This window comes from Bordetella sp. (assembly GCF_057362025.1).
The window spans coordinates 1-55712 of record NZ_JBMQQZ010000002.1 but is presented as its reverse complement, the minus strand read 5'-3'; the positions used below and the strand labels follow the sequence as shown (position 1 = coordinate 55712).

The window sequence follows — 55712 nt, the reverse complement described above, 5'->3', positions numbered from 1 at the left end:
AGCGAGCGGATTTCGCATGTTTCGGACAACTTTCGGCTCCGAAAAACCGTTGCAGGACACGTAGGCAAGCCGCGGCGGGGCATTCTTGGCCGGTACCGTAAAGTGCCAGCCCTTGGTGCCCATGATTCCGTAATTCACACGGCGCTCTTTATCTGCCAGCTTCACGGAACAGTCGTATCGAAGGATGTTGAGCCCTCCGGTCATCCAAAGGCTGAGCGGAGGCGGGCATCTCTGTCCTTCAACCGCGAAAATGGGTATTGCGGCGTTTTCGGGAATGGCAATAAGCGCCGTCAACTGCCATGTCGCGGCGTGTCTATCGATCTTTAGGCCTCGAAACGATAAGACAGGACCCAGGAGCAATTCCGAAAGTCTCGAATCCATTCCAGGTCCCCTATGGTCAAAGGCTCGGCGTGGGGAGGCATTATGGCTGGTCAGGGACCGGGTGCCGCAACGCTGGCGGGTGTGGGACCGCCTACCGGCGTGGATGCACGCCCTTGTCCGCCATGGGCCGGGACGAGAACACGCTCGATCATCTCGACGAATTCCGCTGCGATCAAGTCATAGCCGCGAGCCGTCGGATGGATTTCGTTAGCCCAGTAGCGATCCCGCACGCCAGGATCCGGCGAGGCAGGGGGGATCATGTTCCTGGTGTCCAGAACGTGATAATTCACGAGCTTCGCGGCGGCGATGATCTCGTCGTGCAACAGGTCGATTAGATGCTTGCTGAGCGGCAGCCAATCGGCCGGCGGGACCTGATACGCGAGCAAGGACTTGTACAGCCAGGGACCAGATAAGCCCGCGCCGACGTTTCGCGGCTGCGGGATGGCATAGCAATGAGTGAAAATCGGAACGTTCCGGTTCTTCGCGCTTCCCGCCCGCACGCTATCCAATGCCCGGTATTGCTCCAGCATATGCTCGCGGAATTTCGCCCAGCCGTCTGGGGAGACATACCTGTCGATCGGCCCCGTGCTTGCACGCTCGGCTTTGGTCAGCAGCAGTCTCTCGGCTGCCAGGTTGGGCACGCCATTGGCGTCTTCGGGCAGGATCGCCAACGCGGCAATGAGATCGTTACCCCCCGCAGACAATAGGAGCCCGTCCCACTGTTCTTCCAGGTTTGGGGAAGCGAAGTATCGAAAAAAATACGGGTCTCGACGCCACTCGACCATGTGCGTCAGTACATCGCCGGGGTAGGCGCAGCTTAGAATGACCGAGTCCTCTGAGAAGTTCAACCTTCTAAGCAGCGAAGTGGAAAGGAATAACTTATTTATGGAGAACCAGGAGTCCCCTTGAGCTATCAGCTTCAACCTTGACGAAGTGAGATCTGCTGGAGGATCGGTACGAAGGTCCGAAACCGTCAGATAGCGCGCGAGTGGCATGATGTCCTCCTCAAGGTGAAGCGGTACCGTGAGGAACGTGTTGCCTTTCCAATGAATTCCTCGCGTCGATTCGGCGGCTGATGGAAGATCGGACGCAAGCAGATGATAGGTATCGCTGAACGGCCTGTCATTCACCAAAAGGTTGGCCCGGTCACTATTCGTTTGGGCTGCTCTCGCGTCCGAGCGCCAGGGATTCAACTGCCCGGCGTTCCTGTGTTTCGTCGCTCCAAGGCATCGAGGACAAGATGAAAGAGCTCATCCACGCGGTTTGTCGCGCCAAATGAATAGGGCGGGGAGCCCCATGACGGTACGTAGTTCCATGCGTAGAAAATGACGGGTGGATCCGTGCGTTCCAGTTCCTTTCCTCCATTCTCTCTCTCGGACAATCGATTCAATTGGCTTATCAGATCGCATCCGCCTGGGTCTTCCGGGCTATCGGATTTTGGGCAATCCGCCTGTGGTGTCTCTTTGCGGTATAGATCCGAGATGATGAGATTGTAGTGTCCGCCATTAAGCATCGTCATGGCTTGCATCGTGCTTGTTGCAGTGTCGACGATGAGTCCCAACGATACGAGCGCGCGGCGAAGCGCGAGATTCCTTGCTGGGTTGTCGTCCAGCCAGAGCACCGTAGCGTCGAATAATTCCCGGGGAGTGCGTTCGATCCTCGCCTTAAGGGTGTCCGGTATTGACTGGTCTTGCGCCGCCGCCGCCTGGATCAACTGCTTCTGTGCGATCTCGATTTGTATGATTCCTACCCCGAGCTTCATGGCACGTCCTTGCTCCAAGGTATGCAATAGCGGTCTCGCGAAGAGGAATAAGAGACAGGCCGCGAGTGCAATCCAGGCCATTTGAGGCGTAAGTTTGAGCAGCTCTAGCCAGATGGCCCTATCCTTCGCTGCCGTTTTGGAACGGGCGTCGTCGTTGTGGGGGGCGGGAGAGGTATCCATGCGAATATCACTCCAAATGCGGGAATCAGGCCGGGGCGCTCAGCACCACTCACATTGCAATATGACATCGACGATGGCGTTACCGTTCGCGGAATGTCGCGACACGTATACGCTTCATTGCTTCGAAGCGCTATCGCTCTTAGGTATTGAGGAGCAGGCTGCAATGGCGCCAAGCGGGCCATGCCGATCCCGCGACTACGGGCAAGCTCAGCACCGGTTCGCTCACCGGCTAGTCGGCGAAGCTCGTCATGTCGTGGCAACTGTCGATGTCGATCGGGCTTTGATATGTCTTCCGCTTCAGGCCGGCCTTTTGTCGGCGTTCGATCTAGGAGGTCGCCCAGGTCCACCCGTCGAGGTTTCCCCATATCGCCGCGCGATGGACTCCGCGGCCAGTCGCATCTGTCGAACGACTTCCGTGTAGCGGTCCTGCATGAGCCGGTTGGCCATGGCGGTGACGGTGACAGCGCCCAGGGCGTTGCCGTCCGGCCCCGGGACAGGGATCGCCACGGCGCTCGTCCCCGGCATCAGGCCCGCGGGCGCATGGGCCACGCCGGTGGCGCGAGCGGTCGCCACGCGGGCGAGGATGTCTTCCTGCTTTTCGCCCAGCACCGACAGCCGTGCCGCATTGGCCGCCACAAGGGCGGTGCTTTCGCGCGGCGGCAGACTGGCCAGCAGCGCCACGCCGGACACGCCCACACCCAGCGGTCGACGTACGCCGACTTCGATGGACAAGACCTGGATGGGATGATGTCCCGTACGCCGACCGATACAGATGGAGTCGTGGCCGTGGCGTATGCTCAGGAACACGGTGTCGCCGACCTGATGCGCGAGTTCGGTCAGGTAGGGGTCCGCGAGGGTCAGCAAGGGGAAGCGCCGGGTGCGCGCCAGACCCAGCAGGTTGATCTCCGGGCCGACCAGATATCGCCGCGTTTCCGGATCCTGTTCGATTGCGCCTTCCTGCGCCAGGGTCTTCAGCAGGCGATGCACCGTCGGCCGGTTCAGGCCCGACATCCGCACGAGATCGATCAGGCGGACGCCGCGTTCCTGGCCACAGGCCACCAGGCGCAGTATGGCCATCGCGCGGCGAACGGTTTGCGCGCCGGCGGGGGTGTCGTCGGCGGACGTCTCGGTCATGGCACTTCTTTCGAAGCCGGGGCTTGCGCGGATGCGGGTGCCGCCGCGTCGTCGGCCGACCCGGCCGCGGGCGCGGTGTCGCGCGGCATGATGGACTTCGGCGTCTGGCGCACGGCTTTTTTGGTAACGATCGTCCCGAGCGACGCATAGTTGGGCCCACCCAGGCGACACACCGGCCGCAGGCGTTCCGTTTCGATCTTGCCGTCGCGTGCCAGTCCGTCGCGGATGTGAAAGACCAGCACTTCACCGACGAAGAATTCCGCACCGGTGTCGCCGTACGGCGTGACGCTGTGGAAGCGGCATTCCAGGCTGATGGGGGCGGCGGCCAGGCGGGGAGTGGCTATCGTTTCGCCGGGCAGGGTGTCCAGTCCAAGGAGTTCGACCTCGCTGATTTCCGGAGGATGCTCTTCCGCGCTGGCATGTATGGCATCGAGCAGCGTCTCGTCCCCGATGTTCACCACGAAATGGCGATGCGCCAGGATGTTGTTCGCGGTGTCCTTGCGCTGTCCGGCCTTGCGTCCGATGCTGATACCCACCATCGGCGGCATGTTCGAGACGAAGGTGAAGCAGCTGAAGGGCGCGAGGTTGACCTTGCCGCCCGGCCCCAGGCTGCTGATCCACGCAATGGGACGCGGCACCACGATGCCGGTCATGAGCTTGTAGATCTGTTCAGGCGTGAGTTCGGGTGTGGCGATGCGCATGGTGGATGTCGATTTAGCGTCCAATTATTGAACCATTTATCGGTGCCGCACAGTGACGGGCGGAAACCCTGTCACGTTATTTTCGATATTTTCTTTACGATCATCCTAGCGGGCTGCTTATGGGTTCCGCATTTTGTTCCATTATTTGGACTTTTTGCGGACTTCCGCATTGTCGGTCCGCATGCAAGTTTCTAGAGTTCTGCCTACAAGGTCGACCAACCGCAAGGTCGACCAACCACAAGATCGACACAACCTCGACGAACGCCTGGAGACAACCTCATGACCCGACGCCTGCTGGCTCAGGCCTGCGCAGCGATTGCGCTGGCCGGCCTTACCTCATACGCGCAAGCCGCCTGGCCGGACCGGCCCGTGCGCATTGTCGTGCCTTATCCGCCCGGTGGAAACGTCGACGTGGCCGCCAGGCTTATCGCGCCGGGATTGCAGGCCGCGCTGGGGCAGCCGTTCATCGTCGACAACAAGCCCGGCGCGGGCGGCATGATCGCCGGCGAGTTTGTGGCGCGCGCCGAACCCGACGGCTACACCCTGTTCATGGCCGCCAATGGGCCGCTGCTGTTCAGTCCGCTGATCTTCAAGCGGGCGGCCTACAAATGGGATCGCGATTTCGCGCCGATCAGTTCGATCTCGTACACCCCGCTGGTGCTGGAGGTGAAGCCATCCCTGCCGGTGAAGACGGTGGGCGAGCTGATCGCGCTGGCCAGGAAGGAGCCGGGCAAGCTGACCATGGCGTCGCCGGGCGCGGGCACCACCAATCACCTGGTCAGCGAGCTGCTGCAGCATGTGACGGGGGCGCGCTGGACCACCGCGCAGTACAAGGGCAATGCGCCGGCGAACACCGATCTGCTGGGCGGTCAGGTGGACTTCCAGTTCGACCAGATCTCGGTGGCCCTGCCCTTTATCAAGGAGGGCCGGCTGCGGGCCCTGGCAGTGACCACGGCGCAGCGCCTGCCGTCCATGCCCGACGTCCCGACGTTCGCGGAAGCGGGCGTGCAGGGCCTGGAGGCGTCCACCTTCACGGGCCTGCTGGCACCCAAGGGAACGCCGCCGCAAATCCTGTCGCGGTTGAGCCAGGCGCTATCCGGCATCCTGGCACAGCCGGAGATCATCAAGCGTTTCGAAGACCTCGGCGCGCAGGCGCGCGGCAGCACGCCTGAGGCGTTCACCCGCTACCTGGCGGCCGAGGACGCCCGCTGGACGCCCATCATCCAGCGCGCCGGCATCACCGCCAATTAAGGCGCATCGCGCTTCACCCACCCGGAATATCGTCATGACCAGACGCAGCATCTACGCCGAAGGCTTCAGCCACAAGAATCCCATCCCTGCCGCCTGCCGGATCGGCAACATGCTTTATTCGGGCAGCATCCAGGGCACCGATCCCGCCACGGGGGCCTATGGCGAGACGCTGGAGCGCCAGTGCGAGTTGATGTTCGACCACGTGCGCCGCATCGTCGAGGCCGGGGGCGGGTCGCTGGGCCACATCGCGAAGATGACTGTCTGGATGCGCGATCGCGGCCAGCGCGCGGCCCTGAACGCCGCGTGGCTGCGCGCTTTTCCGGATCCCGACGACCGTCCGGCGCGCCACACGATGAAGGCGGACCTGGATGGCGACAAGCTGGTCGAATGCGATTTCATCGCGGTGCTGGGACAGGAGTAAGCGGCATGGCGCAATACCAATCCTTCCATCCCCACCCCACCGCGCCCCGCACACGCCTGCCCGCGGGATCCTGCGACAGCCAGTTCCACGTATTCGGGCCCGCCGACCGCTACCCGGTGCGTGCGGGAGCAGCCTACGAGATGCCAGGCGCCACCATCGAAGTGGCCTTGCGGCTGCATCGGCTGCTGGGCATCGAACGCGGGGTCATCGTGCAGGCGACCACCTACGGCGCCGATCACCAGGTTGTCCTGGATGGCCTGGCCGCCGCCGGGCCCAACTATCGCGGCTGCGCCAATGCGGCCGTCCTGGCCGAGCGCGACGATGCCTACATTGCCCGCCTCCACGATGCCGGTGTGCGCGGTGCGCGCTATACACGGCAAGGCCTGGGAATCAGCATGGAGCCGGCTGCGTTCCGGCGGTCCATCGCGCGCCTGCGGGAACTGGGCTGGTATGCCAAGTTCCAGCCCGAGCCTGATGGCATCCTGGCCCAGGCGGCTCAGTTCGAGGACCTGGATATTCCGGTGCTGATCGACCATATGGGGCGTGCCGACCCGGCGGAGGGGCCGCGCGATCCCAGCCGATGCAAGCTGGTCGAGCTGCTCGGGCGCGGCAATTTCTGGGTGATGCTGTCCCTGACGGAAAAACTATCGAAAGCGGGCGAGCCCTGGGACGATGTGGTGCCCCTGGCGCAGGCCCTGATCGCGGCCAATCCCGATCGCGTCATCTGGGGAAGCGACTGGCCTCATCCGGTTTCCGTCAAAGCGACGCCGGACGAAGGCCGCCTGGTGGACCAGTTGGCGCGCTACGCCGGCGATGCCGCCACGCTGCACAAGATCATGGTGGACAACCCCGCCCGCCTTTTTGGATTCGAGCCATGAAACTGCTTTCCTTCGAACATCAGGGCCGCGCCGGTTTCGGCCTGCTGCGTGGCGATGCCGATATCGTCGATCTTGGCGGCCTGGGCCATGCCAGCCTGCGGGCCGCGCTGGCGGCGCAGGCGCTGCCCGAACTGGCGCGGCGCGCCGAAGGCATGCTTGCAACGCTGCGCCTGGCGGACGTGCGCCTGCTGCCGCCCATTCCGTCGCCGGAGAAAATCATCTGCGTCGGCGTGAACTACGGCAAACGCAACGAGGAGTACAAGGATGGCAGCGCGCCACCCGCCTATCCCAGCGTGTTCCCGCGCTTTCCCGGCTCCTTCGTCGGCCACGGCCAACCGCTGCTGCGTCCCGCTGAGTCCGAGCAGCTGGACTACGAGGGCGAGATCGCCATCGTCATCGGCAAGCGCGGCCGGCGCATCGCCGCCGCGCATGCCTGGTCCCATGTGGCCGGGCTGACATGCGCCAACGAGGGTACGGTGCGCGACTGGCTGCGCCACGGCAAGTTCAATGTCACCCAGGGCAAGAACTTCGATGCGAGCGGTTCGATGGGCCCCTGGATGGTCACCGCGGATGCCTTCGATCCGGCCGCGCCGCTGACCGTCACCACGCGCGTCAATGGCGAACAGCGGCAGCACGACACCACCGCGAACCTGATGTTCCCGTTCGCCGAGCTGATCCGCTACATCTCGATCTGGACCACGCTGGAGCCCGGCGACATCATCTCCACGGGTACGCCGGTGGGCGCCGGCGTGCGCTTCGATCCGCCGCGCTTCCTGAAACCGGGCGACGTCGTCGAAGTGGAGGTACCGGGCATCGGCGTTCTGTCCAACCCGGTGGCCGACGACCCGGCCACGACCGCCTGAAGGTGACGCCATGCTCAACGACGAGGACCGTGCCCGTGCCGCCGATATGCTGATGGAGGCCGAGCGTACCGGCCAGCCGGCCACGCAGCTGGCACTGACATTCCCCGGCATGGAGATCGCCGATTCCTACGCCATCCAGAAGCGCATCATCGACCTCAAGATCGCCCGGGGCGCGCGCCTGCGCGGGCACAAGATCGGCCTGACTTCCAAGGCCATGCAAAGCACGGTCGGGATAGACGAACCCGATTACGGGCATTTGCTCGATACCATGTTCTTCCAGGATGGCCAGACCATCTCCACGGAAAAGATGATCGTGCCGCGCGTGGAGGTCGAACTGGCTTTCGTGCTGGGCAAGGCATTGCAAGGTCCGGATGCCACGCTGTTCGACGTGCTGGATGCCACGGACTACGTCGTCCCGGCGCTGGAGATCATCGACGGCCGCAGCAGGTATCCGCGCACGATCGTCGACAACATCGCCGACAACGCGGCCTGCGCCGGGATCGTCCTGGGTGGCCGTCCGGTCCGGCCCATGGACATCGACCTGCGCTGGGTCGCGGCCATCCTGCTCAAGAACGGCGTCATCGAAGAGTCGGGCGTGTCGGCGGCGGTGCTCGGGCATCCGGCACTGGGCGTCGCCTGGCTGGCCAACAAGCTTGCGCCGCATGGCATGGGACTGGAGGCTGGCCATATCGTCCTGGCGGGGTCCTTCACGCGCACGGTGGCGGTGGGACCCGGAGACACCTTGCATGCCGATTATGGGCCGCTGGGCGGCATCTCCGTTCATTTTTCCTGAGTCCGGCAATAAGCGCTGGCCGTCGCCTGGGCGACAACCATCGGCGCGCAACGTATTGCGATCCTGCGCGCCGATGGCCGTGCCTTGCGGCGCGCCTTAGAAGCCGTCCGGCACGCCCAGCGCCGGATCGCTCACCGAATGGCGGCCGGTCTCGATGCGGCCGGCCAGCCGGCGCATAAAGCCGGGGTCCGAATCCGCCGTCACCATCAGGTCGTACCAGTTGCCGCTGTCGCGCAAGGAAAGCGTCATCCGGGCCTGATGGCCGGGACGCACGTCGGCGGTCCAGGCGCCGTCGCGGTCGGCGTCGAAATCGCCGCCTCGCGCCTGCAGCGGGCCGTAGGCCTGGTTCGACCTGACCGTGCATGCGACCGCGCGCCGGCCTTCGTTTCGCACGGTCAGGCGGACGTGGCCGCTCTTGCCGTCCGGCTCGAATTCCACTTCCGGCGCCGCCGCATCCCGCTCGTCCAGGACGTTGAGGTCGCCGGCGAAGTGCCGGTGGAAACCGTTGGGACCCAGCACCCACAGGTCGTACTTGCCGTCATCGTCCGCACCGGCGGCCCAACTGCCCTTAAGGGACCGCCGGGGCTCGACGATATAACGGCGCGGGACGCGGTCCAGATGCAGCCTGTCATAGACGTGGAAGACGGCGCCGGCATCGCCCGTATTGGAGAACTTCAGTTTCACGGTTCCATGCCGCGCATCCGTGTCGATGGTGGCGTCCAATTCGTAAGGCAGCGCGCGCGATGGCCGAACGCCGGCGGCCTGCGAGGGCATCCGCGCGCTCGTGGGCGGCGTGATCTTCGGCGCGCTCTGCTGCGCCGCGGTCAGGGCGTCGACCTGGTCCTTGGTCGAACTGCCGTTCAGCGTGGGCAGCGGTTCGCTGTTGGGGTTCTCGAAGTTGAACGCGCTGGTCAGATCGCCGCATACGGCGCGGCGGTACTTGCTGATCTGCGGCTCGCGCACGCCGAAACGCTTCTCCAGGAACATCAGCGTGGAGGTGTGATCGAACACTTGCGAATTCACCCAGCCGCCGCGGCTCCACGGCGACACGACCCACATCGGAACGCGCGGGCCGGGACCATAAGGGCGGCCGTCCTGGGCCGGCTGGCTGGCCGTGGCCGGCGTGTAGTTGTGGTACTCGACGGCCATGTCCCTGTCCGGCAGCGTGTAGCCGCCGGCCAGGGTGCCGTCCGGGTTGTGCGAAGGGGCGGTGGGCGGCGGCAGGTGGTCGAAGAAGCCGTCGTTTTCGTCGTAGTTGATCAGCAGGACCGTCTTGCTCCAGACATCGGGATTGGCGGTCAACGCATCCAGCACTTCCTGCACGTACCAGCCACCTTTGGCGGGGCTGGACGGTCCGGGGTGCTCGCTGTACGCCGACGGCGCGATGATCCAGGAGACTTCCGGCAACTGGCCGGCCTGGATGTCGGCGCGGAATGTTTCCAGGAAGCCCTGGGGCATGGTGTTGGCGAAGCCCTTGGCAAGCGGGCTCAGGGCGTCGTCGGTCAAGGGGTCGTAGACCGGGCCCGCCAGGCCGGCATCCTGGGTGATGTCGGTCTTGGGCACGTAGACCGGGCGCCGCGAGGCGGGCATTTTTTCGATTTCCGCGCGCCAGTGGCGGAAACTCATCATCTCGTTGCAGCCGTAGTTGTCGATCAGGCTCTGGTAGACCTTCCACTTCACGCCGGCTTTTTGCAGCCGGTCGGCGTAGGTCGTCCAGGTCCAGCCTTCGGTGGACGGGCCGATGTCGTTGCCGCCGTTGTACTGGTTGTTCAGTACCGCCACATTGACCGGTCCGCCTTCGGAAGGGTCGCGGCCGTTCGGGCCGTTGGTGCCGGTCCAATAGAACAGGCGGTTGGCGATGGTGCCGGTATGCATGCCGCAGTGGTAGTGGTCGCAGAGGGTGAAGGCCTCGGCCAGCGCGCGCTGGAATGGCACTTCGGCTTCCTCGTAATAGCCCATGGAAAGCGGGTTCTTGGCGTCGGGCCAATGGGCCATGCGGCCCTGGTCCCAGGCTGCCTGCGTATCGGCCCAGGAATGGGGGGTACTGCCCGCGCGCTGCGCATTGCCCTGGGTTTCATCCAGGTGGTACGGCGTGTAGGTCGTCGGCGGGCTGGTTTTGGTATAGGTCTGGAAGAAGACGTTCTGGCCGTTGGCCGCGGGAGCCGCGAAGCGGTCGCCGTAACCGCGCACGCCCTTGAACGTGCCGAAGTAGCTGTCGAACGAGCGGTTCTCCATCATCAGCAGGACGACGTGCTTGACGTCCTGGATGGTGCCGGTGTCGTGGTGCGCGGGAATGGCCAGCGCGCGCCGGATGCCGGGCGGGAACGTGGCCAACGCGGCGGCCGACAGGCCGGAGCCGGCGACGCTCTGGAGGAATTTACGGCGGGAAGTCATCGTATGCGTGTCCTTGGCGTAGGGGGCGAGGCCGCCTGGATCGGCGACGCACAGAAGGCTAGAGACAGCATGTGACGGCGAATTGATGGCGGGAAGTCCGGGCCATGTTCGAGAGGGCAGTTTGAGCGGGAGCGCAACTTCTGTAACGGCTCGTGATGGGGGCGGCGCTAATCCAGTCATACCGATCCTGGATCGGCGCCGCCTGCTCTACGGCCGGGAACGTAATAATTGTTACGAAAACTCAAAAACGGAGGAGAGGTTCCCGCTGCGTCGCGGCGAAGCGACACTTCATTTGGGCGGGACCGGGTCGCGCCCGACGGCTGGCGGTCGGCAGGGCAGCATCGCAGGTGGACAGGCAGTGCTCGCTATCGAGGCCGGAGGGGATAGGGTGCTTCCACCCGGCCGTCGGGCACAGGCAGCGGCGCCCGGCAGGCGGGCGCCTCGCGGGCCCGCATACCCGGATCCGGCGCAAGCCGGATAAGGGGACGCATGTGTGGCGAGTCGGCCAACATGCGCGTGCCCGGCGGTTCGACAAGCGTGGCGAAAATGCCATATAATCAAAGGCTTTCCGGCTAAAGCGCATGCCGTTGCTGTGGCCCTGTGCACTCAGTAGGTATGTACGTGTTGTGCAGGTGCGTGTGCATATGCGCGACGGAAAACCAGTAGTCCCGGCAGGTTTATGTTAGCCGTGCCAGGCAGTACCCATAAGTGGTCCGGGTGGCCTCAGGCCCTCGAAGCCTTGCGTGTGTTGGTGTCGCGGCCGGTGTCGCGGCGCCTGCGGGCAAGCACCTGCGTGACCATGATGTTAATCAACCTGCGTCCGGCGACGGACCGCACTCCGAAAGGAAGTAAGGGACTATCATGCCCAAGATGAAGACCAAGAAAAGCGCTGCCAAGCGCTTTCAGGTTCGCGGCAGCGGATCGATCAAGCGGGGTCAGGCGTTCAAGCGCCACATCCTGACCAAGAAGACCACCAAGAACAAGCGCCAGCTGCGCGGTTCGGCCGCGGTTCACGAGACGAATGTCGCCTCGGTCAAGGCCATGATGCCTTTCGCTTGATAGATTACGGAGATCCACTATGCCTCGCGTCAAACGCGGCGTTACCGCCCGCGCCCGTCACAAGAAAGTCCTCAACGCCGCCAAGGGTTATCGCGGCCGCCGCGGTAATGTATTCCGCATCGCCAAGCAGGCGGTCATGCGCGCCGGGCAATATGCCTATCGCGACCGCCGCAACAAGAAGCGCACCTTCCGCGCCCTGTGGATCACGCGTATCAATGCCGCGGTGCGCGAGCACGGCGTTACGTACAGCGTGTTCATGGCCGGCCTGAAGAAGGCGTCCATCGATCTGGACCGCAAGGTGCTGGCCGACCTGGCCGTGCGCGACAAGGCCGGCTTTGCCGCCGTTGTCCAACAGGCCAAGGCTGCCCTGTCCGCCTGATCGTTTTTCGACGTATCGCGCATTGCTGCAAACGGGGCTGTCATGGCCCTGTTTGCGTTTTTGACGGCTGCGTTTCGCGCCGCGCTTCCTAGGCTGATGCCATGACACAGTTGGTCGAAGACCTGATCGCTCAGGCGAAAGAACGATTCGCGGCCGCGCCCGACGCGGTTGCCCTGGAGAACATCAAAGCACGATTCCTTGGCAAGGAAGGCGCGCTGACCGTCATGCTGCGCGGGCTGGCCCAGCTGGACGCGGAGCAGAAACGCGAGATGGGCGCACGGGTGAACCGTGCCAAGCAGCAGATCGAGGAGCTGCTGAACCAGCGCCGCGCCGAACTGGCGCAGGCCGAGCTGGAGCAGCGCCTGGCCTCCGAAACCATCGATGTCACCCTGGCCGGCCGTGGCCGCGGCGTGGGCGGCATCCATCCGGTGATCCGTACCTGGGAACGCGTCGAAGCCATCTTCCGCTCCATCGGTTTCGATGTCGCCGACGGCCCGGAAATCGAAAATGACTGGACCAACTTCACCGCGCTGAACAATCCGGAAAACCACCCGGCCCGGTCCATGCAGGACACGTTCTACGTGGACATGAAGGACGCGCAGGGCCTGCCGCTGCTGCTGCGCACGCATACCAGCCCGATGCAGGTGCGCTACGCGCGCATGAACAAGCCGCCCATCAAGGTGATCGCGCCGGGACGTACCTACCGCGTCGACAGCGATGCCACGCATTCGCCGATGTTCCATCAGGTCGAAGGCCTGTGGATCGGCGAAGACGTATCGTTCGCCGACCTGAAGGGCGTCTATACGGACTTCCTGCGCTGCTTCTTCGAAAGCGACGACTTGGCGGTGCGCTTCCGTCCGTCCTTCTTCCCGTTTACGGAACCGTCGGCCGAGATCGACATGATGTTCACCAGCGGCCCCAACCGCGGACGCTGGCTGGAGATATCCGGGGCGGGCCAGGTGCATCCCGTTGTCGTGCGCAACTTCGGGCTCGACCCGGAACGCTACATCGGTTTCGCATTCGGCTCGGGCCTGGAGCGCCTGACGATGCTGCGCTACGGGGTAAACGACCTGCGCCAATTCTACGAAGGCGATCTGCGTTTCCTTCGCCAGTTCAACGAATAATCTACGGCTGATCATGCAATTTCCCGAATCCTGGCTGCGCGCGCTGGTCAACCCTGCCATCGATACCGAAGAATTGGCGCATCGCCTGACGATGGCCGGTCTGGAGGTCGAAGACCTGCAATCCGCCGCGCCGCCGTTCTCCGGCGTGGTCGTGGGCCACATCGTCGAGATCGCCCCGCATCCGAATGCCGACAAACTGCGTGTGTGCCAGGTCGACGACGGCTCGGGTGAGCGCTTGCAGATCGTCTGCGGCGCGCCCAACGCGGCGGCCGGCCTGAAAGTGCCGCTGGCGCGCATCGGCGCGCGCTTGCCGGGCGACATCAACATCGGCAAGGCCAAGATGCGCGGCGTCGAATCCGCCGGCATGCTGTGCTCGGCGCGCGAACTGGGCCTGTCGCAGGACCATGCAGGTCTGCTGGAGTTGCCTTCCGATAGCACCCCGGGCGCCTCGCTGCGCGACCTGCTGGACCTGGACGATACGCTGTTCACGCTGAAGCTGACGCCCAACCGCGCGGATTGCCTGTCCATCCTGGGCGTGGGGCGCGAGGTCGCGGCGCTGACGGGTGCCGCCCTGAAGGTGCCGGCCGCCGAGCCGGTCCGGCCTGCCTTCGGCGACGTGCTGCCGGTCGACATCCAGGCTCCGGACCTGTGTGGCCGGTTCGCAGGCCGCATCATCCGCGGCGTGAACGCCCGCGCGGCGACCCCGCAGTGGATGAAGACCCGCCTGGAGCGGGCCGGGCAGCGTTCGGTGTCGGCTCTCGTGGATATCTCGAACTATGTCATGCTGGAGCTTGGCCGGCCCACGCACGTTTTCGACCTGGACAAGATTTCCGGCGGCCTGACGGTGCGCTGGGCCAAACCCGGCGAATCGCTGGTCCTGCTGAACGGCCAGACCGTCGCGCTGGACCAGGACGTTGGCGTGATCGCCGCCGGCGATGCCGTGGAAAGCCTGGCCGGCATCATGGGCGGCGATGCCACCGCCGTCACGCTGGATACCCGGAATATCTACGTCGAGGCAGCCTTCTGGTGGCCCGAGGCCATTGCCGGGCGCGCGCGGCGCTACAAATTCAGTTCCGAAGCCAGCCATCGATTCGAGCGTGGCGTGGATTACCAGGATATCCCCGAACATCTGGAAATCATCACGCGGCTGATCCTGGAAATCTGCGGCGGCGAATGCGGCCCCATCGAAGACAAGACCGTCAACCTGCCGCGCCGCGAGCCGGTGCGCATGCGCCTGTCCCGCTGCGAACGCGTGCTGGGCGTGAAGATCCCGCGCGAGGAGATTGCCGGAATTTTCACCCGCCTGGGGCTGACGCACAGCATCCAGGACGACACCGTGGTGGTGGAGCCGCCGTCCTATCGCTTCGATCTGTTCATCGAGGAAGACCTGATCGAGGAAATCGCGCGCATCCACGGCTTCGAACGCATTCCCGACCAGCCGCCGATGGCGCTGGCCAAGATGCGCGTGCCGCCGGAAGCGCGCCGCAGCCCGCATGCGGTGCGTCGCCATATGGCCGCGCTGGACTACCAGGAAGTCGTCAACTTCAGCTTTGTCGAAGCGGACTGGGAACGCGACTATGCGGGCAATGCCGATCCCATCAAGCTGCTCAATCCCATCGCCAGCCAATTGGCTGTGATGCGTTCCAGTCTCCTGGGGGGACTGGTCGCGAATATCGTCCATAACGCCAATCGCAAGCAGTCGCGGGTGCGGGTGTTCGAGCTCGGCCGCGTGTTCTTCCGCGACGCGACGATCGCCGATGGCGAGCTGGCCGTCGCCGGCGTGCGGCAGCCCTTGATGCTGGCCGGCGCGGCCTGGGGGCCGCACGTCGAAGAGCAATGGGGCATGCCGACGCGCCACGTCGACTTCTACGACGTCAAGATGGATGTGCAGGCGCTGTTCGGCGCGCGCGGTACCGAGCTGCGTTTCGAGGCGGCCCCGCATCCGGCGCTGCATCCCGGACGCGGCGCCCGCATTGCGCTGGACGGCAAGCCCATCGGCTGGATCGGCGAGCTGCACCCGCGCTGGGCGCAAAAGGCGGAACTCGCCCACGCCCCCGTGGTGTTCGAACTGGATGTGCAGGCCGTGCTGGAAGGACGCCTGCCGCAGGTGCGCGAGTTGTCGCGCCAGCCCGTGGTGGTGCGCGACCTGGCGCTGTGGGTGGACGCTGCGCTACCCGCGCAAGCCATGCTGGACACTATCGCGCAAGCCATCGCCCAGGACCCGAAACTCGGTATCGTGCAGGACGTCCGGCTCTTCGACGTGTGGCGAGAACAGACGCAAGTCGATGATTCCGCTGGGGAAAAAAGCCTTGCTTTCCGCTTCTGGCTACAGGACACTGACGCAACGCTGGACGAGGCGCGTGTCGCCAACTGCCTGGAAAGACTCAAGGACAGGCTGGTCCAGGCCCACGGCGCGCGTCAACGCGCCTGACGCGCGCAGCGATAAGAAAGGGGATTACAGACCATGCTTTCCGAGCCACGCACATTGACCAAGGCCGAACTCGCGGAGCTATTGTTCGAACGGGTCGGTTTGAACAAGCGCGAGGCCAAGGACATTGTCGACACCTTCTTCGAGGAGATCCGCGACGCGCTTGCGCGGGGGGACTCCGTGAAGCTGTCCGGTTTTGGCAATTTCCAGGTACGCGACAAACCGCCCCGGCCCGGACGCAATCCCAAGACCGGAGAAACCATTCCGATCGCGGCACGGCGCGTGGTGACTTTTCACGCCAGCCAGAAGCTGAAGAGCATCGTCGAAAGCACCGCGACCCCGGCCGAACCGTCTTCGGCCGACTAGGCCGGCTTCGCCATCGATGTGTCCCGGGCCGCATGGGCCATGCCGCTAACGTTCCTACCATGACTCGACCAGAACCTGCCGTTGTCCTGCCTCCGATCCCGGCCAAGCGTTACTTCACGATAGGCGAAGTCAGCGACCTGTGCGGCGTCAAACCGCATGTGCTGCGGTACTGGGAGCAGGAATTCACCCAATTGAAACCCGTCAAGCGGCGCGGAAACCGACGCTATTACCAGCACCACGAAGTGCTGTTGATACGCCGCATCCGCTCGCTGCTTTATGAACAGGGCTTTACGATCAGCGGCGCGCGCAATCGCCTGGGCGATGCGCGCGAGGCGCCGCCTCATGACCATGACGCGGCGGTGCGGTTTACCGGTGCGGAAATGCAGGCCCTGCGCGCGGAACTGAACGGCGTGTCCACCGTGCTGGCCGAAGCCTTGGACAGTATCCGGCAAGGTGCAAGCGACGCGAACGGCGGCGTCTCGAAGACGGACGCTGGGGACACGAACAACCCCGGGCCTGCTTCCAACGACGATATGCAGTGAGCAGCGCAAAGGTTCAAGACATCTGATATACTTTCGGTCTTTCGGGGCGTAGCGCAGCCTGGTAGCGCACTTGCATGGGGTGCAAGGGGTCGCGAGTTCGAATCCCGCCGTCCCGACCAGCAGTTCAAAAAGGTGTTAGTGATAATTCACTAACACCTTTTTTCATGGCCTTTTTTCATGGCCTTTTTTCATGGGCCAGTGCAACGCATCCGCGGCGGCGGATGCGTTGCCTTGACGCTTTGCGTCACGCCGGATCCATATCACACCGGGCGGGCGTTACCGGGCAGCCCGGCGGCTCGCGAGCGATCGGCCAGCGCTTGCAATGCGGGCGGCAGGGTCGCCGGCAGCGGGGTCAAGGGGCCTTCGTCCATCGCCTTCAATCCCGGCGGCAATTCATTCGCGATTGCCTTCTCGAACGATTGGGCGAAGTCGGCAATGATGGTTTTGGTCACGACGTGGCCGAATATTTCCGCGGGGCGTCCCATCAGGCTGCACAAAGCTTCCAGCCTGCTCGTGGCGGGGCCGATGTCATCCCCTGTTGCCAGGTCCGCCGCGGCAATGTCGCGTTCCAGCTTGCCCTTGAACGCCGCGCTGTAGAAGTAGTGGGCCTCTTCGCTCGACAAGCGCCCTTGCTTACCCCGGTTCTTGATCTCGTCGACGAATGTGTCGAGCTGGCGTCCGCTCTCGTTGATGGCGGTGCTGTTGTTGCGGACAAGAATCAATTTGATCCGGTCGGCTAGTGCCTGGAACTGTTCGTGGATAACCCGTTCTTCCGAAGTGCCCAATACGGATTGATCGTTTTCTTCTTCGTAGAGCGGTGTCTGGACGCTCAGGTGGCTGTAGTAGCCCGCGATGGCCTGCTTTTGGCTGTCGGCCCCTGCCTTGGCGGATGTGTTCGCCGCCTGTATGGTCTCGGTCGGCGAATAATTGAGACCGGCCTGAACAGCCGAAGTGGATGAACCTATCATTGTGTCGCTCCATTAAGGGTTGCTGCGAACGCCACGTGTGCCGTGTGCATTGCCCTCCTGGGTGCGGTTGCGTACTTGCCGGTTCCTGTCGTCGTATCAGAAGATGTGCCTGATCCCGGTACCCACGCCCAGCTGGGTCGAGCCGCTGGCGATTTCCGCGGACGCCGCGTCGTAGACGTGGTTGAAGTCCACGGTGCCGTAAAGTTGCGTGCGTTTCGATAGGGCATATTCAGCCAGGGCGACCAGCGCATAGCGTTTGCCCTTGTCTCCTTCCTCGATCACATTCTTGCTGGTGTCGAAGTAGGCGGCGCCGGTGAAAGTCCACGGTGTGGCCATCGGCTGCCATGTCACGCCGGCGTAGTAGCCGTTGTCCTTGCGTTGCAGTCCGTTGTCCGGGGGATCGGCGATGCCCATGACGGCATTCACGAAGCCCGTCTGGTCGCGTCCGTTGAAGTAACCGACGAACAATCGGGTGGTGTCGAATAGGCGGTAGGCGGCGTTCAGGTTCCACACCCGCTGGGTATAGGCCGAGTTGGTGTCGGCGCGGGTGAACTGATAGCCGCCGCCGACAGTTAGCGGGCCGGTCGTGTAGGTCAGCGTGCCGCCGTATTGCTGCCCCAGTTTGTGGTCGTCGAAGGAGTCGCCGAAGGCATACGACAGGATCAGGTCGAAGCCGCCCAGCTTGTTATTGCGATAGCGCACCGACTCGGAGCTGCGGGCCCGCGACATGGCGACGGGAAGCCAGGAGTTTTGCTCGTAGTTTCCGACTGTCAGCGGGTCGAAGGTATCGCCCAGGATGGTGAATAGCGGCGTGTCCTGCCGCCCCAGCGAAATCGCGCCGATGTCGCCGCCATCCAGGCCGACGTAGGATTGCCGGTTGAACATGCGGCCGGGATCGTTTTCGTTGCCGTCCTGCATATTGAAGCCGCTTTCCAGGCGGAAGAACGCGGAATTGCCATTGCCCAGGTCCTCCGTGCCCTTCAAACCCCAGCGGCTGTTGGTGACAGCGCCGTTCTCCATCGAGATGCGGCTGTTGTCCGGCTGGTAGCCTGCGCCGGTGCTCAAATAACGGACGCTGACATCCGCTATGCCGTAGAGCTGTACATTGGTTTCGGCGGCTTGCGCGGTCGCGGTTGCCATGCCGGCCATGGTCAGTACCAGCGCGGCTTTCTTCAGTGGGAATCCACTCATCGACTTCATCTCCTCTCCCAGGCTGCGGCACAGGTTGTGCCGATCTCCAGAACCGTGACGCCGTGCGGTGGATAACCGCGGCGTCAGCAATGTGCGTTATCCGGCTGTCGCGCGAGGGGTAAGGCGATTGCGCCGGACGAACGGTGTGCCACCCGGTCGGTCTTGCCGCGGAGTGCGGGACAAAACAAAACAGGGGCCGGCGCAGTATAGGTGAAACGATGTGGATCACCCTTTAGGGATAATCCTGCTTTGTGCCGTTATCGATGCAAACCTGGCTGTTTCCCCGAGGAAAATTCAACGCCTTCCCCGAGGTTGGAGGTCAGGGCTTTTGCACCAGCCGCCCGACTTCGGCGAGCAGCATTCGCGGGTCGTAGGGCTTGTCCACCACGAGGTTGAACAGGCCGGGGCTTTGGCGGGCGAGCAGGCCTTGCGCGCCGGTCACCAGAATGACGGGCAGGGCGTGCATATCACCGTCCGCGCGTATGGCTTCCGCCAATTCCAGCCCCGTCATCAGCGGCATCATGAAGTCGGTGATGACAAGATCCGGGCGCCGGTTCTTCATGATCTCCAGCGCGGCGCGGCCGTGGGGCGCCGTGAGTACATCGTACCCGGCGTCCTCAAGGAGATCGGCCAGCATCTCGGCAAGCAGGATCTCGTCGTCCGCGACGAGGATCAATGCCATGGCGAGCGGCCTCCTGACGCTATCACGTTCATCGTCAGGATCCGCCAAGGTGTTCCGCCAGCTTGCTGCCGGCGGGGGCTCCCAGCTTGGGACCGACACGTAGCCCGTTGCTGGTGATCTCCAGCAGGCGCGTGTTGCCCACGAAAGCACTATCGCGCATTTTCTGGATGGAGATCGTGCGATTCAGGTCCTGATCCTGGACGACTTGCCGCAGCAGGATGATGTTATCGAACATCGCGGACAACTGGTCCGTCGGCGCGGTGACGTCTTCGTCGATGATCTGGCGCATTTCCCACGTAAACAGCGTCGTTACCCCCATGGCCCGCAGGCGGTTCGTCAGGGTGGTGAAGAATTCCACCAGCCTGGCGCGGTGCGTGGCGGCCCGTTCGAATCCGCCGATGCCATCGACGAATAGACGTGTGACGCGATGGCGCGCGACCAGGTCCAGCAATTCGTGTCCCAGCTTGTCCAACAGGTTTTCCGACATGGGCGTCCATATCAGCTGGACGTGGTCCATCGGAAGCGTAATGCCCAGCGTCGACGCTTTGCGTTGCAGCAGGGTGGAGGTCTCGAAGAAACCGAAGTGCAATGCGGGTTCTTCTTCGGTGGCGCCGCTAAGGAAGTGCAGGCCCAGCGTGGTCTTGCCGGTGCCCGTGGGGCCGGCCAGCAGCGTGACGGACCCGCGCGGCAGGCCGCCGCCCGTCAGGACATCCATGCCCTCATTGCCGCTGGTGACCCGTTGCGCCAGTATCGCGGGCGAGGGCGGCATCTGCGGCCACGAGACGGCTTCAAGGCGCGGATAGATTGTGACCCCAGTCTGGGTGATCTCGTATTGATGTAATCCGCCGACCGCGGCGCTGCCGCGCGATTTGCGTACCTGAAGCTGGCGAACGGTACGGACGCCGAAGATCTCGTCGCTCAGGTCGATGACACCGTCGACCATGGTGTGTTCCGGGCTGCTGTCGTCCAGCCGGGTGCTGGTCAAAAACAGCACGGTGCAACCGACGAAGCCGGCCTGTCCCTGTACCTCTGCCACGAATGTTTTGACGTCCAGGTCTGTCTCGGCACGTTCCCGTGCGTTGAGCAGGCCGTCGAAGATCAGCAGCGTGGCGTTGTGCCGTTTGGTTTCCTGCCGCAGCAGTTTGACCACCGCGCCCAGCCCTTCTTCGCGCAGAGCGTGGAAAACGCTGACGTAGGCGATTTCCTGTCCCAGCTTTTCCTCTTCGAAAAAGTCCAGGGTGGACATCGCATGGAACAGCCGTTCGTGGCTCTCCGCCAGCAAGGTCACATAGAGCACTTTGCCGCCGTTGGCAGCGTGCGCGAATGCAATCTGGTTGGAGAGAATGGTTTTGCCGGCCCCGGGGCGGCCCTGGATGATATAGGAAGCGCCTTCGATGAATCCGCCGTTCAATATGCGGTCGAGTCCCTCGATACCACTCGCCATGCGTGCGAGATGCTGCACCACCGATTCCTCCGTTCCTGCCGTCGCACTTGTGACGGTCGCGCGAAAGTGTCCCGCATGTTCGATTTGGGCGTCAAGCGAAAACACTAATGCCGATTACCGATGTAACCGGGGTGGCGATATCGGGCCGCGGCGGCCGAACCTGCATGGATGCCCATGCGGCGGGGAAAAGGCTCCGTTCTCGTCACGAATGAAGTCGTCAGCACGGGCCGTGCCCGGGATCGCCGGCTGGCGGTTCAGGAAAGGGCGGGAGCCGGACTCGGGTACGGCGTTTGCACCGGCAGGGGCCCCACGAACGACAAGGAGCTTGCCATGACTCGACTTCGTAGAATCGCGGCGCTGGCACTGGCCATCTGTTTACCCATGATGGGCGGCTGCACCCTGGGCGGAGCGGCGGCCGGCGGCGCGATAGGCCATGAAACCACGCATAGCACGGCCGGCACGGTGGGCGGGGCGGTGGTGGGCGGCGTGATTGGCCACGAAATCGGCAAGGACTAATAGTTACCGCCACATCCCGCCGGGGTGCATACGGGTTATGTGCCGTGGCGGTGTCCCGGTCAAACGGGCGATACGTTCGCCGCCCGGCGGCCGGGACTCCCCCCAACGCACGAGCCGCGGCGGGCGGAAGGCGCGCCGGCGCTAGGACATCGATAGGTGCGCTTTTGGTCGGCCCCGGATACGACCGATGGCCGGGAGGCCTGCGCCCGACCCGGCCGGAAGTCATGCTTCCCATGCTTTCCTTGCCTGCCAGGGGGCCCGCCCCGATGTTGAAGCGGGCGCTGCGCTTGTGCAAAAGATGCCATCCGGGTCTCCCATGCCTGCACACGCGCGTCGCGCGCCTTCCGTTTGAGCGTCAAGACTGCTTGCATTTGAAAGCTTTGGCAGCCTTGGCGAAGCTCCTCCGGCAGTGCGATATTTACGGTCGCGTACTTGGCGCATTCAGTTTTTGGCGGGACCGGCGCACTGGACGGGGTAGGCGCCGGTATTTCTGGCATGGGTAGGGGACGGGCTCAGCAGGTCGCCCACGCATTCCTGCGCCATGCCGCTTGCCCCTTAAGATGTTCGGAGCGAGCCCATGATCCAGTACAAGAACTTTGTTATCGAATGCGGGGTGGAAGCGTCGAAGAACGGGTGCTATCAGGCGCGTATCTTCATCTCCATGCTGGAAGGCGGAGACCCGGTGAACGGCTTTGCCTTCCCCCCCTACCCGGGCGCGTCCATACCGACCGAAAGCCTGGCGCGCAAAGACGCCGAACAATGGGCGCGCGAGTGGATCGATGAAAACTTCTAGCGGGCTGGCGTCTGTCCGCCCTTGCCGTCCTGCCCCTGCTCGTTGTTCTTGGGCTGAGGGATGGGGTCGCAGTTGAAGGTGACGTAGGTTTCCGCGCGCATAAAGCCGGTCGCATGATTGGACGAGACGTCCGGGTGGGTCATTTTCAGGCCCTGCGACGTGCAATAGTCCCTGGCGCGATCCAGCGTCTGGCTTTTGAGCTGGACCCATGAAGTCGTCAGGCCGCCGGAACGGGCAGTCACGGTGTATTGGCCGGGTTGCCCCGTGGGAATGATCGGGCCGGTGGTGGCGGCGCATCCCGCCAGCATGGCAAGGCTGCCCGAGACGAGGGCGGCGCCCATGGCGCGCCATCCCCAAGGGGAAATACGAAAAGGCATGAATCCTCCGCTGCTGCGTGTGGGCGCTATTTTATGCATTCAATAGGGACCCTGCTGCGCGCCGGCGGGCACGGCCGGCCTCCCTCGATCGAATTGAGCGGCGAGCGATTCGGCGGCGCGCGCGAGCAGCGTGGCATCGACCCCGACGGCGACGAAGGTCGCGCCCAGGGCCAGGTAATGCTTGGCCCGTACGGGATCGGTATGCAGGATGCCGGCCGATTTGCCCGAGGCGACGATACGGCGAATGGCGTCGTCGATGGCCGATGTGACGTCGGGATGCCCGGGGTTGTCGAGGTGGCCCATGTTGGCCGACAAATCGGCCGGCCCGATGAACACGCCATCCACGCCGTCGATTTCGAGTATCCGATCGAGTTCGGCCAGGCCGGCGGGCGTTTCTATCTGCAGCAGGACGCACATCTCGTCATTGGCGCGCGCGAGGTAACGCGGGATGCGATTCCAGCGGGACGAGCGGGCCAGCGCGCTGCCCACGCCACGGATCCCCGCCGGCGGATAACGGACCGCGGCAACGGCGGCGGCGGCTTCCTCGGCCGACTGGATCATCGGAATCAGAAGATTCTGGGCACCTATGTCCAGGATCTGCTTGATGCGGACGAAATCATTCCACGGAGGGCGGACGACCGGCGCCACAGGATAGGCCGCCACGGATTGCAACTGGGCGAGCATGGTCTGCAGTTCGTTGGGCGCGTGTTCGCCATCGATGACCAGGCAGTCGAAGCCCGCGCCGGCGCAGATCTCTGCCGTGTACGGGTGGGTCAGTGCGGCCCACAAGGCAATCTGAGGCTTGCCCGCGCGCAGCGCCCGCTTGAAGGAATTGGTCAGGATATCCATGCGTGGCCTTGTATGTCGTCCATGTAGGGGAGGGAAGAGATGGACGATAATAGGACATTCCGCCGACATGGCGGTATGGAGGCAGCCGCATGGCTTTGCATCAATTCAAACAGGGCGAGCTGGCTTACTGGCTGGGGGTCATCGCGGACAAGAGCGGCGCGGCCGAACCGGTTCCGCAGCGCTTCATCGACGCGTTGCTGATCCTGCGCTGCATCGAAATCGACGGATCCGGGGCACCCGTCCTGACGGACAAGGGGCGGCTTTCGCTGCACATGGAATCGGCCCCGGCGGGGCCGTATTCCGCATCATGACGACCGCCCGATACGGGCAGGGCGGTGCGCTGGCGGGCATTGTCGCTCAATTGCGGACGCACTATGACGAGGTCGTGCTGCCACTGTGGCTGACCCGGGGTTTCAACGCCGCGCTAGGGTTGCCTTTCGAATCCCTGAGCAGCGTCGACGGCCAGCCCTTGCCGCCGCAGCGCTATCGCACGATGGCATGCGCGCGACAGTTGTTCGTGTTTTCCCTGGGCGGCGCGGCAGCGCTGTCGGCGCATGCCGAACGGCTGTTCGAATCCTTGCGGCATCGCTTTCGCCATCCGGCGGGCGGCTGGGTCTACAGCATCGGCCCGGACGCGGCGCCGCTGGAAACCCATCACGATTTGTACACCTATGCCTTCGTGGTCTTTGCCTGCGCGGCGTATTACCGTCGTTCGCGCGATCCGCGCGCCTTGCAGACGCTGGCTGAAACGGTATCGCTGGTGGAATCGCGCTTCGGCAAGGCAGGGGGACTTTATCTGGCGCAACTGGACGGCGACGGGCTGACCCCGCGGCAAGGACCGCTGCAGAACCCGATCATGCACCTGACCGAAGCTTATCTGGCGGCGCGCGGACTGGGAGACACGGCGTGGTACGACGATGCGCTGCGCCGCATCGCCGATGGCGTGTCCATGCACTTCATGGACGCCGCCACGGAGTGTATATGTGAACTGCCCACGCGCGAGACGGGCAACCGCATCGAGCCCGGGCATCAGTTCGAATGGTATGCGCTGGTGCAGGCCGCGCCGGACGTCTTCCGGGACACCGGGCTGGCCGGATCGGTCCCGCATGCAATGGACTACGCGAGGCGCCATGGGGTCGAGCCCGACGTCCAGGCCGTCTGCGCCAGCCTGGACTTGCGCGGCGCGGTCACCGATGCGACCCAGCGGATCTGGGCGCAGACGGAATACGCCCGTTCCCTGGCGCTGCGCGGGGACGAGGCGTCCTTGCACGATCTGGAGCGGCAGTTGCACCTATTCCGCGACCGATTCCTGCATGCCGGCGGGTGGTACGAATGCCTGGACGCGCGCGGCGGAGTGGCCCGAGCGGACATGCCATCCACCACCCCGTACCATCTGGCCGCATGCTACGCGGCGCTGCCGGAGGCGACATAGGCGGCTCGGTCCGCTCTATGCGTCCCTTGATGTTTCATTTTATTCGGTTTTCTTGCGAAATATTTGGATTTCTGCGATGCTGCGCGCCAACGCCGGACGGCCCGGTCTCCATAGAGGAGCGCAGCGATGAGTCCCAAGTCCATCGACGGCTACACCGTATACGCGTATTCCATCCCGCCGCAGGGTCGCGAGCCGGCGCGGGCCTTCATGGAAACGCGCAGGGAAGGCGCCGAGGAAGAGCCCCGAACTTTTGAAATTTACCTGTCACGCCGTTTCCGCAGCGGCGTGGAAGCCATGTCCGCCGCGCGCAATGCGCTGGCGGCCGTGCGAGCGGTGGACGAAAACGGGATTCCCGACCATTTGCCGGAATAAAAAAGGCGGCGCCCTGTCGGACGCCGCCGGTGCGTCACGGGTCAGGCTGAATGCAGCTGATCGCCGATGGGCAGCGTGCGGATGCGCGTGCCGGTGGCCGCGAAAATGGCATTGCACAGCGCCGGGGCGAAGGGCGGCAGGAAGGGCTCGCCGACCCCGCCCAGGGGCATGTCATAGCCATGAGGGACCAGATGGACCCGGATATCCATGTTGGCCTCCGGCATGCGGGCGACCTGGTATTGGTGGAAGTTGGTCTGTTCCGTTTGCCCTTGTTTGAATGTAATGGCCCCTTGCGTGGCCAGGCTCAAGCCCATGATGCAGGCCCCCTCGGCTTGCGAGCGGATACGGTCGGGCTGGACCTGCGGTCCGCAGTCCCCGGCGATGTCCACGCGCTTGACGCGGACCTGGCCATCCTTGCCCACCGCCACTTCCACCACCATGGCGACGTAGGTGACGAAGCTATAGGCATAGGCCAGGCCCAGGCCATGGCCGGGCGGGAGCTTGCGGCTGCCCCAGCCGGCTTCGCGGGCCGCCAGCTCGATCACCCGGCGGAGACGCCCCGTATCCACGGGGTAAAGATCGGGCGACTCCCCATAGTTGGTGTTGTCCGAGAGCGCCCGCGGCGACACCTTGCGTGGCGGGCCGATCAGTTCCAGCAGGAAGTCGCGGTGGTCCCGCCCGGCCTCGTGCGCCATCTCCGCGATAAAGGACTGCACGGCGAAGGCGTGCGGAATGTTCGATACGGAACGAAACCAGCCGATGCGGGTATGGGCCTCCGTTGCCGGCGCCTCGACCCGCATATTGCGGATATCGAAGGGCTGGTTGACGGCGGACATGTTCAGCTCGGAAGGCTGCTCGCCCTTCGCCTGCAGTGAGAAAGTCGAGGCGATGGGCGGCGCGGCGCTGCGATGCAGCCAGGCTACCACCTTGCCGCTGGCATCCAGGCCGCCTTCCAGGTGTTCGTACGAGACCGTGTGGAAGTAGTCGTTGCGAATGTCGTCTTCGCGGGTCCAGGTTACCTTCACTGGTTTGCCGTCCATGGCTTGCGACAGCAGGGCCGCTTCGGCGGCGAAGTCCGGCTTGGACTTGCGGCCGAAGCCGCCGCCCAGCAGGGTGACATTGACCGTGACGTCCGCCGGCTTGATCTTCAGGTGCTCGGCGACGATCTCGGCGGTCGCCTGCGGGGCCTGCACACAGGCCCAGACCTCGCATTTGCCGTCCTGGATGCGCGCCACGGCGGCGGGCGGTTCCATGGTGGCGTGCGCCAGATGGGGCAGGTAGTACTCGGCTCGCACCCGCTTGGCGGCGGAGGCCAGCGCCGCCATCGCGTCGCCGTCGTTGCGCGCCACCTTACCGGGCTTTTGGACCAGGTCGCGCAGCTGGGCCTTGTAGGCATCGGAATCGTAGCTACCGTTGGGGCCGTTGTCCCACTCGATCTGCAGGGCCTGGCGGCCCTTGATCGCGGCCCACGTATTGGTAGCGATGATGGCGATGCCGCCCAGCGGATGGAATCGGGCGGGCAACGGCGTCGGGGCGATCTCGACGACTTTGACCACGCCCGGTACCTTCAGGGTGGCGTCGGCGTTGTAGTGCCTGACCTTGCCGCCCAGCACGCCCGGCCGCGCGATGACGGCGTACATCATGCCGTCCAGCCGCGTGTCGATGCCATAGTGCGTGTTGCCCGTGGCGATATCGCGCCCATCGACATTGCGCACGTCGGGCTTGCCGATATAGCGGAACTGCGCCGGCGATTTCAGGCGCACCGCGTCGCCCTTGGGCACGGGCATGGCGGCGGCGGCCTGCGCCAGTTCGCCGTATCCCAGTTTGCGGCCGGTCTTCGCGTGCTCTACCTGATGGCCGCGCGCGTGGACTTCGCTTACCGGGACGTTCCACCGTTTGGCGGCGGCCGCTTCCAGCATGCCCCGCGCGGCCGCGCCGACGCGCCGCATCGGCGTGAAGAAATGACGGGTGCTGCGCGAGCCGTCGGTATTCTGGTTGCCGTATTTCTGCTGGTCGCCGGGAGCCTGCACGACGCGGACATGGGCCCAGTCCGCTTCCATCTCGTCGGCGATGACCGCCGGCAGGCCGGTGCGCACGCCCTGGCCCATCTCGGGGCGCAACGCCATGATGGTGACGATGCCGTCGGTTCCGACGTGAACGAAAACAGTGGGATCGTCGACGGCGCCGCCGGGAAAGCCGTCCACGCCATATTTGCCGGCGTCGGCTGCCAGTACGTCGCCGGACCAGCCGCCTATCAGGGCGAGGCCGGCGGCCATGCCGGCGGCCTTCAGCAGCGCGCGGCGCTGTGGCGACAAAGGCGCTGCCTGCGGGACGGTGTAGCGGGGATGCGCGCTCATAGGAGGTCCCTCCCTGTGGCCGGTTCCTGGTCCGCAAGGGCCAGCGTACGGTCTTCGATGGGTTGCGCGGACGCATGGGCGTGCGCCGCCGGGCCGCCGGCCGCCTGCTTGATGGCGGCGCGGATGCGGGTGTAGGTACCGCAGCGGCAGATATTGCCGCTCATGGCGCTGTCGATATCGGCATCGCTGGGCGCCGGGGTGGTCTTCAGCAGGGCGGTGGCCGACATGATCTGGCCGCTCTGGCAGTAACCGCATTGCGGCACGCCGATGGCGACCCAGGCATCCTGGACCTTCTTGCCGACGGCGTCGGCGCCTATGCCTTCGATGGTGGTGATTTGCTTGCCGATGGCCGATGAGATCGGCGTGACGCAGGAGCGGATGGGCGTGCCGTCCAGGTGCACCGTACAGGCGCCGCACAGCGCCATGCCGCAGCCGAATTTGGTGCCGGTCAGGCCCACGACGTCGCGCAGCGTCCAGAGGATGGGCGTGTCGTCGGGGACATCGACGTTATGCTGTTTGCCGTTGATCGTCAGTGTTGCCATGGGTGATGGGCCTCACGATGTATGACGCACCTCGATCGAGGCGCGCGGATGAACGAACTGGATGAGTACACTAGCCGGATGAGCATAGTACCGATCGATCGCCGTGGAAACCGGTGTGTGGGAATTCTGCTGGCGGCGGGCCGCGGCGAGCGGTTCCGTGCGTCCTCGGGACATGACCAGGCTGACAAACTGCTGTCGGTGTTGCCCGATGGGCGCACCGTGGCGCAGGCATCGGCGCAGGCGCTGCAAGAGGTCTTTCCCGTCGTCGTCGCGGTGGTGCGGCCGGGCGCGCCGGCCTTGGCGCGTACCCTGCAGTCCGCGGGTTGCGTGGTGCTGGAGGCGGCCGGTGCCGCGCGCGGCATGGGCGCCAGCCTGGCCTGCGCGGCGCGCGAATTGATGCGGACGGGGGGCGGCGCGGGCGCCGGGATGGACGGCCATTCCGGCGCTGGCGAACAGGCCGGCGATGCCACGGTGGCGGCGGCCGGTACTGCCCACGATGTGCCGGCCCCGCACGGCTGCGTGGTGGCACTGGCCGATATGCCTTGGATCATGTCCGATACATTGCTGGCGCTGCGCGACGCGGCACTGTCGCATCGCATCGCGGCGCCGGTATACGGCGGTCGCCGTGGCCACCCCGTGGCCTTCGCGTGGGACTTGCTGCCGGAGCTGGCGGCACTGGACGGCGACGAAGGCGCGCGCGCGCTGCTGCGGCGCCATGGCGTGTACGAGATGCCATGCGCGGATCCCGGGGTGCTGCGCGACGTCGATACCATCGACGATTTGCCCTAGGCAGTCCGTCAGGCGGCGGGCTGCGGCGTATCGGCGTCCGCGTCCTGGTCGCTTTCCGCGCGCGCGGCACTGCGCTGCTGCCGATGCCACATGCCGGCATAGATGCCGTCACGCGCCAGCAGCGCGGCATGCGTGCCGCGCTCGACGACACGCCCGTCGTCCAGCACGATGATTTCGTCCGCGTCCACGATGGTGGATAGCCGATGCGCGATGATCAGCGTGGTGCGGCCCAGGCTGACTTCGCGCAGATTGGCCTGGATTTCGCGTTCGGTATGCGTGTCCAGCGCGCTGGTGGCTTCGTCGAACACGAATAGCGCGGGCCGCTTCAGCAGGGTGCGGGCAATGGCGACGCGCTGCTTTTCGCCACCGGACAGCTTCAGGCCGCGCTCGCCCACCACGGTGTCGTAGCCGTCCGGCATATGCATCACCAGGGTGTGGACATGTGCCATGCGCGCGGCGGCTTCGACTTCGGCGTTGCTGGCGCCCGGACGTCCGTAAGCAATGTTGTAGCGGATGGTGTCGTTGAAAAGCACGGTGTCCTGCGGCACGATGCCGATGGCGGCGCGGACGCTGGCTTGCATGACCTGGCGGATGTCCTGCCCGTCGATCAGGATGGCGCCGCCGTCGACGTCATAGAAGCGGAACAGCAGCCGGGCCAGCGTCGACTTGCCGGCGCCCGACGGGCCCACTACCGCCAGCGTCTTGCCGGCGGGGATGGTGAAGTCCACGCCTTTCAGGATGGCGCGCCGCTGGTCGTAGCCGAAGGTCACGCCACGAAACTCCACCTGTCCTCCCTGCACCCGCAAGGGCAGGGCGCCCGGCGGGTCCTGGATTTCGCGGTCTTCGCCCATCAGTTCGAACATGCGCTCCATATCGATCAGCGATTGCTTGACCTCGCGATAAATGAAGCCGAAGAAACTGAGCGGGTCGTACAGCTGCAGCAGGTAGGTGTTGACGAGAACGAAGTCCCCCAGCGTGTATTTGCCGAGCGTGATGCCGCGCGCCGCCATCCACATGACCAGCGTCAGGCCGACCGAGATAATCACCGCCTGGCCGATATTGAGCAGCGACAGGCTGACCTGGCTGCTGACGGCCGCGCGCTGGTACTGCTTGAGCGAGACGTCATAGCGCCGTGCTTCGTGCTCCTCGTTGCCGAAGTACTTGACCGTTTCGTAGTTCAGCAGGCTTTCGACGGCCTTGGTGTTGGCTTCGGAGTCGGTTTCGTTCATGCGCCGACGGAATTTCGTGCGCCACTCCGTGACCGCCAGCGTATACGCCAGGTACAACACCACGGTCACCGCCGTCGCCAGCGCCAGCCACACATCGAACATGCGCCAAAGCAGCACGCAAACCAGCGCGATTTCGAACAGCGTCGGCAATACATTGAACAGCAGGTACTGCAGCAGCGTCTGGATGCCGCGCGTGCCGCGTTCGATTGCGCGCGTCAGACCGCCGGTGTGGCGGCCCAGATGAAAGCGCAGCGCCAGCGCATGCAGGTGGCGGAAAACCTGCAGCCCGACTTCACGCACGGCATGCTGGCCGACCCGCGCGAAGACGGCATCGCGCAGTTCGGAGAACAGCAGCGACAGAATGCGTGCCGCCCCATAGGCCAGGATCAACCCGACCGGCAGCGCGGCGGCGCCGTTCGCGGTTCCGTGGTTGAGCGCGTCGATGGCCGATTTGTAGAGAATGGGGATATAGACCGTGGCGCCCTTGGCGAGGAACAGGCACAGGACAGCCAGAATGACGCGCAGCTTCAGGTCGTTGCGGCCCTCGGGCCACAGGTAGGGGCCGAGCGCGCGCAGCGTGGCGATGCTGCCGCGCGGGGTGAGGGCGGGGGGCGAGGTCGGGGAGGGCATGGGATGCCGGCAAGGCAGCGATGAGGAAGCTGCCATTATCGTTCAACGGCACTATGATGCGATTCGTTCCGTACGACGGATAACCCTGTGCGCCTCGCAGGTATATGCGGGTGGCGGCGCCGCGATTGGAGTGTAGCGATGGAATACGTGCGTTTGGGCAAGACCGGCCTGCAGGTGTCGCGCCTGTGCCTGGGGTGCATGACCTATGGTGTGCCGGACCGCGGCACGCATCCGTGGACGCTGGACGAAGCCGAGGCGCGCCCGCTGATCCGCCAGGCCCTGGATGCCGGCATCAACTTCTTCGACACGGCCAATAGCTATTCCGACGGTACCAGCGAGGAAATCGTCGGCCGCTCCCTGCGCGAATTCGCCGACCGCGACGATGTGGTCATCGCGACCAAGGTGTACTACCCGATGCGCAAGGGCCCCAATGGCGGAGGACTGTCGCGCAAGAACCTGATGCGGGAAATCGATGCCAGCCTGCGGCGGCTCGGCACGGATTACGTCGACCTGTACCAGATCCACCGCTGGGACGAGCACACGCCCATCGAAGAGACGCTGGAGGCGCTGCACGATATCGTCAAGGCCGGCAAGGCCCGATACATCGGGGCATCGTCGATGCATGCCTGGCAGTTCGCCAAGGCGCTGTATACCGCCGATCTGCACGGCTGGACGCGCTTCGTCAGCATGCAGAACCACTACAACCTGCTGTACCGCGAGGAAGAAAACGAGATGCTGCGGCTGTGCGCGGCCGAAGGCATCGGCGTGGTGCCATGGAGCCCGATGGCGCGCGGGCTGCTGACGCGCGATTGGGACGAGAGCACCCGGCGCACCCAGAGCGACAAGACCATGGCCCGGCTGTACGGCGATACGCACGACGCGGATCGCCGCGTGGTACAGGCGGTGGGGGAAGTGGCCGCCGGCCGCGGGGTGCCGCGCGCGCAGGTCGCGCTGGCGTGGCTCCTGCAGCGCCCGGCGGTGACTGCGCCCATCATCGGGGCATCCCGCCCGCAGCACCTGGTCGATGCGGCCGCGGCGCTGGCACTGAAGCTCTCCGCGGAGGAAACGCGCCGCCTGGAAGAGGCCTACGTTCCGCACCGCGCGGCGAATTTCGGCTAGCCGGCGCGGCCGACCTCCCGCATGATGGCCATGAACCGGTCGATGGCCGGATTGATGCCTGAAGGTTGCCGCGCCGCCAGCAATTCCGCCCGCATCGCCCCCGGGCCGCGGACGCCGACATAGGCCAGGGTGTCCGCCCGCATGCGCGAGAGCGCTGCCGGCACGAGTGCCAGGCCGAAGCCGGCCTCTACCAGGGTCAGGATGGTGGGGATCATGCTGTCCATGGTGATACGCGCCGGCTTGGCTACCGCGCCCGTCATCAATTGCTGGACCTGGCTGAAGTAGCGGGAGTTCTCCCTGGAGTAGCCGATCATGTCATGGTCCAGGACCTGGCTCATGGTGACCCAACGCTTGCGGGCCAGGGGATGGTCCTTGCGCATGGCGACCAGCATGGGCTCATCATAGACGCGCAGCGGCGCCAGATCCGGATCGGCGAAAGGTGGGCGCAGCAAGGCCAGATCCAGCAGACGCATGTGCAACGCATCCGGCATGGCGTTGGAATTCATCTCGCGCAGGTCCAGGCGCACGGTGGGGTAGCGCCGGCGGAATTCGTAAAGCACCTGCGAGAGATTCGAATAGGCCGCGCTGGGCGTCAGCCCGATGGTCAGGTGCCCCGCTTCGCCCTTGGCGGTCTGTTGCACGGCCCGCACCATTGCATCCGAATCCGCGGCGAGCAGCCGCACGCGGCGATGCAGTTCGGCGCCGGCCGCGGTCAGCCGCACAGACCGGGTGGACCTGATCAACAAACGGGTGCCCAGCGTTTCTTCCAGCTTTCGTATGCTCTGGCTCAGCGGCGGCTGGCTGATGTGCAGGCGTTGCGCGGCCCGGCCGAAGTGCAGTTCCTCGGCGACGACGGAAAAGACATGGAGCAGGCGGCTGTCCAGCATGATTATGTCGTTGAAGATATCAATCTTGAATCTATTGAGTATTAGACAACACAATACCCGCTGCCTAGAATTTTCCCGAACTATTCGCCCGCGACGCGCGGGCAGCATGCGAGGGAGATCCATGGGGAAGTCGTCAAGTCTGTTCAAATACGCGTTGGCCGCCGCCGGTGCTTTCACGTGGGCGGCAGCCGTGCCGGCCGGCGCGCAAGAGGCCTATCCGAATAAGGCCATTACATTCATCGTTCCCTACGCTGCCGGCGGCAGCTCCGACACCCGGTCGCGGCAATTGGCGCAAGGGCTCAGCGAGCGTCTGCACGTTCCCGTGGTCGTGGAGAACAAGCCCGGGGCCAGCGGCAATATCGGCACCGCGCAGCTCTCGCGCGCCAACCCCGACGGCTACACCATCGGCTTGGGCAATTTCGCGCCGCTGTCCGTGAACAAATCGCTGTACGGAAGCAACCTGGGATTCGATCCGCAGCAGGGCATCGCACCCATCGTGCTGATCGAGCGGGGCGCGATGGTGCTGGGGGTGAATAGCCGGTCGCCGTACAAGGACGCGGCCGGATTGATCCAGGCGGCGAAGGCAAACCCGGACAAATTGAACTATGCATCCACCGGCGCGGGCAGCGCATCCCACCTGGTCACCGAGCTGTTTCAGGGCAATGCGGGAATAAAGGCAACGCATGTTCCGTATCGCGGCGGCGCGCCGGCGGTAAACGATCTGATGGCGGGCAACGTGGATTTCTATCTGGAGCTGGCGAGTCTGTTCATCCCTTATGCCAAGGGCGACCAGCCCCGGTTGCGCCTGCTCGCGGTGTCGGCCGACAAGCGCCTTGCCGCACTGCCCGACGTGCCGACCTTTGGTGAGCTCGGAATACCGAATATGGTGGCGTCCAATTGGTTCGGCGTGATCGCGCCGGCGGGGACGCCCGATACGGTAATCCGTACCTTGAATGAGAACATCAATGCCGTCTTGAACGACGCCGGCTACCGGTCGGTGGTCGAATCCCAGGGCGCCGAGGTCGCCGGCGGGTCGCCCTCGGATTTCAAGGCCTTTATCGCCAGCGAGTCGGCGCGCTGGAGCAAGCTCATCGAAGACAAACACATTACCATCCAGTGATCGCGAGGCGGGCGCGGCGTATCGACGCGGCGCCCGGCTTTTGAATGTCTATCCTCTTGCCGCCATGACTCACGCTCACAATCCGGTTTGCCGCTTCCATTCCAGCCGGGCGCTGCATGCCCTGCGTGCCATCGCCGAACGGGATGGCGAAATCCAGGCCTTTGTTTGCCAGGCCGATGCCGCGTCGCTGCCCGATGGCGCCGAGGCCCATGGCGAGGGAAGCCGCAATGGCGACGCCCCGGTCAGCGATTCGAGCATCGGCGAAGACAGCGAGGGCAGCCTGCGCGGCATGCCGTTCGGTGTGAAGGACATCATCGACGTCGCCGGCATGCCGACGCGGTGCGGTGCCCGGGCGATGGATGGCGATCCCAAGGTATTCGACGCCGCTTGCGTGGCGCGGCTGCGCGAGGCCGGTGCGGTTCCGGTCGGCAAAACGGTAACGGCCGAGTTTGCCTTCACATCGCCTGGCGCCACGCGCAATCCGCACCGGCTTTCCCATACGCCGGGCGGATCCTCCAGTGGATCGGCCGCCGCGGTTGCCGCCGGCATGGTCGACATGGCGTTGGGTACGCAAACCGGCGGCTCCGTCATTCGTCCCGCCGCCTTTTGCGGCGTGATCGGCTACAAGCCCACGTTCGGACGCGTGCATCGCGCGGGCATGCAGGTGCTTTGCGAATCGCTCGATACGATAGGGTGGTTCACGCGTACCGCTGCGGAGTCGCTTTCCGTCGCCTCGGTGCTGATCGGGGCGCACGAATCGCCAGTGCCGGCACGCGCCCCGACAGTGGCGCTGTTGGGCTGCGAAACGCTGGGGCGCTTGAGCCCGGCCGCACACCATGCCTTGCGCGACTGTGTCGACCGCCTGGAGCGCCGGGGCGCGAGCATCGTGCGTCCGGCGCTGGACGACGACATCCGCGCGCTGGTCGAAGCGCACAGTGCGATCATGCGCTACGAGCTGGCACGCAGTATGTTGCCCATCGTCCGGACACGCGGGCATCTGGTCAGCGAGGCGACGCGCGATGCCGTCCGGGCCGGGTTGGCCATCGATCGCGAAACCTACGTGCGCCAGCAAGGCTTGCGCGCGCAGCTGGCGTCGCGCTGGCTCGACGAATTCGGGCAGGTCGATTTCATCGTCGCACCCAGCGCGCCGGGCGAAGCGCCGCAGGGGCTGGCGAGCACGGGGTCGTCGGTCTTCAACCGGATATGGTCGCTGTTGGGCTGGCCCTGCATCCATCTGCCCACCGCCGCCGGCGAATTCGGGCTGCCCGTGGGGGTGCAATGGATAGGGCGGCCGGATACGGACGGGGCCTTGCTGCAGTGGGCGGCGGCGCTGCACCCGCATGTGGATACGCGCACAGCCTGTTGAGGCCGGGCGGGCTTACGCCGCCGGCGGCGACCCGCATTCCCGCGCGAGAAAGGCGCCCAGGGCATCGATCTCCGCCCGGTCCGCGGCATTGTCCCGGGCCAGCCGTTCGTACAGGCGCGCCGCGCTTTCGAAGAAGCGCCGGCCGCTTTCGTCGGGCGCCAGGAATTCGGCGATTTCTTCCATTTCCGCCACCCAGCGATAGGCCTTGCCGAACATGTCCGGGACGCTGCGCGAGAAGTGCTTGAGCAAATGCGGCTGGCTATCGGCCAGTTCCTCGTACAGCGCCTGTGCGATGCCGTTGCGCGAGGCGCCCAGCATCATGGTCGATGCCAGCGCCACCAGCCCTTTGGTAATGCCGGCATAGGACATCTTCAGCGCCGAGGCGGCGCCCAGTTCGTCGGACAGCACGCGGATGCGAAGGCCGCCTTCGCGCAGGGCCGTCACGGCAGGCGCGGCCGGGCCCGAACAATACACGGCGGGACCGGGGGTGGCTGGACGCGGCGGTCCGCCGATAATGCCGCCATCCACGAATGCCGCGCCGCTATTCAATACGATGCGTGCGATCTGTTCGGCGGTACGCGGGTTGACCGCGTTGCAATCGACGTAGACGGGCGCCCGTCCATGTTCCTTGAACAGCGGCGCGAAGCGGCGGGCCAGACCGATGGCCTCGGCCGGCGGGACGATGGACAGGAAAATGTCGGCATGCGCCAATTCCACATCGGTGCGATGGTGCATGCCGCATTGGCGCGCCCGTCGCACGCTGGCCTCGCTGCGGCCGGTCAAGGATGTCAGCACCTGGAATCCGTGGCTGTCCAGCCGGTGGCCGATGGCGCTGCCCATGGCGCCGGGCGCGACGATTGCGACGCGTGGCTTCATAGCGGGTCTCCTGTGGGGGGAAATGCGCGTGAAGCGACCACTTTACACGCCCCGCCGGTAAGATGGCCGTGTCGGGATGGGCGCGCGCGCGGGATTATTGTGTTGGGATGCGCGAACCACGGCATTTCGCGGTACGGAATATGGTCATGCCTATCGACGTCGAACATTACGCCAGGAATACCGTCGGCCGGGATTGGGCCGTCGGGGACATTCATGGCCATTTTTCGCGCCTGCGTTCGGCGTTGGACACGGTGGGTTTCGATCCGGAGCGCGATCGCCTGTTCTCCGTGGGCGACCTGACCGACCGCGGGCCGGAATGCCACGAAGCGCCGCGCTGGCTGGCGCAGCCGTGGTTTCATGCCGTCCAGGGCAACCACGAGGACTACGCGGTGCGCTATGTGCGCACCGGGCTGGTGGACCCGGAAAACTGGCGTATCAACGGCGGCGGATGGTTCCTGGAGATGTCGCCGGAAGACCAGCGCACCCACTCGGAGGCCTATGCGCGCATGCCTCTGGTGATGGAGGTGGAAACGGCGGGCGGCGTGGTCGGCATCGTGCACGCGGATTGCCCGGTAAGCGACTGGGACAAACTGCCGCGCTACCTGCAGGATCGCTTCAAGCGGGCACGCGGCATCTGCCAGTGGTCGCGCGAAAGGCTGTCACGCGGCGATGCGTCGGGCGTGCGCGGCGTGCGCGCGGTCGTGGTCGGGCATACGCCGCTGCGGTCTCCCACGATACTGGGCAACGTCTACCACATCGATACGGGCGGCTGGACGAACGACGGGTATTTCACCCTGCTGGACCTGGCCAGCCTTCATACGACGCCGCGCCCGCCCATCGAGGGGGCGCCAGCCGCATAGCCGAAAGCGGCCGGACACACGGTCCGCGCGCATCGCCGCATCCGCCCGGGGCGGCACCTCTCCGCTAAGGATGTACGACCATCGCGGTGGCGGGCTGCGGGATGTCGGCGCGTGGCACGGGGATGGGCGGAATCGTGGCGGGCGAGCCGGAAGGAGCCGTGCCGAGGGCGGGGGCCGGCCGCGGCGCGCGCCCGCTATCCACCTGCGGGACCGGAATCGGCGGGAAGGCCGAATTGGACGGCGGCGGGCCGGATTGCGGGGTGCCCGAAGGCTGGCCGTCGGGCTGCGACGGGTTGTTCATCATGGGAACGCCGCCCGTGCTGCCGCGGTTCAGGAAGTCGCCCAGGGGATCGTCCGTCGGCAGGTCCAGCGACGCGACCGCCTGCCCCGGCGGGAATTCCGACAGGTAGTATTCGCCGTTGGCCGTCAGGATATTGGGTGGCATCGGGCGCCGGGGCGCCACGGGAACGCCTTTGAGGGCCGTCTGCATGTACTGCAGCCAGGCGGACAGGGTAAGGCCGGCGCCGAACTCGTTGGAGCCCAGGGACTTGGGTTGGTCGAAGCCCATCCATACGGTCGTGGCGAGGGCGGGCGTATAGCCGGAAAACCAGACGTCCACCGAGTCGTTGGTGGTGCCGGTCTTGCCCGCGATGTCATCGCGCTTGAGCACCTGATGCGCGCGCGCGGCCGTGCCGTAGGTCGCCACGCCGCGCAGCAGGTCGTCCATGATCCAGGCCACGCGCGGGTCGACCACGCGTTCGGCTTCGTCGCCGGCATGCTGGGGCTGCGCCTGCATCAGCACCTTGCCGCTGCTGTCGGTGACCTTATCGATCAGGAAAGGCACGACGCGATAGCCGCCATTCGCCCATACCGAATAGGCATTGACCACTTGCAGCGGCGTGGCCGAGCCCGCGCCCAGCGCAATGGGCAGCACCGCCGGCCAGCGGCTTTTCTCGAAGCCGAACCGTGTAAGGAATTCCTGTCCGTAAGCCGGCGTGATGGCCTGCAGGATGCGGATGGACACCATGTTCTTGGACTTGTACAGCGCCTGCCGCAAGGTGATCATCGGTTCGTAGGCGTTGCCGTCGTTTTTCGGCGCCCATGCCTTGGAACCGGTCTGTTCCGCGGTCAGCGAGAACGGCATGTCCGAGATCTGGGTGGCGGGCGTCAAGCCGCGTTCCAGGGCCGCGGAATAGATGAAGGGCTTGATGTTGGAGCCGGGTTGGCGCCATGCCTGTACCGCGCGATTGAAACTGCCGCGATAGAAGTCGAAACCGCCGATCATGGCGCGGATGGCGCCGTCCTCCGGGGCTTCCGACACCAGCGCGCCCTGCAGCGTCGGCATGTTCAGGACTTCCCAGGTGTCGCCATTCTTGTGCAGGTAGACCACCGAACCGCGCCGCAGGCGTTCGTCGCCCTTGGCCTTGGGGTTAAGGGCGCGCGCGACGATGGACAGCGCTTTCTTGTCGTCGACGGTAATGATCTCGTGCGAGCCGCGCGCCACCGTGATGGATGTCGGGCTGGCGGACAGCACGACGCCCATGTACAGATCGCCGCTGTCGGGGTATTTGTCCTGCAGGCCGTCGATCAGGTCGTCCAGTGCCTGCGGATCCTTTTCGATATCGTCGGGCAGGTCGATCTGGTCTTCGGGGCCGGGATAGCGGGCGCGCCGCGTGTAATCCAGGATGCCGGCGCGCACTGCCTGGTAGGCCGCTTCCTGGTCCTTGGAATTGATGGTCGTGTAGACGTTCAGGCCGCGCGAGTAGGTCTGGTCGCCGAATATCCCGTACATCAGCTGGCGCGTCAGTTCGGCGGGGTATTCGCCATGCACGCGGAATGCGTTGCCGCCCGTGTCGGACATCCCGCGTATGGTCAGCGGTTGCGCCATGGCCGCCTGATATTGGGCTTCGTCCAGGTAGTTCAGCGCGCGCATGCGTCCCAGCACGTAATGCTGGCGGATTTGCGCGCGCGGCAGGTTGGTGATGGGGTTGTAGCGGGACGGCGCTTTCGGTATGCCGGCCAGGATGGCGGCTTCGGCCGGCGTGACGTCGGCCAGCGGCTTGCCGAAATAGGTGCGGGCGGCGGCCGCGAAGCCATAGGCCCGATGACCCAGATAGATCTGGTTCATGTAGAGCTCCAGGATCTGGTCCTTGGTCAGCGCGGATTCGATCTTGAAGGTCAGCAGCAGTTCGTACAGCTTGCGGGTGTAGGTCTTCTCGGAAGACAGGTAGAAGTTGCGCGCCACCTGCATGGTGATCGTACTGGCACCCTGCGATTTCGACAGGCTCAGCGCGTTGGTCAGCATTGCCCGCAGGACCCCGGTCCAGTCGACGCCGCCGTGCTGGTAGAAGCGGTCGTCCTCCGCCGCCAGCACCGCGTGCTTCATGATGTCGGGGATTTCATCGAAGCGCAGCACGTTGCGGTGCTCTTCGCCGAATTCGCCGATCAGCACGTTGTCCGACGTGTAGACGCGCAGGGGGATGCGCGGCCGGTAGTCCGTCATCGCGTGCAGGTCCGGCAGGCTGGGCCAGGCCAGCGCGATCGCCAGGCACAGGGCGATCACGCCGCAGGCTCCGAGGCCGCCCACGACGATGGCGGCCTTGATGGCGAGCCGGGACAGGCTGAAGCCGGAATTGTCGCGGGGCTGGGCTTGCTTGGGTTGCGGGTGATTGGTCATTCGCGGGCGAATCTGGGGCAGAGCTGCATAGACCCGGACTCTGGGATGAAGGTTTCAACAGACATGCATTATCGCAGGCTGGCGGGTCGTACCCTTCAATGGGGGACGGGGAGCGGGCGAGGGCCGGCCCGCGCTGACGTCAACCTGAAAAAGGCCGGTCCAGATAGACGTTGGGCGCGGTACCCATCGCGCGCCGGAACATGGCGGCGAAGGCGCTCGGGCTGCGGTAGCCGAGTTCGGCGGCGATGCGCGCCACCGGCTGGCCCAGCGACAGGCGGCCGACGGCGTCGGCCAGGCGGACCTGCTGCACCCATTGCCGGAAGTTCAGGCCCAGCTCGGAGCGGAACAGGCGGATCAGCGTGCGGCCGCTGGCGCCGACTTCCTCGCCCCACTCATCCACCGTCCGCTCCAGGCCCGGTTGCGCCAGGATGGCGCGGCAGACTGCCTGCAGCCGTCGATCGGTGGGCCAGGGGATATGGATGGGCAGCACCTTGGCCTGGGCCAGCTCGGCCAGCGTCAGGTCGGCAATCTGTCCAGCGCGGCCGGACAAGGGGTATTCGATGGGCAGCGCCATCAGCGCCAGGATCAATTCGCGCAGCAGTCCGCTGACTTCGATGACGCAGCAATCCGGCCACAGGTGGCCGGCGGCATCGGCCGAGACGTATAGCGTGCGCATGGCGACCGGGCCGACCATCTCCACCTGATGTTCGATGCCCGCCGGCACCCAGAACGCGCGCTGCGGCGGCAGCGCCCACATGCCCTGCGCCGTGGTCACGCGCATCACGCCGTCCACCGCGTACAGCAGTTGCCCGCGCGGGTGGCTGTGAGGCCCGGTGGTGGTGCCGGGCGTGAATTCCTTGGCCATGGCGGTGATGGCGCGGGGCACGCCCTGATAGTCATCGACATCGATGCTGCGTCCGGGAAAGGCGGAGGAGGGATGAGCAGGCATGGAGGCAATCCGCAATGACAGTGCAGTGTCACTTATTCGACGAAGGTTGTCACTCCGGCGTATGCATGACTAATTACACTTGTGCAAGTTTATTCCGTTTTCTTCATTTTCCTTCTCGTCCTGGCCATGAACGCTCCCTTGTCCACTGCCGTGCCTGCCGCCGCTTCGGCGGCCGCGCCTGCCGCCGCATCCGATTCCACCGCCTTCAAGGTGCTCGGCGCCATCAGCGTGGCGCATTTGATGAACGACATGATCCAATCGATCCTGCTCGCCATCTATCCGATGCTGAAGGATTCGTTCTCGCTCAGTTTCAGCCAGATCGGCTTCATTACGCTTACCTACCAGATCGCCGCCTCGCTGCTGCAGCCCTGCGTGGGCCTGTATACGGATAAGCGGCCGCTGCCGTATTCCTTGCCCGTGGGCATGGGCTTCACGCTGGTGGGCCTGCTGCTGCTGTCGGTGGCGCCGTCGTATCCCTTCATCCTGCTCGCGGCGATCCTGGTGGGCACGGGTTCCTCGGTATTCCACCCCGAGTCCTCGCGCGTGGCGCGCATGGCTTCCGGCGGGCGGCATGGCCTGGCGCAGTCGCTGTTCCAGGTGGGCGGCAATGTCGGTTCGGCCATGGGCCCGCTGCTGGCGGCGCTGGTCATTATTCCCCACGGGCAGGGCAGCGTGGCGTGGTTTTCGCTGGCGGCGCTGTTCGGCATGCTGGTGCTGATCGGCGTGGGGCGCTGGTACGCGGGCAATCGCTGGCGCCTGAAGCCGAAGGCCCGCGCCGCCGCGGACCGGCCGACCCTGAGCCGGGCCCGCGTGAGCGCGACGCTGGGCGTGCTGGCCGTGTTGATATTTTCCAAGTACTTCTACCTGGCCAGTCTGAACAGCTACTTCACCTTCTACCTGATGGATAAATTCGACCTGCCGGTGCGCAGCGCGCAGCTGTATCTGTTCATCTTCCTGGCGGCGGTGGCGGTGGGCACCGTCGTGGGCGGCCCGGTCGGCGACCGCATCGGGCGCAAGGCGGTGATCTGGACGTCCATCCTGGGGGTAACCCCGTTCACGCTGGTCCTGCCGTATGCCAACCTGCTCTGGACCGGCGTGCTGGTCGCCATCATCGGCCTGGTGCTGGCGTCGGCTTTCGCGGCCATCGTGGTGTATGCGCAGGAGCTCGTGCCGGGCAAGGTGGGGACCATCGCCGGGCTGTTCTTCGGCTTCGCGTTCGGCATGGGCGGCGTGGGCGCCGCCGTGCTGGGGCATATCGCCGATGTCACCAGTATCGGCTTCGTCTACAAGCTGTGTTCCTTCCTGCCGTTCCTGGGCATGATGGCGGTCTTTCTGCCCAATATGGAGGGCACGCGGGCCGCGAAGCGGTGAGGCCGCGCGAGCGGCCCGCGGCAAGGTAAAAGCGAAGCGCGGGACCCGCGCAGCGGCACCTAGGGCTTCAGGTGCTGTACGAAGAACTTCTCCATGGCCTCGTAGAACTCGAATTTGTTCTCGTCGTTATGGAAGCCGTGCCCTTCGTTGTCTTTCACCATGTATTCGACTTCGACGCCGCGCGCCCGCAGGGCCTGCACCACCTGATCGCTTTCCGCCTTGTTCACGCGGGGATCCTTGGCGCCCTGCGCGATAAGCAGCGGCGTCTTGATGCGGTCCACATGCAAGGCCGGAGACGTCGCGGCCAGCCTGTCCTTGTCTTTCTCGGGATGGCCGACCATGTCGTACATTTTTTCCAGGAAGGGCTTCCAGTAGGGCGGAATCGTGTTCATGAACGTGAACAGGTTCGACACGCCGACGTAATCGACCGCCGCCGCGTAAAGGTCGGGCGTGAAGGTGATGCCCGCCAGGGTCGCGTAGCCGCCGTAGCTGCCGCCGTAGATGCCGATGCGTTTGGGATCCGCGATGCCTTGCGAGATCAGCCATTGCACGCCGTCGGTGATGTCGTCCTGCATCGCCAGCCCCCATTGGCCGAAGCTGGCTTCCCAGAATTTGCGCCCGTACCCGGTCGACCCGCGGAAATTGATCTGCAGCACGCCGAAGCCCCGGTTCGCCAGGAACTGCGCCTCTGCGTTATAGCCCCAGCTGTCGCGTGCCCACGGGCCGCCGTGCGGGTTCACGATGACGGGCAGGTTGCGCGCCGCGCGTCCCAGCGGCAGCGTCAGATAGCCATGCAGCGTCAGGCCGTCGCGGCTCTGGAAGCTGATCGGCTGGACCGGCGCCATGTCCGCTTCCGGCAGGGCCGGGTTGATGTCGGCCAGCTTGACCAGGGCGTCGCTTTTCAGGTCGTAGAGGTAGCGCGCACCCGGCGTGCGGTCGTTGTACGCCGCGACGACGAACTTGTCTTCATTGCGGGTTTCGCCCTGCAGCGCGAACTCGTAGCCTTGCAGGCGATCCGCCAGCTTGCCGTAGATCGCTTCGACCTGCATGTCGAAGAACTTGCGCTGCGGCTTGTCGGTTTCGTAGGTGGCGACGGTCAGCACCTTGCGGCGGCGCGAATAACCGACGCCGCCCAGGTCCGCCTTGCGCGGGTCGAATAGCATTTCTTCGGCGTCGGGCCGCGCCGGATCGATGCGGACCAGCGCGAGCGTGTCCCGCCCGCGGTTGCTCAGCGCGTACAGCTGCTTGTCGTCGAACGTGAACAGGACCGGGCTGACGTGGGTGCGGTAGTCGGTGGTGATCAGCGGCCGGAACGGCTGATCCTCGTCGTCGCGGTACAGCAGGGTGGTGTTCAGGCCGTCGCTGGTGATGGCCGCGCGCACCTTGCCGGCGTGGTCCGTCTGCCAGCCCACGACGTTGCCGGGGTTCTGCGCCACCTGCAGGGATTCGCCCGTGTGCACGTTGACGCGATAGACGTCGAATACCTGCGGGTCGCGCTGGTTGTGGCCGATCAGGATGTGCTCCGGATCGTCTTCCAGGTCGTCCTCGATGGCGGCGCGCACCTGCGGGTAGGGCGTCAGGTCGACGACCTTGCCGCTGTGCACGTTGACCGCCAGGACATGGAAGTTTTCATCGCCGCCGAAGTCCTTGGCGTACAGGATGGTGTCCGAGCCCTTCCAGACATAATTGCTGATGTCGCGCGCGGTTTCGCTGGTGAGCTTGCGTGGCTCTCCTACCGGCGTCGCGCCCTGGAGGGGCTGGACGAAGATGTTCATGCGCGGCGGCTGGCCGTCCACGCTGACCGGCCGCATGAAGGCCAGCATGTTGCCGTCGTCCGAAAGGCGGAAGAAGCCGCGGTCGGGATTGCGGAAGAAGTCTTTCAGCGGATACTGGCGCGGGGTGGCGGCCGGCGCCCCCGGGGATGCCCCGATCAGGGCTGCCGCGAGCATGGTGCGCGTCATGAATTTGAACAATGCGGTCTCCTTTTGAGTCGCCGTTTGATGCGGTCGCGCGGTGGGCGCGAGGTCCATTCGATAATGCCACGCGCTGTCGCCAGTGTCGAACCGGGACGCGGGATCGCCAGCCGGCGCGGGATTGGGGGATAATTGCGCCTCCTTGATCGGAGGATCTATGTTCAGGATATTCGCCGCGGCCGCCATGTTGGCCCTCGGCCTGGCCGGATGCACGTTCGGTATCGCGCCTGGCCGCGTATCGCCGTCCGGCGATTACAAAATCGCGGTCAACTATCAATCGGCTTACAACGTCGCCCGGGCCCAGGCGGAGCAATGCCTGACCGGCAAGTCCGCCTACCGCGTGGTCGGCAACCTGGATGCCGCGTCCCGCAAGGCGCAGGTGAAAGTGCTGGCGCCCTTTACCTCCAACGACATCGCCCTGGTCAACCTGTCGGCCATCGACGACCGGAATACCGATGTGCACATCGAGATGTGGGGCGAAGGGATCTGGAACATGGATGCCGTCATCGCGATGCGCGATGCCATCCAGTTCCAGATTCCGGCCTGCACGTCCTATATGCCCAGCGATTCGGTACCCAAGTCCAAGCCCTCGCGCTAGGCGCCGGGCTATTGCACCGCGGCGGCGGGTTTGGGCCGCACGATGCGGAATGTGCCGGACGCCTTGCAGACCACGTCGCCATGGGCGTTGCGGATCTCGCCTTCGCAGAAAGCGATGGAGCGGCCGCGCTTCAGGCAACGCGCCTCGATGACCAGGTCGCCGTTGGCGGGCGCGAAGAAGCTGGTGGTCATGTCTATGGTGGCCATGCTGACGCCGGCGTCCATGTCGGCGCGGGCGGAGGCGCTCAGGGTGAAGTCCAGGACGCTCATCAGCGTGCCGCCGTGCACGTCGCCGCGGCTATTGGTAAGCTGCACCCGCCAGGGCAGGCGGGTCCGCGCCAGGCCGGGTTCGATGTGGTCCGGGACCAGGCCCAGGTAGTCCATCAGCGGGATATGGGCGCCGAAGTAATCGGTTGCGGCCGGCGGGGTATCGTGGTGCATCGTGTCCATGTGCGATCGGGGTGGAGCGGGCGCCAGGGGCTTTTCAGGATATGACGGGCGGCGGATGCCGCGTTGACCATCACCATGCGCAAAATCGTACACATCGACATGGACGCGTTCTATGCGTCGGTCGAGCAGCGCGACGATCCCGCGCTGCGGGGCCTGCCTGTCGTGGTCGCCTGGAAGGGGCCGCGCTCGGTGGTGTGCGCGGCATCGTACGAGGCGCGCCGGTACGGTGTGCATTCGGCGATGTCGGTGGCGCGGGCCCTGCGTCTTTGCCCGCAGGCCATCTACGTCGCGCCGGATTTTACGCGGTATCGCGAAGTGTCGCGGCAGGTGCGCCAGATCTTCGTCCGCCACACGGACGTCGTCGAGCCGCTGTCGCTGGACGAAGCCTACCTGGATGTCACGTCCAACAAGACGGCGCTGCCGTCGGCGACCGAGGTCGCGCAGACCATCCGGCGGCAGATTCGAGAAGAGACCGGCCTGACGGCCTCGGCTGGCGTGGCGCCCAATAAATTTTTGGCCAAGATCGCGTCGGACTGGAACAAGCCGGACGGCATTTTCGTGGTGCGGCCGCGCGACGTCATGGCCTTCCTGCGTCCCTTGCCGGTACGCAAGGTGCCCGGCGTGGGCAAAGTGACGCAGGCCAGGCTGGAGGAACTGGGCATCCTGACGGTGGGCGACCTGGAGCTGCGCTCGGTGGACGAGCTGGAGCACCACTTCGGGCGCTATGGAAGACGCCTGCACGAATTGGCGCACGGCATCGACGATCGTGCCGTGGAGGCGGACCAGGTGGCGCAGCAGGTCAGCGCCGAGACCACCTTCGAGACGGATCTGCGGCTGGACGAGCTGGGCGACGCCATCGGCCGGCTGGCCGAGCGGGTATGGGAGCAGGCCTCGCGCAAACGCGGCATTGGCCGCACCATTACGCTGAAGCTGAAGACCGACCGCTTCCGCTTGTTGACGCGCAGCCATACGCTGGCCTCCGCGCCCGGTTCGGCGGCGGCGCTGGCCGAAGTGGCGCGGCGGTTGCGCGGCCGGGTCGATCTGCCGGCCGGCACACGCTATCGGCTGGTGGGGGTGGGGATGAGCAACTTCCCGGATGGAGAGGACTTCCTGCGGCAGGTGGAGCTGTTCGGCGCCGAACCCGCCGCGCAAGACGGTCTTCAGGCATAGGCGGCGCAGAATTCCCCTTCGGCCGAGATACCGGTAAGCGACGCGTAGTCGGGCGTCCAGGGACGACCGCTGCGGACGGTCAGCGCGCCCAGTTCGCGCAAGGTCGCCTGCCCCTGTTCCCGCAGCCCGGCATCGCAGCGCGCCAGGTCCGGGAAGCTTTGCAGGGCCTCGCCCCAGATGGCGCGTCCGGCCAGGAACCCATTCGCGCCGGCGGCATAGGCGTATTCCATGACGCGCACGAATTGGGCGCCCGTCACGCCCGCCGACAGCATGACCCAGGGGATGGCGGCCTGCGCGCAGATGTCGCCCATGCGGTCGAACCACGCCTGCGCGGCCAGATGGCCCGCGCCGCCGTCGCGCGCCGGCAGGCCGGCGCCGGGAAGCGGGCTTTCCAGCTTGAACAGGTCCACGCCATAGCGGGGGTCGGCGAACTCACGCACGCTTTCGATGACCAGCTCGGGCAGCTTTTCGGCGGCTTCCACGTAGTCGGTGGTGTGCCCCGCGCTGCGCGCAAAGGGGTAGACCAGCAGTTCCAGCACCAGGGGGATGTCCCATTTGCGGCATTCCCGGCCGATTTCCTCGACGTACCGCTGCTGGTGCGACCGCACCTCGGGCGCGGCATCGGGGCGGTACCAGGCCAGCACCTTGACGCCATCGCCGCCGACGCGCTTGATTTTTTCCACGCTCCAGTCGCGGATCGAATGCGATAGGCGCCCGCCGGGCGTGTCCTGGAAACGATGGTCCTCCAGCGTCACAACCAGGCCGGTGTGTGCCGGCAGGCAGGGCAGGGCTGCGGGAAAGGCGTAGTTCGGATCGAACAGCATGGCGCTGGCATGGCTGCCCAGCGTACTCACCAGCAGCCGCTTGATATCGATGACGTCGGTATAGGCGACCTCCTGCGGCGCGATGCCGCGCCGGGCTGCCACCAGGTTGATGATGGGCGGGCGCTGGTCCAGCGCCACCATGGCGAAGTGGCCGTCAGGCGTCGCCATGCGGCGCAGGCCCCAGGTTTTGCCCAGGTGCAGTTCGGCAGGCATGTTTACTCCTTGGATCGATGTAGGAAGGCCCAGGCGGTGGCCAGGTCGGGGGCTCCCGACCTGCCGCCGCGGTACAGGCATTTGCATGCGGCGACGGCCGCGGAGAAGCGGAATGCGTCTTCCGCCGGCCAGCGCAGGCCCAGCGCATAAGCGAGAGCGCCGTGGAAGACATCGCCCGCGCCGGTGGTATCCACGGCTTGCACCGGGAAAGCCGGCAGGTGGCGTGGGCCTTCGCCGGCATCCCAGGCGAGTCCTCGCTCGCCCAGGGTGACGGCGGCGACGCGGCAGCCGCGCGCGCGGGCGTATGCCAGGCGGGCGCCAAGATCGTCGCCAGCCCGCGCGTATCCCGCCAGCCCGGGTTCGGAGAACACCGCGTAATCGGTCAGCGGCAGCAGGCGGTCGAAGACGGCGGCCTCCGCGATGTCGCCGTCCAGTACGCTGGGTACGCCGTGGACGCGCGCCCGCTCGAACAGCGCGGCTGCGCCGTCCGGCCAGCGCGGATCGGCCAGCACGGCATCCATGCCGGCGACCTCGTCCAGCGGCAGCCAGGAAGCGTCCTCGGGCAGGTTCTCGCCGCGGAAGTTGACGATGGTGCGTTCGCCGGAGGCCTCGACGACGATGCCGGAGACCGACGAACGCGCGCCGTCGAAGAGGCGAAACCCGCTGACGTCGATGCCCTGCGACGCCAGTTCGCGCTGCATCGCGCGGCCCGCCATATCGTCGCCGGCCCGGCCCAGGAAGCGCACGCGCGCGCCCAGCCGTGCCGCCGCCACGGCGGCGTTGGCGGCCATGCCGCCGCCGCCTTCGTGATGTTCCGCCGCGCGCGCCTTGCCTCCCGGCACCAGGCGCTCTACCACCCAGGTCAGGTCGAAGGCCGACAAGCCCAGGCAGGCCAGCGCGGGCGGACGAATATTGGCCGGATCGCCGGGCATGGCGAAGGCGGTCATTGCGCGGACTCCGCCGTGCGCGCGTTGCGTCCCTCGGGGCCGTGGAAAAAGTGCGCGCAATCCGGCCGGAAGCCGAGATGCAGCGTATCGCCCGGGCGCACGCGAAGCTGGGGATCCACGCGGATGACGTGCCGGCCGTCGCAGCCGTCGAAATGCACCAGCGTATCGGCGCCCAGGGGTTCGACCACGCAAACCTCCACGCGCAGGCTGGCCGTGCCTTCGGGGACGACCTGCAGATGCTCGGGCCGCAACCCCATGGTGGCCCGGCGGACCTGCGCCGCGCGCAGCGTTGCAAGGGTGGGAGCAGGCAGCGCGATGCGGGCGCCGTCGCCCAGCACGATCCCTTCGTTGTCCACGGTCACGTCGAAAAAATTCATGGCGGGAGAACCGATGAAGCCGGCGACGAACTGGTTCACGGGATGGGCGTAGACCTCTTCAGGCGTGCCGATCTGCTGGATGACGCCAGCTTTCAGGACGACGATGCGGTCGGCCATGGTCATGGCCTCTACCTGGTCGTGCGTGACGAAGACCATGGTGGTCCGCAGCGTCTGCGCCAACGCCTTGATCTCGGTGCGGACTTCCCCGCGCAGCTTGGCGTCCAGATTGGACAGCGGTTCGTCGAACAGGAAGACCTTGGGGTCGCGCACCATGGCGCGGCCCATCGCCACCCGCTGGCGCTGGCCGCCCGAAAGATCGCGGGGCTTGCGGTCCAGGTAATCCTGGATGCGCAGCGTCGCTGCCGCGCGCTGCACGCGGCGCGCGATCTCGTCGCGGGCCAGGCCGCGCATTTCCAGGCTGAAGGCCATGTTCTGCCGCACCGTCATATGGGGGTAGAGCGCGTAGTCCTGGAACACCATGCTGATGTCCCGCTGCGCCGGAGGCACATCGTTGACGCAACGCTCGCCGATGTGGACCTGGCCGGCGTCGATGTTTTCCAGGCCGGCGATGATGCGCAGCAGGGTCGACTTGCCGCAGCCCGACGGGCCGACGAAGACCATGAACTCGCGATCGCGCACCTCCAGGTCCAGTGCCGGTATCACGGTATTGCCGCCATACTTCTTGACGAGTCCGCTCAAGCGTATCGATGCCATGACGCCTCACGCGAAGGAGAGCAGGGGTTTGACCAGTTCGCCGGCAACGAAGCGGCCGAACATGTCGGGCAGGCGATCCAGGCCGAACTGCGCGTCCACCAGACGCCGGTAGCGCGCCTTTTCCTTGCGCAGCAGCTCGACGTTCAGGGGAAAGTCGGATACCGGGAAGTAGAAGGTGCGGACCATGTAGAAGTCCTTGCGCCGGATGGCCTTGTTTTCCTGCACCGGCCAGGGATGGTCGTTTTCGCCTATCAGGATCAGGACCCCGCGCGGCAGGACGATTTCCATGCCGCGGCTGCGGGCCGCGTGCGCGCCGCTGCATTCGACGATCAGCTTGAAGCGCATGGTGTCATCGTCCATGGGCCGGCGGCGGGCGCCGAAGGATTCCGCCAGCCGCAGGCGTTCTTCCTTGGGGTCGGACACATAGATGTCGTCATAGCCCATGTTCTGCAGCGCGACCAGCGCGCCCATGCCCACCGGACCGGCGCCGGTGACGAGCACCCGTCCGGTGTCGCCGGGGGGCACCAGCGGCTGGACGAAACGGATGCCGTGCGCGGCCGTGCCTATCGTGTCCAGCAGCAGCGGCGCCAGGTCGTCTTCGATATCGTCCGGCACGGGCAGCAGGCAACGCTGCGGGACGGCCAGGTATTCCGCGTAGCCGCCAGGCCGGTTCCAGCCGACCAGTACCGATTCGTTCAGGCACATCTGCGTGTCGCCGCGCAGGCAGCTCTCGCAGTGGCCGCAATGCACGGGGATATAGACCAGGCAGCGGCGGCCGTGCATGGGATGGCCGGGCTGTTCGACCACGCCGAAGATCTCGTGGCCTGGCGTATATGCAGCGCCCTTGATCCACAGCTTGGTATCGGAGCCGCACAGGGCCGTGCGGCGGACCTTCAGCAGGACTTCGCCGGGGGCCGGCTCGGGCCTTTCGACATCCTCGATGGTGACCCGGCGGTCCCCATGGAATACGGCTGCTTTCATGCAAGACTCCTTTCCGATGCGAATGCGGCACGGCTTCACGCCGTTTGCCGATGTGTCCTAGCCCTTCACCGCGCCCAGCGCCAGCCCGCCGACCAGGCGGCGCTGCACGGCGAAGGCCAGCAGCAGGGGCGGCAAGGCGATCAGGGTGGCCGCGGCCATCAGGCCGCCCCAATTGGTCGAGCCTTCGCCGATGAAGTTGAACGAGGCGGCGATCAGCGTCTTGGTGTCGCCGTCAGACAGCACGAGCGCGAACAGGAAGTAATTCCAGGAGAAGACGAATGCCAGGATGGCGGCGACGGTCAGGCCGGGCATGACGAGCGGCAAGGCGATGCGCCACAGCGTGCGCAGTACGCCGCAGCCGTCGACCTGCGCGCTTTCCAGCACGCTGCGTGGAATGGCGTCGAAGAAGGGCAGCAGCACCCAGATCACGATCGGCATCGTGATGACGGCATGGGTGAGAATCAGCGCGGTGTACGAACCGATCAGGCCGAAATGGCGGAACATCACATACCAGGGCAGCAGAAACAGCGTCCCCGGCGCCATCCGGGCCATCAGCGTAATCGTCGCCGGCCAGGTGATGCGGGTCCACGACGCGGCGAAGGCCGCCGGCACGCCCAGGACGATGCCGATCAGGGTCGATCCGACGGTGACGACCACGCTGTTCCAGGTGTATTGGGCGAACGGCGTGGTCTGGAAAAGCTGGCGATAGTTGTCCAGCGTGGGCACGAAGCGCAAGGCGGGCGGATAGGCGATGACGTCCGCCGGCCCCTTGAACGAGGCGGCAACCATCCACGCCACCGGGGCCAGGATGACGATGGCCACCACGGCCAATTGCACGGCGTTCAAACGATGCAGCAGTCGGTCGTGCATGGGGGCTCCTACCAGGCGGTGCGCTGGCGCGCGCGTACCAGGACGATGACGGCCATCAGGACGATGGTCGACAGGGTGACCATCAGCGCGCTGGCATACCCCATCTCGAAGAATTCGAAGCCTTTGCGGAAGCCGTAGATGTTCAGTGTGTTGGAGGCATTGCCGGGGCCGCCCTGGGTCGTGATGTAGATGATGTCGAAGAACCGCAGCAGGTCGACGCTGCGCAGGATGGCGGCGGTCACCAGCGTGGGCATCAGCAGCGGCAACGTGATGCGGAAGAAGATGCGCGCGCGCGATGCCCCGTCGATCTGCGCGGCCTCGTAGACCTTGGGCGGCAGCGCCTGCAGGCCGCCCAGCACGATGAGGGCCACGTAGGGCGTCCATTGCCAGGTGTCGATCAGCGCGACGGTCGGGATCACCCAGGTCGGCGACGCCAGCCATTCCGAAGGCGGCAAGCCCGCCTGCTGCAGCATCCAGTTGGCCACGCCGATGGCGGGGTCCAGCACCACCACGAACATCATGCCCACCACCACCGGCGGCAGAACGAATGGCGAGATCAGCAGCGTGCGCATGATGCCGGACAGCCGGCGGCTGCCATGCAGCAACATGGCCATATAGGTGCCCAGCACCAATTGCAGCACCAGCGACAACAGGTACAGGCCGAGTGTGATCTTCAGGCCGTGCCAGAATTCCGCGTCGCGCACCATTTGGACGTAGTTGTGGCCGCCGATGAAGTGCATGCCCCCGCCGGTGCTGAATTGATTCAGGCTGAGCCACAGCGTATAGCCGAAGGGGAAGGCGATCAGCAGCAGGGTGAAGCCCAGTGCGGGCGCGGACAGCGCCGCGAGCTTGCCCTTGGTTCCAATGGTGCGCGTCATATTCCTATCCCGCCAGGAAGCCGCCGTCGATGGGCAGCACGGTGCCCGTGATGTAGCGCGCCGCGCGCGATGCCAGGAAAAGCGCACCGCCGGCGATGTCGTCCGGCTGCGCCCAGCGGCCTTGCGGAATGCGGTCCCGTATGCGGGTGTAGTGGGCGGGATCGCGCCGGCCCTCCGCGTTCAGGGCGGTTTCCACATAGCCCGGGGCGACGGCGTTCACGCGCACGCCGTCGCCCGCCCAGGCCAGCGCCAGGGATTTCGTCAGCATGACCACCGCGCCCTTGCTGGCGCAGTAGGCCGGGATCAAAGGGAGTGCCGCATAGGCATTCATCGATGCGGTGTTGATGATGCCGGGGCCGCGCCTGCTGGCCGCAAGCAGCGGCTTGCAGGCGGCGCACAGGCGGTATGTGCCGGTCAGGTTGACGTCTATCACGCGCTGGAAGGTTTCGATCTCGAATTCCTTGCCGCGCGCGAGGATCCCCGCGCAGTTGACCAGCGTGTCCAGGCGGTCCAGGTTCGCGGCGAAGCGCGCGACGGCGTCGTCGTCCGTGACGTCCAGCGTCGCCAGCGTCAGGCCCGCGCGCGGCGGCAGGGCGCAGGCATCCACGGCCGACTGGTCCACCCCCGTCGCGATGACCTCGCAGCCCCGGTCCAGGAATGCACGCGCCATGGCCGAGCCGATGTCACCGGCGCCGCCCACGATCAGGACGCGGTGGCCGAGTTCGAAGTCGAACATCCTTATTCCTTGGCGATCAGGGCGTTCAATGCCGTGTCGGCATCGGCGCAGGCCTTGTCCGCGGGTTTGGTGCCCAGCAGGACATCGTCCACGGCCTGCCCCACGAATTCCCGCGATGCCGGATTGGCGACGATGGGGTAACCCACCTCCGCGGTGCCGGTGCGGCTGATCTGATCCAACGCCGCGACCCATTGCTGGCGTACCGGCTTCTGTCCCGCCCAGGCCTTGAATTGCGCATCCTGCAGGGCCGATACGCGCGGCGGCGCGATGCCTTCCAGCGCCAGCCGCTTCTGCATCGCCGGGCTGCTGGCCCACTGCAGAAAGGCCCAGGCGGCGTCCTTGTTCTTGCTGTAGGCCGAGATGGACATGGTCCAGCCGATCATCGTGGGATGCGAGCCGCCCGCGCCGGCGGGCAGGACCGCGACGCCGGTATCGGATTCGCGCGCGCCTCCCTGCAGGATGGTGCTGAGTTCATTGGACGACTCGAAGGCCATGGCCGCGCGGCCCGCCTTGTACAGCGAGGAAATCTGGTAGAAGTTGTAGTTCACGACCCCGGGCGGCCCATAGTCCTTCAGCAGTCCCGCGTACAGTCCCATCGCGGCCAGCCCGGCCGGCGAGCACAGGGCCGATTTGCCGTCGCGCATGTATTCGCCGCCCATGTTGTGGAGGAAGACGCTATAGGTGAATGGCAACGCCGGTTTTTGTCCGCGCGAGACGAAGGGCGTGATGTCCGGTTCGCATTGCTTGATGCGGTTCGCGACGGCGGGCAGGTCCTTCAGGTTCGCCGGCAGGGAGACGCCGCATTTTTTGAAGATGTCCGCGCGGTAGTACAGGACGGGTCCTTCCAGGTTCAGCGGTATGCCCGTGAGTTTGCCGTCCACGGTGGCATCCTTGATGAGGCCCGAGCTGAAATCCTGGAAGTCGTAGTCCGGCGCCACGGCGTTCCTGACATAGGGCGTCAGGTCGGCATACCAGCCTGCGCGGGCGAATTGCAGCCCCTCGCGCGAGGGCAGCGACATGAAGACATCGACCTCGCTGCTATGGGCATTCATGGTGGTGACCAGGCGCTGGCGCATCTGCTGCTCCTGGTAGGCGTCCACCTTGAGCTCGATACCCGTGAGCTTCTCGAATTCGGCCTTGTGCTTGATGAGCGCGTTGGCGACCGGGTTGTTGTTCGCCAGGAAGTTGATGCGTGCGCCCTGGTGCGCGCGGACGTCGTATGCCTGGGCTGCCGCCCACGGCGATGCGGTCAGCGCCAATGCGCAGGAAATGCCGGCGGCGAGCGCCCGAATAGGGAAGTGCATGCCTCTGTCTCCTCGGTCAGGTCATGGCGCAGACGGTGCGAGCCGTTGCGCCGATGCCTTGGTATGTAACCGTTTTCATGAGTATGGGTGCGCTGCGGACGTCATGTCAATACCGCTTTTCCCCTTGTTAGCCGCGTTTTACCGGTGCTTACGAATGCGCACGCGGTTCGCCTTCTGGTAAAGTGCCGCGAAGGCATTCTTCCAATAAGCCGCATTATGAAAACTGTTTCATGAAAATCGATCGAGCGGTCGGGATACGGGAGGTGGCCAGGCTTGCGGGCGTGTCCACCGCGTCCATTTCGCGGGCGCTGAACAACCCGGCCAGCGTCAGTGCGGAGCTGCGCGCCCGCATCGATGCCGCCATCGAAGCACTGGGCTATATCCCCGACGCGGCGGCGCGCGCCCTGGCGTCGCGCCGCACGCGCACGATAGGCGCGATTATTCCGACGGTGGACAACGCGATGTTCGCGCGGGGCATCGAGGCTCTGCAGCGCTACCTGTCGTCGCAGAACTATCTTTTGCTGCTCGCGACCAGCGGCTACGACCCGGAGGTGGAGCAGCAGCAGGCGCAGAATATGATCAGCCGCGGGATCGACGGCCTGATCCTGCGCGGCGATGTCCACACGCCGGGGCTGCGGCGGTTGCTGGAAATGCAGCGCATTTCCTTTGTGAATGTGGGGGTGTACCACCCCGGCAAACCGTATGCGTCGGTGGGCGCGGACAACGAAGATGCGGCGCGACGCGCCTGCGAGTACCTGATCGGCCTGGGCCATACGCAGATCGGGGTTGTGGCGGCGCTGGCGCGGCATAACGATCGCGCTTCGGCGCGCGTGCAGGGGATACGGCGGGCACTGGAGGCGGCCGGACTGGCGCTGCGTCCGGAGTGGTATATCGAGGTGCCGTACAAGCTGGACGATGCGCGCCAGGCGGCGCGCGCGCTGCTGGCGAGGGCGCCGCATCCGACGGCGGTGATTTGCGGCAATGACGTGCTGGCCTATGGGGTGTTGCTGGAGGCGGAACGCCAGGGGTTGCGGTTGCCGCGCGATCTTTCCGTGATGGGTTTCGACGATTTGGAGTGGAGCCGGCACTTGCGGCCCAGCCTGACGACGATGCATCTTCCGACAGACGAGGTGTGGACGCGGGCGGGAGAGTTCCTGGTGCGTACGTTGGCGGGGGAGAATCCCCCCTTGCATCATGAGGTGGACGCGACGCTGGTGGTGCGCGAGTCGACCGGAAAGGCACCGAAGGAGGCTTCAGGACGATCCGTCAACGCGCCGAAGCGCTGAGTCGGCGAAGTTGGCGGGGCCCGCGCTGGTCGGTTTGGAGCGCGGGTCTGTTTGCTGGGGCCGTCCGGCGGGGGTGGTGCGTGCCGGCGCCGGCCCGATCGGGCGGTCCGGGGCCGCCGCCCCGGACTGCGACATCGCTCGTCTCGTTCGGCGGCCGTTCACTGCAAGTTTTCTTCCGGAGGGCGTCCGCGGCACGCCTGCCTTCGACTTCCGCTCGTCCGCCCTCAACGGGCCGGCGCCGGCACGCACCACCCCCGCTGGACGGCCCCAGCAAACAGACCCGCGCTCCAAACCGACCAGCGCGGGCCCCGCCCACTTCGCCGACTCAGCGCTTCGGCGC

General features: G+C 65.5%; 54 protein-coding genes and 1 tRNA gene (1 of these 55 running past the window's edge). 26 read left to right on the top strand and 29 right to left on the bottom strand.

Features of this window, described 5'->3' with window-relative positions; translation table 11 throughout:
* From ACO1P8_RS00335 to ACO1P8_RS00315, 5 genes are all read right to left on the bottom strand, one after another.
* Positions 1–165, bottom strand: partial view of an alkaline phosphatase D family protein gene (locus ACO1P8_RS00335; protein WP_486293967.1) — the beginning only. The gene continues 1383 nt to the left of window position 1, outside the view; only the first 165 of its 1548 coding nucleotides appear in the window; the start codon lies at positions 163–165; the stop codon falls past the left edge of the window.
* A 266-nt stretch (positions 166–431) separates the two neighbouring features.
* On the bottom strand, positions 432–1574 hold the full coding sequence (locus tag ACO1P8_RS00330) for a hypothetical protein (RefSeq protein ID WP_486293966.1): 1143 nt from the start codon (positions 1572–1574) through the stop codon (positions 432–434).
* Positions 1571–2323, bottom strand: a complete 753-nt coding sequence (locus ACO1P8_RS00325; RefSeq protein ID WP_486293965.1) for a hypothetical protein — start codon at positions 2321–2323, stop codon at positions 1571–1573. The genes ACO1P8_RS00330 and ACO1P8_RS00325 overlap by 4 nt, the downstream gene beginning before the upstream one ends.
* Positions 2324–2620: 297 nt before the next feature.
* Positions 2621–3457 carry an IclR family transcriptional regulator gene (locus tag ACO1P8_RS00320; RefSeq protein WP_486293964.1) on the bottom strand — a complete coding sequence of 279 codons (837 nt, stop codon included), beginning with the start codon at positions 3455–3457 and terminating at the stop codon, positions 2621–2623.
* Entirely contained in the window at positions 3454–4158 is a 705-nt protein-coding gene (locus tag ACO1P8_RS00315) for a flavin reductase family protein (RefSeq protein ID WP_486293963.1), read from the bottom strand. Before ACO1P8_RS00315 ends, ACO1P8_RS00320 begins: the two co-directional genes overlap by 4 nt.
* Positions 4159–4437: 279 nt before the next feature.
* Here ACO1P8_RS00315 and ACO1P8_RS00310 point away from each other — a divergent pair, with 279 nt between their 5' ends.
* Genes ACO1P8_RS00310 through hpaH form a run of 5 tightly spaced genes read left to right on the top strand, consistent with a single transcriptional unit; the run spans position 4438 to position 8364 of the window.
* On the top strand, positions 4438–5409 hold the full coding sequence (locus ACO1P8_RS00310; protein ID WP_486293962.1) for a Bug family tripartite tricarboxylate transporter substrate binding protein: 972 nt from the start codon (positions 4438–4440) through the stop codon (positions 5407–5409).
* A 34-nt stretch (positions 5410–5443) separates the two neighbouring features.
* Entirely contained in the window at positions 5444–5830 is a 387-nt protein-coding gene (locus ACO1P8_RS00305; RefSeq protein ID WP_094841445.1) for a RidA family protein, read from the top strand.
* Between the two features lie 5 nt (positions 5831–5835).
* Positions 5836–6708, top strand: a complete 873-nt coding sequence (locus ACO1P8_RS00300) for an amidohydrolase family protein (protein ID WP_486293961.1) — start codon at positions 5836–5838, stop codon at positions 6706–6708.
* Positions 6705–7571, top strand: coding sequence for a fumarylacetoacetate hydrolase family protein (locus ACO1P8_RS00295; RefSeq protein WP_486293960.1), 867 nt, complete (start codon positions 6705–6707; stop codon positions 7569–7571). The genes ACO1P8_RS00300 and ACO1P8_RS00295 overlap by 4 nt, the downstream gene beginning before the upstream one ends.
* Before the next feature lie 10 nt (positions 7572–7581).
* Positions 7582–8364, top strand: coding sequence for a 2-oxo-hept-4-ene-1,7-dioate hydratase (gene hpaH, locus ACO1P8_RS00290; protein WP_486293959.1), 783 nt, complete (start codon positions 7582–7584; stop codon positions 8362–8364).
* A gap of 96 nt (positions 8365–8460) precedes the next feature.
* Here hpaH and ACO1P8_RS00285 read toward each other — a convergent pair whose 3' ends face one another.
* Entirely contained in the window at positions 8461–10758 is a 2298-nt protein-coding gene (locus ACO1P8_RS00285; RefSeq protein WP_486293958.1) for a phosphocholine-specific phospholipase C, read from the bottom strand.
* A gap of 861 nt (positions 10759–11619) precedes the next feature.
* Here ACO1P8_RS00285 and rpmI point away from each other — a divergent pair.
* From rpmI to ACO1P8_RS00250, 7 genes are all read left to right on the top strand, one after another.
* The gene (gene rpmI, locus ACO1P8_RS00280) at positions 11620–11817 is read left to right on the top strand and encodes a 50S ribosomal protein L35 (RefSeq protein WP_006387997.1); all 198 of its coding nucleotides are present in this window, start codon (positions 11620–11622) and stop codon (positions 11815–11817) included.
* Positions 11818–11836: 19 nt separating this feature from the next.
* Entirely contained in the window at positions 11837–12196 is a 360-nt protein-coding gene (rplT, locus tag ACO1P8_RS00275; RefSeq protein ID WP_066634744.1) for a 50S ribosomal protein L20, read from the top strand.
* A 101-nt stretch (positions 12197–12297) separates the two neighbouring features.
* On the top strand, positions 12298–13320 hold the full coding sequence (gene pheS, locus ACO1P8_RS00270) for a phenylalanine--tRNA ligase subunit alpha (RefSeq protein WP_486293957.1): 1023 nt from the start codon (positions 12298–12300) through the stop codon (positions 13318–13320).
* Positions 13321–13333: 13 nt separating this feature from the next.
* Positions 13334–15751: a phenylalanine--tRNA ligase subunit beta gene (gene pheT, locus ACO1P8_RS00265; protein ID WP_486293956.1), complete on the top strand. Its 2418-nt coding sequence runs from the start codon at positions 13334–13336 to the stop codon at positions 15749–15751.
* Between the two features lie 33 nt (positions 15752–15784).
* Complete coding sequence (locus tag ACO1P8_RS00260; protein ID WP_094841452.1) at positions 15785–16114, top strand: integration host factor subunit alpha; 330 nt, start codon at positions 15785–15787, stop codon at positions 16112–16114.
* A gap of 59 nt (positions 16115–16173) precedes the next feature.
* Entirely contained in the window at positions 16174–16656 is a 483-nt protein-coding gene (locus ACO1P8_RS00255) for a MerR family transcriptional regulator (protein ID WP_486293955.1), read from the top strand.
* A 42-nt stretch (positions 16657–16698) separates the two neighbouring features.
* Positions 16699–16775, top strand: a tRNA-Pro gene (locus tag ACO1P8_RS00250).
* A 141-nt stretch (positions 16776–16916) separates the two neighbouring features.
* Here the strand turns inward: ACO1P8_RS00250 and ACO1P8_RS00245 are convergent.
* The 4 genes from ACO1P8_RS00245 to ACO1P8_RS00230 all read right to left on the bottom strand — a co-directional run bounded on the left by ACO1P8_RS00245 (position 16917) and on the right by ACO1P8_RS00230 (position 20959).
* Positions 16917–17624, bottom strand: a complete 708-nt coding sequence (locus ACO1P8_RS00245) for a hypothetical protein (RefSeq protein ID WP_486293954.1) — start codon at positions 17622–17624, stop codon at positions 16917–16919.
* Between the two features lie 96 nt (positions 17625–17720).
* Complete coding sequence (locus ACO1P8_RS00240) at positions 17721–18773, bottom strand: porin (protein WP_486294103.1); 1053 nt, start codon at positions 18771–18773, stop codon at positions 17721–17723.
* A gap of 361 nt (positions 18774–19134) precedes the next feature.
* Entirely contained in the window at positions 19135–19497 is a 363-nt protein-coding gene (locus ACO1P8_RS00235) for a response regulator (RefSeq protein ID WP_486293953.1), read from the bottom strand.
* Positions 19498–19531: 34 nt separating this feature from the next.
* Complete coding sequence (locus tag ACO1P8_RS00230; protein WP_486293952.1) at positions 19532–20959, bottom strand: DUF7125 family protein; 1428 nt, start codon at positions 20957–20959, stop codon at positions 19532–19534.
* A gap of 363 nt (positions 20960–21322) precedes the next feature.
* On the opposite strand from ACO1P8_RS00230, the gene ACO1P8_RS00225 reads away from it, so the two are divergent.
* A complete protein-coding gene (locus ACO1P8_RS00225) occupies positions 21323–21457 on the top strand; it encodes a glycine zipper 2TM domain-containing protein (RefSeq protein ID WP_486294102.1) in 135 nt (44 codons plus the stop codon).
* A gap of 577 nt (positions 21458–22034) precedes the next feature.
* Positions 22035–22250 (top strand): hypothetical protein, encoded by a 216-nt coding sequence (locus ACO1P8_RS00220; protein WP_094841458.1) that lies wholly within the window; start codon positions 22035–22037, stop codon positions 22248–22250.
* On the opposite strand, the gene ACO1P8_RS00215 is transcribed toward ACO1P8_RS00220, so the two are convergent.
* Positions 22247–22627, bottom strand: a complete 381-nt coding sequence (locus ACO1P8_RS00215) for a hypothetical protein (protein WP_486293951.1) — start codon at positions 22625–22627, stop codon at positions 22247–22249. The two genes, ACO1P8_RS00220 and ACO1P8_RS00215, sit on opposite strands and share 4 nt — an antisense overlap.
* Before the next feature lie 39 nt (positions 22628–22666).
* Entirely contained in the window at positions 22667–23476 is an 810-nt protein-coding gene (gene hpaI, locus ACO1P8_RS00210; protein WP_486293950.1) for a 4-hydroxy-2-oxoheptanedioate aldolase, read from the bottom strand.
* 89 nt (positions 23477–23565) lie between these two features.
* Between hpaI and ACO1P8_RS00205 the strand changes: the two genes are divergently transcribed.
* From ACO1P8_RS00205 to ACO1P8_RS00195, 3 genes are all read left to right on the top strand, one after another.
* Positions 23566–23787, top strand: coding sequence for a hypothetical protein (locus tag ACO1P8_RS00205; protein ID WP_486293949.1), 222 nt, complete (start codon positions 23566–23568; stop codon positions 23785–23787).
* Positions 23784–24908, top strand: a complete 1125-nt coding sequence (locus ACO1P8_RS00200; RefSeq protein ID WP_486293948.1) for an AGE family epimerase/isomerase — start codon at positions 23784–23786, stop codon at positions 24906–24908. Before ACO1P8_RS00205 ends, ACO1P8_RS00200 begins: the two co-directional genes overlap by 4 nt.
* Before the next feature lie 126 nt (positions 24909–25034).
* Positions 25035–25280 carry a hypothetical protein gene (locus tag ACO1P8_RS00195; RefSeq protein WP_486293947.1) on the top strand — a complete coding sequence of 82 codons (246 nt, stop codon included), beginning with the start codon at positions 25035–25037 and terminating at the stop codon, positions 25278–25280.
* Positions 25281–25321: 41 nt separating this feature from the next.
* Here ACO1P8_RS00195 and ACO1P8_RS00190 read toward each other — a convergent pair whose 3' ends face one another.
* Positions 25322–27637, bottom strand: coding sequence for a xanthine dehydrogenase family protein molybdopterin-binding subunit (locus tag ACO1P8_RS00190; protein WP_486293946.1), 2316 nt, complete (start codon positions 27635–27637; stop codon positions 25322–25324).
* Positions 27634–28179 (bottom strand): (2Fe-2S)-binding protein, encoded by a 546-nt coding sequence (locus tag ACO1P8_RS00185; RefSeq protein ID WP_486293945.1) that lies wholly within the window; start codon positions 28177–28179, stop codon positions 27634–27636. Before ACO1P8_RS00185 ends, ACO1P8_RS00190 begins: the two co-directional genes overlap by 4 nt.
* A 117-nt stretch (positions 28180–28296) precedes the next feature.
* Between ACO1P8_RS00185 and ACO1P8_RS00180 the strand changes: the two genes are divergently transcribed.
* On the top strand, positions 28297–28968 hold the full coding sequence (locus ACO1P8_RS00180; RefSeq protein ID WP_486293944.1) for a nucleotidyltransferase family protein: 672 nt from the start codon (positions 28297–28299) through the stop codon (positions 28966–28968).
* Between the two features lie 8 nt (positions 28969–28976).
* Here ACO1P8_RS00180 and ACO1P8_RS00175 read toward each other — a convergent pair whose 3' ends face one another.
* On the bottom strand, positions 28977–30827 hold the full coding sequence (locus ACO1P8_RS00175; protein ID WP_486293943.1) for an ABCB family ABC transporter ATP-binding protein/permease: 1851 nt from the start codon (positions 30825–30827) through the stop codon (positions 28977–28979).
* A 138-nt stretch (positions 30828–30965) separates the two neighbouring features.
* Here ACO1P8_RS00175 and ACO1P8_RS00170 point away from each other — a divergent pair, with 138 nt between their 5' ends.
* A complete protein-coding gene (locus ACO1P8_RS00170; RefSeq protein WP_486293942.1) occupies positions 30966–31946 on the top strand; it encodes an aldo/keto reductase in 981 nt (326 codons plus the stop codon).
* Here ACO1P8_RS00170 and ACO1P8_RS00165 read toward each other — a convergent pair.
* Positions 31943–32833, bottom strand: a complete 891-nt coding sequence (locus ACO1P8_RS00165; RefSeq protein ID WP_486293941.1) for a LysR family transcriptional regulator — start codon at positions 32831–32833, stop codon at positions 31943–31945. The two genes, ACO1P8_RS00170 and ACO1P8_RS00165, sit on opposite strands and share 4 nt — an antisense overlap.
* A 121-nt stretch (positions 32834–32954) precedes the next feature.
* On the opposite strand from ACO1P8_RS00165, the gene ACO1P8_RS00160 reads away from it, so the two are divergent.
* Both ACO1P8_RS00160 and ACO1P8_RS00155 read left to right on the top strand, forming a co-directional pair.
* Entirely contained in the window at positions 32955–33953 is a 999-nt protein-coding gene (locus ACO1P8_RS00160; protein ID WP_486293940.1) for a Bug family tripartite tricarboxylate transporter substrate binding protein, read from the top strand.
* 64 nt (positions 33954–34017) lie between these two features.
* Positions 34018–35319: an amidase gene (locus ACO1P8_RS00155; RefSeq protein WP_486293939.1), complete on the top strand. Its 1302-nt coding sequence runs from the start codon at positions 34018–34020 to the stop codon at positions 35317–35319.
* A gap of 12 nt (positions 35320–35331) precedes the next feature.
* Here the strand turns inward: ACO1P8_RS00155 and ACO1P8_RS00150 are convergent, their stop codons facing one another.
* On the bottom strand, positions 35332–36195 hold the full coding sequence (locus tag ACO1P8_RS00150) for an NAD(P)-dependent oxidoreductase (protein WP_486293938.1): 864 nt from the start codon (positions 36193–36195) through the stop codon (positions 35332–35334).
* A 146-nt stretch (positions 36196–36341) separates the two neighbouring features.
* Between ACO1P8_RS00150 and ACO1P8_RS00145 the strand changes: the two genes are divergently transcribed.
* The gene (locus tag ACO1P8_RS00145; protein WP_486293937.1) at positions 36342–37055 is read left to right on the top strand and encodes a metallophosphoesterase; all 714 of its coding nucleotides are present in this window, start codon (positions 36342–36344) and stop codon (positions 37053–37055) included.
* Between the two features lie 64 nt (positions 37056–37119).
* Here the strand turns inward: ACO1P8_RS00145 and ACO1P8_RS00140 are convergent, their stop codons facing one another.
* On the bottom strand, positions 37120–39732 hold the full coding sequence (locus ACO1P8_RS00140; RefSeq protein ID WP_486293936.1) for a penicillin-binding protein 1A: 2613 nt from the start codon (positions 39730–39732) through the stop codon (positions 37120–37122).
* Between the two features lie 139 nt (positions 39733–39871).
* Entirely contained in the window at positions 39872–40681 is an 810-nt protein-coding gene (locus tag ACO1P8_RS00135) for an AraC family transcriptional regulator (RefSeq protein WP_486293935.1), read from the bottom strand.
* Positions 40682–40807: 126 nt separating this feature from the next.
* On the opposite strand from ACO1P8_RS00135, the gene ACO1P8_RS00130 reads away from it, so the two are divergent.
* Complete coding sequence (locus ACO1P8_RS00130) at positions 40808–42052, top strand: MFS transporter (RefSeq protein ID WP_486294101.1); 1245 nt, start codon at positions 40808–40810, stop codon at positions 42050–42052.
* Positions 42053–42111: 59 nt separating this feature from the next.
* Here ACO1P8_RS00130 and ACO1P8_RS00125 read toward each other — a convergent pair whose 3' ends face one another.
* Positions 42112–44013, bottom strand: a complete 1902-nt coding sequence (locus ACO1P8_RS00125) for an alpha/beta hydrolase family protein (protein WP_486294100.1) — start codon at positions 44011–44013, stop codon at positions 42112–42114.
* Between the two features lie 169 nt (positions 44014–44182).
* On the opposite strand from ACO1P8_RS00125, the gene ACO1P8_RS00120 reads away from it, so the two are divergent.
* A complete protein-coding gene (locus tag ACO1P8_RS00120) occupies positions 44183–44623 on the top strand; it encodes a BPTD_2524 family lipoprotein (protein ID WP_486293934.1) in 441 nt (146 codons plus the stop codon).
* An 8-nt stretch (positions 44624–44631) separates the two neighbouring features.
* Here the strand turns inward: ACO1P8_RS00120 and ACO1P8_RS00115 are convergent, their stop codons facing one another.
* On the bottom strand, positions 44632–45072 hold the full coding sequence (locus tag ACO1P8_RS00115) for a PaaI family thioesterase (protein WP_486293933.1): 441 nt from the start codon (positions 45070–45072) through the stop codon (positions 44632–44634).
* Positions 45073–45147: 75 nt separating this feature from the next.
* On the opposite strand from ACO1P8_RS00115, the gene dinB reads away from it, so the two are divergent.
* Positions 45148–46242, top strand: a complete 1095-nt coding sequence (dinB, locus tag ACO1P8_RS00110; RefSeq protein WP_486293932.1) for a DNA polymerase IV — start codon at positions 45148–45150, stop codon at positions 46240–46242.
* On the opposite strand, the gene ACO1P8_RS00105 is transcribed toward dinB, so the two are convergent.
* The 8 genes from ACO1P8_RS00105 to ACO1P8_RS00070 are packed head-to-tail and all read right to left on the bottom strand — an operon-like array spanning position 46233 to position 54086.
* Positions 46233–47279, bottom strand: coding sequence for a tagatose 1,6-diphosphate aldolase (locus tag ACO1P8_RS00105; RefSeq protein WP_486293931.1), 1047 nt, complete (start codon positions 47277–47279; stop codon positions 46233–46235). The two genes, dinB and ACO1P8_RS00105, sit on opposite strands and share 10 nt — an antisense overlap.
* A gap of 2 nt (positions 47280–47281) precedes the next feature.
* Positions 47282–48226, bottom strand: a complete 945-nt coding sequence (locus tag ACO1P8_RS00100) for a PfkB family carbohydrate kinase (protein WP_486293930.1) — start codon at positions 48224–48226, stop codon at positions 47282–47284.
* Complete coding sequence (locus ACO1P8_RS00095; protein WP_486293929.1) at positions 48223–49317, bottom strand: ABC transporter ATP-binding protein; 1095 nt, start codon at positions 49315–49317, stop codon at positions 48223–48225. The genes ACO1P8_RS00100 and ACO1P8_RS00095 overlap by 4 nt, the downstream gene beginning before the upstream one ends.
* Before the next feature lie 6 nt (positions 49318–49323).
* Positions 49324–50298, bottom strand: a complete 975-nt coding sequence (locus ACO1P8_RS00090; RefSeq protein ID WP_486293928.1) for an alcohol dehydrogenase catalytic domain-containing protein — start codon at positions 50296–50298, stop codon at positions 49324–49326.
* A gap of 57 nt (positions 50299–50355) precedes the next feature.
* Positions 50356–51168, bottom strand: a complete 813-nt coding sequence (locus ACO1P8_RS00085) for a carbohydrate ABC transporter permease (RefSeq protein ID WP_486293927.1) — start codon at positions 51166–51168, stop codon at positions 50356–50358.
* 8 nt (positions 51169–51176) lie between these two features.
* Entirely contained in the window at positions 51177–52046 is an 870-nt protein-coding gene (locus ACO1P8_RS00080) for a carbohydrate ABC transporter permease (RefSeq protein ID WP_486293926.1), read from the bottom strand.
* A gap of 4 nt (positions 52047–52050) precedes the next feature.
* Entirely contained in the window at positions 52051–52782 is a 732-nt protein-coding gene (locus ACO1P8_RS00075; protein ID WP_486293925.1) for an SDR family NAD(P)-dependent oxidoreductase, read from the bottom strand.
* A 2-nt stretch (positions 52783–52784) separates the two neighbouring features.
* Positions 52785–54086, bottom strand: a complete 1302-nt coding sequence (locus ACO1P8_RS00070) for an ABC transporter substrate-binding protein (RefSeq protein ID WP_486293924.1) — start codon at positions 54084–54086, stop codon at positions 52785–52787.
* Positions 54087–54316: 230 nt separating this feature from the next.
* Here ACO1P8_RS00070 and ACO1P8_RS00065 point away from each other — a divergent pair, with 230 nt between their 5' ends.
* Complete coding sequence (locus ACO1P8_RS00065) at positions 54317–55372, top strand: LacI family DNA-binding transcriptional regulator (RefSeq protein WP_486293923.1); 1056 nt, start codon at positions 54317–54319, stop codon at positions 55370–55372.
* The last annotated feature ends 340 nt before the right edge of the window (positions 55373–55712 follow it).

Coding starts and splice junctions, on each gene's coding strand:
- ACO1P8_RS00325 (WP_486293965.1), bottom strand. CDS start 2,323: ATGGATACCTCTCCCGCCCCCCACAACGACGACGCCCGTTCCAAAACG.
- ACO1P8_RS00320 (WP_486293964.1), bottom strand. CDS start 3,457: ATGACCGAGACGTCCGCCGACGACACCCCCGCCGGCGCGCAAACCGTT.
- ACO1P8_RS00315 (WP_486293963.1), bottom strand. CDS start 4,158: ATGCGCATCGCCACACCCGAACTCACGCCTGAACAGATCTACAAGCTC.
- ACO1P8_RS00310 (WP_486293962.1), top strand. CDS start 4,438: ATGACCCGACGCCTGCTGGCTCAGGCCTGCGCAGCGATTGCGCTGGCC.
- ACO1P8_RS00305 (WP_094841445.1), top strand. CDS start 5,444: ATGACCAGACGCAGCATCTACGCCGAAGGCTTCAGCCACAAGAATCCC.
- ACO1P8_RS00300 (WP_486293961.1), top strand. CDS start 5,836: ATGGCGCAATACCAATCCTTCCATCCCCACCCCACCGCGCCCCGCACA.
- ACO1P8_RS00295 (WP_486293960.1), top strand. CDS start 6,705: ATGAAACTGCTTTCCTTCGAACATCAGGGCCGCGCCGGTTTCGGCCTG.
- hpaH (WP_486293959.1), top strand. CDS start 7,582: ATGCTCAACGACGAGGACCGTGCCCGTGCCGCCGATATGCTGATGGAG.
- ACO1P8_RS00285 (WP_486293958.1), bottom strand. CDS start 10,758: ATGACTTCCCGCCGTAAATTCCTCCAGAGCGTCGCCGGCTCCGGCCTG.
- rpmI (WP_006387997.1), top strand. CDS start 11,620: ATGCCCAAGATGAAGACCAAGAAAAGCGCTGCCAAGCGCTTTCAGGTT.
- rplT (WP_066634744.1), top strand. CDS start 11,837: ATGCCTCGCGTCAAACGCGGCGTTACCGCCCGCGCCCGTCACAAGAAA.
- pheS (WP_486293957.1), top strand. CDS start 12,298: ATGACACAGTTGGTCGAAGACCTGATCGCTCAGGCGAAAGAACGATTC.
- pheT (WP_486293956.1), top strand. CDS start 13,334: ATGCAATTTCCCGAATCCTGGCTGCGCGCGCTGGTCAACCCTGCCATC.
- ACO1P8_RS00260 (WP_094841452.1), top strand. CDS start 15,785: ATGCTTTCCGAGCCACGCACATTGACCAAGGCCGAACTCGCGGAGCTA.
- ACO1P8_RS00255 (WP_486293955.1), top strand. CDS start 16,174: ATGACTCGACCAGAACCTGCCGTTGTCCTGCCTCCGATCCCGGCCAAG.
- ACO1P8_RS00245 (WP_486293954.1), bottom strand. CDS start 17,624: ATGATAGGTTCATCCACTTCGGCTGTTCAGGCCGGTCTCAATTATTCG.
- ACO1P8_RS00240 (WP_486294103.1), bottom strand. CDS start 18,773: ATGGCCGGCATGGCAACCGCGACCGCGCAAGCCGCCGAAACCAATGTA.
- ACO1P8_RS00235 (WP_486293953.1), bottom strand. CDS start 19,497: ATGGCATTGATCCTCGTCGCGGACGACGAGATCCTGCTTGCCGAGATG.
- ACO1P8_RS00225 (WP_486294102.1), top strand. CDS start 21,323: ATGATGGGCGGCTGCACCCTGGGCGGAGCGGCGGCCGGCGGCGCGATA.
- ACO1P8_RS00220 (WP_094841458.1), top strand. CDS start 22,035: ATGATCCAGTACAAGAACTTTGTTATCGAATGCGGGGTGGAAGCGTCG.
- ACO1P8_RS00215 (WP_486293951.1), bottom strand. CDS start 22,627: ATGCCTTTTCGTATTTCCCCTTGGGGATGGCGCGCCATGGGCGCCGCC.
- hpaI (WP_486293950.1), bottom strand. CDS start 23,476: ATGGATATCCTGACCAATTCCTTCAAGCGGGCGCTGCGCGCGGGCAAG.
- ACO1P8_RS00205 (WP_486293949.1), top strand. CDS start 23,566: ATGGCTTTGCATCAATTCAAACAGGGCGAGCTGGCTTACTGGCTGGGG.
- ACO1P8_RS00200 (WP_486293948.1), top strand. CDS start 23,784: ATGACGACCGCCCGATACGGGCAGGGCGGTGCGCTGGCGGGCATTGTC.
- ACO1P8_RS00195 (WP_486293947.1), top strand. CDS start 25,035: ATGAGTCCCAAGTCCATCGACGGCTACACCGTATACGCGTATTCCATC.
- ACO1P8_RS00190 (WP_486293946.1), bottom strand. CDS start 27,637: ATGAGCGCGCATCCCCGCTACACCGTCCCGCAGGCAGCGCCTTTGTCG.
- ACO1P8_RS00185 (WP_486293945.1), bottom strand. CDS start 28,179: ATGGCAACACTGACGATCAACGGCAAACAGCATAACGTCGATGTCCCC.
- ACO1P8_RS00175 (WP_486293943.1), bottom strand. CDS start 30,827: ATGCCCTCCCCGACCTCGCCCCCCGCCCTCACCCCGCGCGGCAGCATC.
- ACO1P8_RS00170 (WP_486293942.1), top strand. CDS start 30,966: ATGGAATACGTGCGTTTGGGCAAGACCGGCCTGCAGGTGTCGCGCCTG.
- ACO1P8_RS00165 (WP_486293941.1), bottom strand. CDS start 32,833: ATGCTGGACAGCCGCCTGCTCCATGTCTTTTCCGTCGTCGCCGAGGAA.
- ACO1P8_RS00160 (WP_486293940.1), top strand. CDS start 32,955: ATGGGGAAGTCGTCAAGTCTGTTCAAATACGCGTTGGCCGCCGCCGGT.
- ACO1P8_RS00155 (WP_486293939.1), top strand. CDS start 34,018: ATGACTCACGCTCACAATCCGGTTTGCCGCTTCCATTCCAGCCGGGCG.
- ACO1P8_RS00150 (WP_486293938.1), bottom strand. CDS start 36,195: ATGAAGCCACGCGTCGCAATCGTCGCGCCCGGCGCCATGGGCAGCGCC.
- ACO1P8_RS00145 (WP_486293937.1), top strand. CDS start 36,342: ATGCCTATCGACGTCGAACATTACGCCAGGAATACCGTCGGCCGGGAT.
- ACO1P8_RS00140 (WP_486293936.1), bottom strand. CDS start 39,732: ATGACCAATCACCCGCAACCCAAGCAAGCCCAGCCCCGCGACAATTCC.
- ACO1P8_RS00135 (WP_486293935.1), bottom strand. CDS start 40,681: ATGCCTGCTCATCCCTCCTCCGCCTTTCCCGGACGCAGCATCGATGTC.
- ACO1P8_RS00130 (WP_486294101.1), top strand. CDS start 40,808: ATGAACGCTCCCTTGTCCACTGCCGTGCCTGCCGCCGCTTCGGCGGCC.
- ACO1P8_RS00125 (WP_486294100.1), bottom strand. CDS start 44,013: ATGACGCGCACCATGCTCGCGGCAGCCCTGATCGGGGCATCCCCGGGG.
- ACO1P8_RS00120 (WP_486293934.1), top strand. CDS start 44,183: ATGTTCAGGATATTCGCCGCGGCCGCCATGTTGGCCCTCGGCCTGGCC.
- ACO1P8_RS00115 (WP_486293933.1), bottom strand. CDS start 45,072: ATGGACACGATGCACCACGATACCCCGCCGGCCGCAACCGATTACTTC.
- dinB (WP_486293932.1), top strand. CDS start 45,148: ATGCGCAAAATCGTACACATCGACATGGACGCGTTCTATGCGTCGGTC.
- ACO1P8_RS00105 (WP_486293931.1), bottom strand. CDS start 47,279: ATGCCTGCCGAACTGCACCTGGGCAAAACCTGGGGCCTGCGCCGCATG.
- ACO1P8_RS00100 (WP_486293930.1), bottom strand. CDS start 48,226: ATGACCGCCTTCGCCATGCCCGGCGATCCGGCCAATATTCGTCCGCCC.
- ACO1P8_RS00095 (WP_486293929.1), bottom strand. CDS start 49,317: ATGGCATCGATACGCTTGAGCGGACTCGTCAAGAAGTATGGCGGCAAT.
- ACO1P8_RS00090 (WP_486293928.1), bottom strand. CDS start 50,298: ATGAAAGCAGCCGTATTCCATGGGGACCGCCGGGTCACCATCGAGGAT.
- ACO1P8_RS00085 (WP_486293927.1), bottom strand. CDS start 51,168: ATGCACGACCGACTGCTGCATCGTTTGAACGCCGTGCAATTGGCCGTG.
- ACO1P8_RS00080 (WP_486293926.1), bottom strand. CDS start 52,046: ATGACGCGCACCATTGGAACCAAGGGCAAGCTCGCGGCGCTGTCCGCG.
- ACO1P8_RS00075 (WP_486293925.1), bottom strand. CDS start 52,782: ATGTTCGACTTCGAACTCGGCCACCGCGTCCTGATCGTGGGCGGCGCC.
- ACO1P8_RS00070 (WP_486293924.1), bottom strand. CDS start 54,086: ATGCACTTCCCTATTCGGGCGCTCGCCGCCGGCATTTCCTGCGCATTG.
- ACO1P8_RS00065 (WP_486293923.1), top strand. CDS start 54,317: ATGAAAATCGATCGAGCGGTCGGGATACGGGAGGTGGCCAGGCTTGCG.